The sequence below is a fragment of the Kitasatospora sp. A2-31 genome, from assembly GCF_022288725.1.
Taxonomy (GTDB): Bacteria; Actinomycetota; Actinomycetes; order Streptomycetales; family Streptomycetaceae; genus Kitasatospora.
In genome coordinates, this window is sequence record NZ_JAKNTA010000002.1 from 235,639 (window position 1) to 293,309 (window position 57,671).

Consider the following 57,671-nt stretch of genomic DNA (forward strand, 5'->3'; position numbering starts at 1 on the left):
GTCGCCGCCCGTCCGGCGTGCGGGTGCCGCCGCTGTACTGCCGGCGCGAGGCTGCCTCCACCGCCTCGCCCACGCCGAGCGCGGCCAGCGCCCGCAGCCCGTTGGCGGCCAGCGAGATGCCGGCCCCCGCGTCGTCGAGCTCCGGCCTGCGCTCGACCACGGTGACCTCCCACCCCGCCAGGCGCAGCCCGATCGCGGCGGCCAGCCCGCCGATTCCGCCCCCGACGACGACCGCGGTCCCGTTGCCCTTGCCGTTGGTGCCGCTCGTGCCGCCCATCACTGCCTCCCTCGCCTCGACGCGCCGACTCTTGCCGCGTCGGCCTTCTACACCTGTAGAAGGACAGTACCCGGGCCTCCTACAGGTGTAGAAAGAGGGGGTGCGTGAAGCGGAGAACCGGAGATCGGATGTGACGGCCGGCGGCGAGGCGGGCGCGGACGGCGCGGGGCGCCCGGACCGCCGGACCGTCCTGGCCGATGCGGCGATCGGCGTACTGGCCGACGCGGGCATGCGCGGACTCACCCACCGGGCGGTCGACGCGGCGGCCGGGCTGCCCCTCGGCACCACCTCGGCGTACCTGCGCACCCGGCAGGCGCTGCTCACCGCGCTCGTCCGGCGGCTGGTCGAGCTGGATCAGGGCGAGCTGCAGGAGATGGGCGAGCAGGTGCCCGCCCTCCGGACGGTCGAGGAACTGGTCCACGGCATCGCGGCGCTGACCGAGCGTCGTCTCCTCGGTGAGGGGCGGCGGCGCTCCCTGGCGCGGTACGCCTGCGCCGTGGAGAGCGTGCGCGATCCGGAGCTGCGCGAGATCCTCGTCCCCCGGGAGAACGCCGGGCGGGCCGCCGTCCGCGCCTTCGTCGCCGCCCAGGGCGTGCCGGACCCCGAGGGGCGCACCCTCACCCTGCTGGCCTGCATCGACGGGTTGGTCTTCGACCGCCTGGTCTGCGGGGGCGGTGTCCGGCAGGACGAGATCGAAGGGCTGGTCGCCGCGGCCCTGCGCGGCCCGGACGGCGGCGCTCCGCAGCGGCCGGCCGCGGGACCTCCACGGCCGTGAGCCCTGCCGGGCCCGAGTGAACGGACGGGCTGCCGGCGCTCTCCTGCGCATCCCGCGATGCCATGGCGGAAAGCGGCGTACAGGCGGCGTGCAGTCACACTACTTCGTGTAGAGATTCACTTCCCGGACGGCCCCCGCGGCCCGTGTTAGCGTGCGGCTGCCAGCGTCTCCCTGTCGACGAAGTGGGTCCTGAGCATGCGTCACGAATTCTCCCGCCGAGGATTTCTCGGCACCGCCGGAATGGCGGCCGCGGGGATGTCCGCCGAGTCCGCGGGCCTGGGCGCCGGCGCGGGTTCGGCACGGGCAGAGCCGGCCGTCGTATCGGAGGGGCAGTACGTGTTCCCGGGTGATTCGCGCTACCAGACGCTCAGTCAGGGCTTCAACCAGCGGTGGTCCAGCACGCCCGACCACATCCGGCTGGTGGGCAACGAGGCCGACGCGGTGGCCGGGCTGGAGGCGGCGCTCGACAAGGGGTTGCGGCCGACCGTCCGGGCCGGCGGGCACTGCTACGAGGGCTTCGTCGACAACGACAACGGCGTCATCCTCGACCTCAGCACCATGCGCGGGGTCCGCGCCGCGACGGACAAGTACGGCGCGACCACCTACGCCGTGGACGGCGGCGCCACCAACTGGGACGTCTACACGACGCTCTTCCGCAGGTTCGGCGTGACCATCCCGGCCGGCTCCTGCTACTCGGTGGGCGCCGGCGGGCACGTCTGCGGCGGCGGGTACGGACTGCTCTCCCGGCGGCACGGGCTGACGGTGGACCACCTGGCGCAGGTCGACGTGGCGACCGTCCGCGGCGGCTGCGTCGAGGTCATGCGGGCCCACCACGACGACCCCGGCGGCTCGCCGGAGCACGACCTCTTCTGGGCGCACACCGGCGGAGGCGGCGGGAACTTCGGCGTCGTGCTGCGTTACCACTTCCGCAAGGACATCCCCAAGCCCCCGCCGCGGGTCTGGCTGAGCAGCATCGCCTGGCCGTGGGCCGACCTGATCAAGGAGCCCGAGGACTTCCGCCGCCTGGTGGACAACTTCGCGTCCTTCTTCGCCCGGCACAGCAGCGCCTCGGAAACCGTCTACCGGGGACTGTTCGCCATTCTCAAGCTGACCCACCGCTCGAACGGGAACGTCGTCCTGGTCAGCCAGTGGGACCAGGACGACCCGGCGCCGCTGGAGGAGTTCCTGGCCGCCGTCGAGGCCGGGATGAGGACCCCCTCCACCGTCCAGACGTACAGTGCCGGCGGCCTGTTCCTGCCGTACCCGGACAAGAGCCGGCAGATGCCGTGGTTCCAGGCGACGATGACGCTCAACCCCTCGGGGGACAACCAGCGCGGCAAGTACAAGTCGGCCTACCACCGCACGCCGTTCACCAAGGCGCACGTCGACGCCTTCTGGTCGTGGCTGACCAAGGACGTGCCCGACGTCGACCTCACCCAGACGCTGGTCCAGATCGACTCGTACGGCTGCCGGATCAACGCGCACGATCCCGCGGAGACGGCCGTCCCGCAGCGCGACTCGATCATGAAGCTGCAGTACCAGACGTACTGGACCGATCCGGCCGAGGACGCGGCCCACCTCGCCTACCTCGCGGGCCTGTACCGGGATGTCTACCAGGCGACCGGCGGCATCCCGGAGATCGACACCGACACCGACGGCGCCTACGTCAACTACCCGGACGTCGACCTCGGCGTGGCCGGCCAGCCCCACCCGGCATACCAGTGGTTGTACTACAAGCAGAACTACAGTCGCCTGCAGTGCGTGAAGAAGACCTGGGACGAGGCGAACGTCTTCCACCACGCCCAGTCGATCACCCTGCCGTCCTGACCGCACACGCAGTGGCGTGTCAACCATCCGGTAAACGGATGATATCGGGGCGAATGGGTGCGAGTAAAGGGGTCAGCATGGCGTGGCTGTCCTGAGCGCTGCGGCCCGGTCGGACCTCTTCGCGGCATCAGCGCAGGGTCGACCTGTCGTGAGCCGAGCTCGCAGGTGTGCGCACGTCTGTGAGGGTGTGCTCGGACTGATGCTGACTTTTGCTGACCTCAGCTGATGGTTACTGAGATCTTCGTTTTGTTGTCGGTGGTGACAGGTAGTGATCCCTGCGGTATGCCGGTGGTATGCGGTACGCGCAGGGTGGGGGCCTGACCGCTGAGCGGCGGGCGTTTCGTGAACAAGTGCGGCTGGAGGCCGGGGTCCGGTTCGAGGCGGGCGAGAAGACGTCGGTGATCGCCCGGGCTGCGGGTCAGCGAGCGGTCGGTGGAGCGTTGGCGGCGGGCCTGGCGTGAGGGCGGTGCGGATGCCCTGCGCTCGGCGGGTTCGGCGAGCGTGCCGAAGTTGTCGGCGGCCCAGTTCGCCGAGTTGGAAGTGGATTTGGGCAAGGGGCCGGCCGCCCATGGGTTCGAGGGCCAGCGCTGGACGCTGGTCCGGGTCCAGGCGGTGATCGGCCGACGGTACCGGATGCGACTGTCGATCGCGACCGTGTGGCGGTTGCTGAAGCGGCACGGCTGGTCCTGGCAGGCCCCGGCCCGCCGGGCAGTCGAGCGGGACGAGCGCGCCGTGGAGCTGTGGAAGCAGGTGGGGGTACCCCCGCTTGCGGGGGAGTGTGGCCGCGGGTAAAAGCACCGCGGCGGCGCTCGGGGCCTGGGTCGTCTTCGAGGACGAGGCCGGGTTCGCGATGACGCCGCCGCGCGCCCGCACCTGGGGGCCGGCGTGGGCACACGCCCGTGGTCCGGGTCCGGGGACGTTCCCGGCGCCGGATCTCGGTGGCCGCGCTGTGCTGCTACAAGCCCGGCGAGCAGAGCAGGGTGATCTACCGGCCCTGCTTTCACGTGCCGCTCAAGGGAGCCCGCAAGAGCTTCGCCTGGACCCTTCCAACTGCCCTCATATGCACCGGACCTCAATCCGGTCGAGGGTATCTGGTCACTCCTGCGTCGTGGCCCGACGGCGAACACCGCCTTCACCGATCCGGATCATCTCACCCGCACCCTCCGACGCGGACTGCGGCACATCCAACTTCGACCCGCCCTTATCGATGGCTGCCTGGCCGGCACCGGCCTGTCACTCACCCCACCGACTCCACCCTGAGCCTCAGTAGTCTGAGCACACCGGTGACCGGAGCGATCCGTTCGGCACGATCACCGTTCAGGCCTCGTTTGTGGGGAGCTGCCAAGCCCTGCCATCCGACCTTCGACACTGCCCGGAGGGCCTCTCGGTGGGCAGTCGGTGGACGGACGCCTTTGGACGGTGCAACATGGGGTGGCACAGCTCGGCCTGCCGCACATGCTCTGATCAGGCAAAACGTCACTAGGCGGCATCGGGTGGCACCATGCAACATGATCCCTGATGGTCTCGTAATGCGTGGGTCTCTGGTTCAAACTTCCGTACATCGGTATAGGGAAGCACGCTGTGCCGCGCGAGCGGGGAGCAGATTATCGGTGAAGGTAACCCGAATTACCCTGAGGGACCACCCCCGCGCGAGCGGGGAGCAGTTCCCTTCGGGATTGGGGTGGGGCGGCCGGCTGGGCCCATCCCCGCGCGAGCGGGGAGCAGTCACGGTCCGGCTTGACCGGCCGCAGGTTGTCGGGACCATCCCCGCGTGAGTGGGGAGCAGCTGGGTGAGCTGCAGGCGCGGGTTGCCCGGGAGGGACCATCCCCGCGCGAGCGGGGAGCAGTCTCAGCGCTTTTGCTGATCATGTGCTGATCGGGGACCATCCCCGCGCGAGCGGGGAGCAGTGTCCGTCAGCACCCGCACCCACTCGGTCAGCGGGACCATCCCCGCGCGAGCGGGGAGCAGTCACGGTCCGGCTTGACCGGCCGCAGGTTGTCGGGACCATCCCCGCGTGAGCGGGGAGCAGCTGGGTGAGCTGCAGGCGCGGGTTGCCCGGGAGGGACCATCCCCGCGCGAGCGGGGAGCAGTCTCAGCGCTTTTGCTGATCATGCGCTGATCGGGGACCATCCCCGCGCGAGCGGGGAGCAGCCGGTGCCGTCCGGGCGCCGGTTGGCGTACATGGGACCATCCCCGCGCGAGCGGGGAGCAGCTACCGAGGAGAGTGGAAGTGACGAGTCCGCAGGGACCATCCCCGCGCGAGCGGGGAGCAGGGTCCCTTGCCGGCGACGGCGGCCACCAAGTCGGGACCATCCCCGCGCGAGCGGGGAGCAGGACCAGTCGGTGTAGCCGAGGCTGTTGCCCTCGGGACCATCCCCGCGCGAGCAGGGAGCAGGTGGCCTGGTCGCATCACAGAGGGAGGCCGCAGGGACCATCCCCGCGCGAGCGGGGAGCAGGAAGCCGGCACCGACGCGAAGAAGGACAAGCTGGGACCATCCCCGCGCGAGCGGGGAGCAGTGTCCGTCAGCACCCGCACCCACTCGGTCAGCGGGACCATCCCCGCGCGAGCGGGGAGCAGTTCTGGGGCACGGCCGAGAGCCGGCCGCCCTGGGGACCATCCCCGCGCGAGCGGGGAGCAGAAGGGAGAGCGGGCCGCACAGGCCCGGGAGAAGGGACCATCCCCGCGCGAGCGGGGAGCAGGACACCGGGACCAGGGACGGCTGGAAGTACCGGGGACCATCCCCGCGCGAGCGGGGAGCAGAAGGCATATCTCGCTGCGTGGCAGTCCGCTCTGGGACCATCCCCGCGCGAGCGGGGAGCAGGACGCGCCGTCGGGTGCCCCCTTTGAGTGTCCGGGACCATCCCCGCGCGAGCGGGGAGCAGTACCCGGACCCGGGCAGCGCCAGGCCGCCGAGGGCGGGGTTGGACCATCCCCGCGCGAGCGGGGAGCAGGGCTGTGCGTGGAGTGCGGCGAGCGTCTGGAGAGGACCATCCCCGCGCGAGCGGGGAGCAGGACGCCCCCACCTACGAGCTGCCCTCCACCGGGGGACCATCCCCGCGCGAGCGGGGAGCAGCAGCGGTTGCGGTTGGTGACGTTGACGCTCACGGGACCATCCCCGCGCGAGCGGGGAGCAGAGCCTCGGTCTCCTCATCGTGCTTCGCCGCGGGGGACCATCCCCGCGCGAGCGGGGAGCAGAGCAGTTCCGCCAGGAGGATGCGCCCGTAGCGGGGACCATCCCCGCGCGAGCGGGGAGCAGCCGACGATGAACGGACGGTTCGCCACCACGGCCGGACCATCCCCGCGCGAGCGGGGAGCAGGAATCTATGAGCAGCAGCCGGAAAGGGCTCCCGGGACCATCCCCGCGCGAGCGGGGAGCAGCCAGCCGCGCCGACCAGCCGCTTGGAGATGTCGGGACCATCCCCGCGCGAGCGGGGAGCAGTAGGCGGTGACCGGCATGTTCGGCTCGATCCGGGGACCATCCCCGCGCGAGCGGGGAGCAGACCTCCGACGGCGGGTTGGAGAAGTCGTAGCCGGGACCATCCCCGCGCGAGCGGGGAGCAGGTCAGCCCCTCGGTGATCTCCACCTTCCAGCCGGGACCATCCCCGCGCGAGCGGGGAGCAGGGCGGCAGCGGAAACCACCGCATCACCTTCATGGGACCATCCCCGCGCGAGCGGGGAGCAGCGCGTGATCTGGGAGGCGGGCGCCGCCGCCGGGGGACCATCCCCGCGCGAGCGGGGAGCAGTTGCCTCAGGCAAGGGCGAACAGCTCCAGCTGGGGACCATCCCCGCGCGAGCGGGGAGCAGCAGATCGCCGACTTCCGGCGCGACGTGATCCGGGGACCATCCCCGCGCGAGCGGGGAGCAGCGAACCCCACAGGGGCGCGAAGCCCGCCAGAAGGGACCATCCCCGCGCGAGCGGGGAGCAGACTTCTTGACCTGGGGCTTTGTCAGGAAGAAGCGCTGTTTTTGACAACTTCCAGCGGGTCGGGCAATTCGGGCATGTTACTCATGTGGCAGGCTCTCCTGTTGGTCGGTCAGTGTCAGCGCTTGGCCATGCGGCGTTTGGCGGCTTTGCTCCAGCCGGGCTTCGGGTTGGTAGCGGTGGTCGGTGGGGGCGTGGCGGGGCGGTGGATCAGGGTGAGACCTTCGTGCTCCTTGGGCTGCCACGAGTGATCGTGAGTGCGGAACGTGTATCCCTGCTCGGTGTCGGAGCTGTGAACCAGTAGGGCTCGACCTTGGCTTGCGAACGCCTTGACCTCGGTCCACAGAAGGTCGCGGACGCGAGCGGACGGGGTGCCGATGAAGACCCCGGCAGAGATCTCCAGAAGCCAGCGGGTGAGGAAGCCGCGCAGTCCTGCTGGGCAGTTGGTCAGGACGATGACGGTCACCAGGTTGCTCCCTCGTCCTGGTTGAAGCCGGCTGCCAGGTGGGCGTCGTGGTCGGACTGCACGGTCACCCGGTCGATGTCGGTTGCCGCATCGTTGTGGCCGCCTGCCGTCAGTAGGCCCTTGATGTCGTCGACGACGCGGTCGAGCAGGCGCAGCCGGTAGATCCGATCGCGCAGTGCACGTCGGGTGGACGGCCCGGCATCGTCAGGAGCGGAGGCGGCGACATCGAAGGCGACCGGAATGCCGATCTCGGTCTTGTAGAGGTCGGCGATGTCCAGGACGAAGGACAGCTCGTGGCCGGAGTGGATGAATCCCAGTGCCGGGGAGCAGCCGAGGGCGGTGACGACGGCGTGGCTGATGCCGTACATCACCTGGGAAGCCGCAGTGATGGCCTGGTTGGCGGGGTCGCCGGAGGTGAAGTCACCAGGGGTGTAGTGGCGCCCACGCCAGAGGATGCCGGTGCGTTCGGCGTTCTTGCGGTAGCAGTCCTTGACGCGTCGGCCCTCGCGTCCGAGGAGTTCGCGGCGGGTCAGTCCGTTCACGTCCTCGTCGGGGAAGCGGAGTCGGTACATGGACCGGGCGACCTCGAGCCGGGTGCGGCGGTTGGCCCAACAGTGGGCCTGTGCCTCGGCGAGGGCGGCCGAGCGGGACAGGGCTCGGCCCCCGGCGTAGTAGCGCACGCCGTGTTCACCTACCCATGTGACTCCGGTGCCGGTCTCGCCGAGCAGGCTCATGGCCTGGTGGGTGATGCGGGTACCTGGCCCGAGTAGCAGGGTGCCGATCGTTGCGGACGGGATATGGGTGGTGCCTTCGGCATCCTCGGCGGTGATCGCGTTCGCGTCGCGGTGGACGATGCAGCGTTCGAGGTAGACGAAGGAGAGCCGGTCGCCGGCGCGGGCCAGCTCCGACGGGGTGCTTGCGGGTCTGCGACCGGCACTCACGGGCGCGTGCTCCTGAAGGGTGCGATGTGATCGGGGTCGGGCTGGCGGTGTCTACTGGGCCGGTGCCAGCGTCATCAGGCCGCAGCCGTAGGCCTTGGCCTTGCCCAGGCCCTGGGTGAGGAGTCTGCGCAGGGCGTCGGGGTCGGTCACCTCCAGCCGGCCGTCGTAGGTGACGGCTTTGATGGTGACGGGTTGGTTGCTTCCGCCCTTGCGGAACTCCAGCGACCGCTGGTCGCGGACGACGATCTGGTGGGCGTCCCCGTGCTCGGTGTGCCGGCGTTCCACCGGCTTCTCCTGGATGCGGAAGCCCCCTGCCTCCTGGCGGTCGAGCAGCCAGCTGATCTGGTGGCCGGCGGTGACGTGGGCGGTCCGTTTGACCGGCTGGCCGTCGCGTACGCGGACGTTGTGCACGGGGTTCGCCGTCAGCCGGAAGTTCCAGGCGCTGCCCTTGTCGAGCCTGTCCAGGAAGGGCGCGTAGCCGTACGTCTGCCAGCCGGGGGTGCCGGAGGCCGCGGCCGCGGGCCAACCGGCCTGTTCCACCAGGTGGGTCAGGTCGGGGCGGCCGGCGCTGACCACGTACAGCTGCAGTTCGGCTGCGGCGTTGCGATCCAGGCGCCACAGCACCCTGGGCTGGCCGGTCGCGTTGGGCAGGAGGTCGGGGAAGGAGGACATCACCGCTGCGTGCAGGGCTTGCGGTGAGGAGATGAGCCGCCGGGCGCCGGGACGCGCGGCGTTGAGCCGGAATCGGGTGAGGTACATCAGACGAGGTCCAGGTGGCTGGTCGGGTCATGCGACGGGATGGTGTGAGGTGCTCGAGCATGGGGGTTGCGGACGGTGACGGCGGAGGTGTGGACCGGGCGAAGCGCGTACCGGCGATGCCGGGGGGCATAGCTGAGGGGCTGGTCACGCAGCATGGCACCGGATGACGCCATACCGGCCGGAGCTTCGCTGAGGAGGGTCAGCGAGACGTCCTGCTCACGGCTGCGCCGGCGCTGGTACCATTCGGCGGCCCGCCACGGCTCGGCACCAAGGACACCGGTCAGGTCGTCGCCCGGATGCGTGCCGAGCTCGACCGGCCGGGCGGGCGGGCAGGAACGCCGGCCGAGGTAGGGCAGGTACACGGGGTGGCGCAGTGCCTCGTATAGCCGCTCCACGAGCGCGTCCTCGCCTTGCACGGCGGCGATGAAGACGGCGTCCGCGAGATAGAAGCGCTCCGAGAGGGGCATGGACTCCTCGGTGTCCAGGTCGTGGGCGGTCTGGAAGTCCCTGACGCGGCTACCGGGTTGGTCGATGCGTACGCCGAACCGAAGGCGCGCGAGCTCGGCGAGCTCCGTATCGGCGTCCCGGGCGATTCCGAGGGCGGCGGCGAGCAGGCCTAGCACCCCACTTTTGGTCGGGGCGTTCTCGGTGGTACGGCGGGCGAAGCGGGCTGTGGCCCCCCAGGACTGCAGGGGGCCGGCCAACTGGAGCGTCAGGACGCTCATCCGTGCTTCTCCAGCCGCTCGGCGACGGCCGCGCTTGCCAGAGCGGTGAGCTGCTTGATGCTGGAGACCTCGGTGCCGAGGTCGGCGAGCTTGCGAGTGGCCGGGCCGACGCGCAGGACCCAGGTGAGAGTGTCCTCCGCTCCGTAGGCGCGCTCGATCTCGGGGACGTAGTCGACCAGGCGCTCGCAGGCGGGCTCCAGGTGTCCACCGAACTCGTCGCTGGTGACAGGGCGTTCGAAGGCGGAGACGAAGCTGATCGGGCGGGTGGAGCGAAGCTTGACGATCACGACGTCCGGAAGGGTGTGGTTGCCGAAGGCGTTGATCTTGCCGGTCGGCAAGGAGGAGATGAACCCGTCCAGGAACACCTCGACGGCGCGCCGCACCGGAGTGGCCGGGGAGGCGTTCTCGTCGAGGCCCTTGCCCAGGTTGTCGTGGAGACGGTCCACATCCACGGCGGCGTACCGGTACAGCGTTGCGGAGTTGAAGTCGACGGTGCCGATCATCCCGGCGCCGCTCTCGTCGGCGGCGTTGCGGTCGTCCACAGCCGTGTAGTAGTCCGATTCGTTCTCCACCCGGTGCACGCTCAGCGCGTGGGCGACCTGGGCGGCCGCGTCGACGTTGATGTCGGTGGCGTTGGCCACCATCCGGCCGAACAGGGCGATGTCCACCGAATGCCGGGTGTTCGCGGTTCGCTTCGACCGGTCCTTGTTCTCCTTCTCCTTCAGGAACGCCTTGATGTCGGCCGAGCCTTCGACGGCGAGGTCGGCCAGACCGTCGAGCTGGCGGTCGCTCAGGAACATCAGGTAGGAGGACTGCGGCGCGGCCTCACCGGCACTGTCATCGCCCCCGGCCGACTTGGCGCTCTTGCGCTTGGGCGGCTCGATCTTCGCTCCGGTGGCGGCTTGCAGGATCTCGACGGCGAGGGCCGTGGCCGGTGCGCCCGCCAGGTCCTCGCGCTTGGTGGCGATCCGCTGCGCCAGCAGTTCGGCGACCTGCTTGGTGCGAACACCGAGCTCGTTCGGGTCGAGTCCCTTGTTGAAGTGCTCGCGGGTGGCGCGCTTCCAGGCCTGGCTGGAAACCCTGGCGCGGGTGACACCACCGTACACGGCGGACTTCGGGGCCCCGGTGTCGTCCCGGTTGATGTTGCTCGGCGGGACGGTCTGGAGCGCGTGGATCTCCACGATGGTGCGGCTGGTCATGATGCTTCCTCGCATGGGATCTGTGGGAAGGGGCGGACGTCGTTCGGTTGTGTCAGGGGGTGGCGGTGGAGGCATCGTCCGGCGCTGCGACCGGACTGTCTGCTTCGTTGCTCCGCCGGTGCGCGTCGAAGGAACGGCCCCAGGAGCGCCGGACTCCGTCGGCCGCACCCGGGAACTGCCACCTATAGAGCTGGTCGGCGAGCAGCGCGTAGTCGAGACCGATCTCGTCGCGGCGCAGGAGCGTGACGATCTCGCGCAGCCGCACCGCCAGCAGCGGCAGCGTGGGCGCGGTTCCGGCACGGGTGAAGCGCTTGAGGATCGCTTGGTCGATCTCGCCCGGCTTCATCAGTCGGCGGACGGCTGCGCCCAGTTCCTGCCCGCGACGGTGCATCGGGCTCCGCTGGGACTGCTGGTGCACGGACCAAAGGGTCAGCGCGGTGTAGAGCGCGTCCTCCGCCCGGGTCTGGTGCAGGTCAGCCGCTTCGTGGAGGGGTGCGAGATCGAGCAGGCCCCAAAGGTCGGGCACGGCGGCAGCGTCCCGCCCGGCGCCGCGCCGCAGCCGGGCCAGGGCAGCCGTCGCGTCCGAGCGGCCGTCGAGGTACCCGCGTTGCAGGCGTGCGATCTCTTCACCGGCGATGGTGCCGACCACGGTGAGGGATGTGGCGCGCTCCCCGCTCTGGGGAGGGATGAGGGTCATGTGGAGCCTCTCGGGTCAGTTGGCGCGTACGGAGGTCGCGGCGCCGTCGGGGATGGCGGGAGGTGGGGCCGGACGGGTGTGTGGCAGTGCCTTGGTCAGGGCGAGGCGGAACCGCCGTTCGGCAGAGGCGGAGTTGATCCACTGCTCACCGCCGTCCTTGAGCTTCACCGTCCGTCCGGTCCAGGCCCGGTTCCCGGCGGCTGCCAGCAGTTCCCTGGCGAGGCGTAGGAGTTCCCGGCGTACCGTGGTCTGCCAGGTCGCGCTCAGCTCCTGGACATCGTTGCCGGGCCGGATGGCGGCGAGCCAGGTGCGGAAGTGGCCGTCCAGCTCGCCGTAGGCGCGATCGCGGGCCTGGTCCTGCGAGATCTCCGCCACCGTCCGGTCGTTGCCCTGGACCCGACGCTTGTCGTTGGCGACCGTCGCGAGCACGAGGTCGTGAGCGAGCCGGCCGAGGGCGTCCACCGCGTCGTCGGCCCGGGCCACGGCGTCCACGGCGCAAACACCCAAGCGGCGGTCGGACTCGCCCAGGAGGACGACCGCCATGGTGACTTCGTCGGCCACGATCTCGTCGACCACCGACTGCTGGGTCCCGTAGACGGTGCCGTAAGTCCTGAACCGCACCATCTTCTCGTCGGGCAGCGCGCCGTCGTTGCGGAGGCGGGCCAGCCAGTGGACCAGACCGGGCTGCAGGGCCTCGGCCGGTTCCCCGCGTGCACCCGTCTCCTGGGGACGGGTGTCGGTTCCCAGGAGCGCTGCCAGGCCGCGCCAGGCGGCACGCTCGGGGTCGTGTTCGCGCGGCATGTAGACCAACTGCTCGCCGTGCTTCTTCTCCTGAGTCCGGCTGCGCCGCCAGCCGGTCATCGGTTCGAGTTTCTGCTTGTTGCGGGGGGCGAGCGGGTCGCCGTAGGTGAGCAGGGCGCCGAAGACGCCGTCGTGGTCGGCCTGGAGCCGCACCCTCCGGGACTGCCAGGTGTACAGGTCGCACAGCCCGGTGGGGCGGTGGCGGAGGTCGCCCTCGCCGGGGCCGTCCGGCTCGCGTCGCCACGCCGGGAGGTCCGGTGCGCGGCCGGGTGGTGGGAAGTCCTCGGCGGCGATCAGGTTGAGCAGCAGGGTTTCCTTGAGTGACGTGCCCTCGGCCGTGACGCCGCCGAGCATGCCTGCCCAGGCGGTGCCCAGCGGGTAGGCCTTGCCCCCCTTGGCCCGTGGGTCGTCCAGCACGCCGGTCTTGATGCCGGCGGTGTCGTGCGCGTGCGCGTGCACCAGCCAGCGCGCTGCCTCGGCGAACGACAGCCGTTCCACACCGGGGAAGCGGGTGGTGAAGAACGGGTCGCCGTTGGGTACGTCCGCGACCAGCCGGTTCAGCGGGAAGACCTCGTCCTTCCCGTTGCTGAGACGGGCGACCTGGAAGAACGGCGTGGCAGGGTGGCAGAGGTCGAAGCGCGCACGGTGTTCGTCCAGGTACTCGGGCACGGCGGCGAACGGATCCTCCGCCTCCCACAGCTGAGCCCACTCCTCGACGTCCGCCGGCCCCTCCAGCGTGTCGTGCAGGATGGCCAGCAGCAGTCGTAGCAGGGCGAAGTCCTGTGTGGGGACATCGCCCGACAGCCGGGCGATCGTGCCGGCCTGCGCGAACACCTCGCGCAGCGAAACCTCCCGCTCCCCACCGTTCAACAGCTGGACCGTCAACCAGGGCTCCGCGGTCAGGTCGAACGGTGGCGGAGAGCTCGGGCCGCTCCGCCCGTCGTCACGTGTCACGGTGTACCTCCAGTCCGTCGGACCGGCTGTAGGAGAGGTCGAACCCCGCCAGCCGTGCCCGACCGTCGATCGAAAAGGGCAGAATCAGCTCTCCGGCCAGCCAGGGACTGTCCTTGGACTGCCAGGCAGGCGGGCAGAACCGCTCCAGCTCGGCGATCACCTGGTCGATGGTCGCGAGGTTGGACAGCTCCAGCGGCAGCCGCAGAGCACTGGCCGCGGCTGCCCGGGCCGCACGGGCGGACGGCACCGCATGCTGGGGCAGTGCCAGTCCGCCACGTCCGTCCTCCAGCCAGGGGAACGTGCGCAGAGAGCCGTCGGGCAGCTGCTGCACCGCGATGACCTCGATGCTCTCCTGGCTGTCGCGGACCTGGGCTCGACCGGCCCGGGTGTCGTCGGCGTCGCCCACTCCCGCTGAAAGCCACCCCGTCAGCGGGCGCCCGTGTCGGGCCGCTGCGGCGATCCGGAAGACCTCGGCGCGGTCCTCCTTCTCGTCCCGCTGCTTCTCCTCGCGCTGCCGGGCTTCGTCCATCGTCTCGATCCAGTGCCCAGGCCCGGCCGGCCGGGTCCCGTACGCGTGCTGGACGAGCGGGCTGATGTGCTCCGGCAGGCACAGCACCTCACCATTCAGATGCGGCTGGAGCACGGCGGCCGACCGCAGCAACGTGTACAGGCCGTACACCTTCCGGGAACCGGGTACCGGGAGAGGTACCGGGCTGTCCCAGTCCACTCCGGTCACCAGACAGCGGGCGGTCCGCAGCCTCGCCGGTCGGTGGTCCCGCTGGTGCCGGTGCAGGCGGCCGAGCCGCTGGAGCAGCAGATCGATCGGTGCGAGGTCGGTGACCAGCAGGTCGAAGTCCACGTCCAGCGACTGCTCCGCAACCTGGCTGGCCACCACGATGTGGTTGGTCGGCCGGTCCATGCGGGCGGATTTCGGCGGTCCGAAACGGGCCAGCAGGTCCGCGTCCTTCACCGCCCGGTCGGGATCCACGAACCGGGCGTGGGCGACGGTGACGGCCTCGGCCCCGAAACGCTCGCGCAGGGCCCACGCGGTGCGGAGCACACGAGCGACGGTGTTGCGGACCACCAGTACACAGCCGCCGTCGGCCAGCTCCACGGCCAGCCGGTCGGTGAGGACACCGAGATCATCCGCCACTCGTTCCACCACGACGTGTGTGCCCCGGCCCGAGGCGTCGGGCCGTTCCTGTACGGGGGACCGGCCTGGCGCGGCCGCGGTGATCAGCGGGTACCCGTCGGCCGCAGCCAGAGCGGCATACTCCGCGGTCTGCGCCGAGGCGCCCGCGTACGCGGCCGCCAGCTCCGAGCGCCGCGCCGCCGGCAACGTCGCGGAGAGCACCACCACCGGCACCCGGTACGCCCCCAGCCACTCCAGGACGCGGTCCAGGTAGCAGTTCATGTAGGCGTCGTAGGCGTGCGCCTCGTCGATCACCACAACTTTCCCTGCCAGCGCGAGGTGGCGCAGGGCGAGGTGGCGGCTCTTGAGCCCGGCGAAGAGCAACTGGTCGATGGTGCCCGCGACGAACGACGCGAGCATGCCCTTCTTCCGACCGTTCAGCCACTGATGCGCCACCAGCTCGGCGGGTGACGACCGTACGTTGGCTCCCGGCCGCGGCAGGGTCTGTTCACCGTCGATTTCCACCCCGACGGGGCAGGACCGCGCTCGGCCTGCCCGCGAGCCGGCCCGCAGCCGGTCGAAGTCCTTGTTCAGCGCGGCCTTCGAGTGGGCCAGCAGAACGGACAGCCGCTGCCCGTCCGACGTGGGCAGCCGGTCCAACCAGGTCAGCAGGCGCGGGAACATCGCGTTGCTGGTGGCCATGGTTGGCAGGGCGAAGAACACGCCGCCCGCGCCGGTACGGGCGGCCAACACCTCGGCAGCGGCCAGCGCGGCCTCGGTCTTGCCCTCGCCCATCGGGGCCTCGATGATCATCAGCCCCGGTTCCGGCATCGTCTGCGCGATGCGTACCGCCGCGACCTGAACAGGCCGCAGCTCTGCATCATCAGGTAATTCGAACCGGGTCTTGAACAACTCCACGGGATCGGAAGGCGGTTGGGCCGGACGCCACGGGCCGGGCAGGCCCAGCCGTTTCCAGGCCGTGTCGGCTCGCGCGGAGTCGCTGCCCGTGCCGTCGAAGTTCTCGGAAGGAAGGTACGGGAACAGGTCCCGGTTGCTGGCGATCCAGTCCGCGACGATCACCACGGCGGAGACCAGGACCTGGACGGTCTGCGGGAGCTTCCCCTGCCGCCAGTCCGCGAGCCGGTCTGCCACACCGGCGCGGTCCGCACAACGATCGAGGAGTTCGTCCTGGACGCTGCACCAGGGCTGCTCCGCCGAGCCGGCGCCGTGCAGCAGCTCGGGTCGGTCCCTGAGTGCGGTGATCTGGGGATGATCCGGTGGCGTTCCGTGATGACCACCAACCACCACCGCGAATTGGCCCGCGGCCAGCCGCGGCCACCCGCGCCGTTCCTCCAACCACCGTTGGAGCAGCAGTTGGCCCGCGAGCCCGTGCGGAGCGGTCCTCCGCTCGGCGTTCAGTAGGTGACTGGGCCCGATCGTCAGGCCCGTCGCCCGCATCCGCTCAGCGAGGACGTCGACCTGGTGGGCGAACGCCGGCGTGGCCTTGCCGATGTCGTGGGCCCTCGCCAGCCAGACCACGAGACGGCGGGCGTCCTCCTCCCCGCACGGCATCGCCTGGGCGACGAGGCGGCGGACCTGGTCGGGCAACCAGCGATCCCACAACATCCCAGCGACGGCGCCACTGTCGGCCATGTGCCGCCACAGCGGTAACCAGGCGCCGTCGTCCTTCTCGTACTTAGCCCAGACGGTCCTCGCGGCCTCGGACAGGCTCTCAACGGGACATCCGGTCGTGCTGTCTTCCATGGCTCTCTCCTCGGCGCACCGCGTGAGGCACGCCGCCCGTACGGTTACGGTCAGATCGCTTTGATCCGGTGCTCGGCCCGTTCCAAGTGGGCCATGGTGCTCTGGTGGGCGCGCCAGCCGTCGGGAAACTTCGGTTTCACGTCGAGATGCACAGGCCGGGTGGTCGGATGCCGGTCCAGGACGTCGCGGATCCCGGCTCGGGCGACCACGATGCAGGCGTAGCGGTGCCGGGACAACAGCACGCACAGGCGGCCGGCCTCCAGGTGGAAGGCGCTGAGATCCCGCCGTCCGGACAGCGGGTGCCACACCAGGGTCACGTCGAACTCGCGTCCCTGGAGTCGGTTCGCGGTGTCCACGGTGATCCGGCTGAGGCCTCGCTCGGCGAGCGCCCTCCGGACGGCGTTCACCTGGAGGGTACGGGCCGCTCCGATGGCGATCCTGTCCTCTACGAGGAGGGAACCGTCGGTGAGCGCACCGCGTTCCAGCAGCCTCGCGGCGGTGGCGGCCAGAGCCTCGGCGACTTCGGGGTCATGGTCGAGGGTGTGGCGGGCCTCGAGTTCCAGATATCCCCACCCGGAATTGGCGGCGCGGCTCAGTACGTCGTCCACGTGGGACGTCTGGTGCGGGAAGGTGGCGAAGCTCAGCCTCCGGTCCCCGGGGCCGGTGCCGGACTCGAACGGGTAATAGGGGTAGAACGACTCCTGCACCAGCGGCGCGGCGTTCGCGGGAAGCCTCCAGGACACCGGGAGTTGGTGCCGTGCGAGGTCCGGGCTGTGAGACAGGGTGACGTCCACCGCGTTCAGCAACGGGTCCCAGCTCAAGCCGCGCCATCGGTCGGTCTCCACGGTGGAGAACGGGTCGAGCTGCCCGGGGTCACCGACGAGCAGCACGCGAGCGTCCGGCCCGTCGAACAGCGGCGCGGTCGCCAGCAGGGCGTCCGACCGCATCTGGTAGGCCTCGTCCACGATCGCCCACTGCCACGGCTCGCAGGTGTCCGGGCTGACGTACGACCACTTCTTCGCCGTCGACAGGACGACCGGAAGGTGCCGCAAGGCCTGGATCCGGGTGCTTCCGCTGACCTGCGGATGGCGGGCGACCCGTTCGGGCAGCGCGACCGTGGAACTGTGCAGCCGGCCCAGAGGTAGTTCGGGGTGCTCGCGGGCGATGCGGTCGGTGAGATCGTCGACTTGTTCATTGGTCTGCGCCACGATCATCAATTGGTGCCCGGCCGCGGTCAGATGGCCCGTGGCGCGGACGACCAGCGTCGACTTTCCGGCTCCCGGGGGGGAGTCCACGATTACGCCACGCCCGGTACCCGTGTCGAGCTCGGTAAGGATTCCGGCGACGGCCAGGTCGGCACGCACGCCCGGTGCAGGATCGGTGCCTGCGACAGTGGTCATGCCCAGACCTCCTCGGCGTCGTCTGCCGTCGGTTCGTACGGTTGCGGTGGACCTCCGTGGGTCCACGGCGTGTTCTCGGCGGAGGGAAACCGTGAAGGCTGCTGTGCCGGGTCGAGGGTGGTGAAGGTCAGCTCCTCGCCGAGCTCGGGCACTGCACCGGGCGGCAGCGGTTGTCGGTACCCGCGTCCCAGGCCACCGGTGATCTCCAGCAGCACATCGAAATCGTCTGTGCCGGCTGCGGTGATCGCCTTGACCTCGGCTGCCTGTGCTCGGCGGGTGGGGGAGCGGACGACGACGCCTACCTCGACGCGCGGCAGCTCGGCAACGCGCAGGGTGACGGTCGGCCGGCGCTTGGGGCGCGCACCCGAGTCGTCGAGCCGATCCGGGGCCCGGTCGACCACCACGCCGGTGAACGCCTCCCCACTCAGCTCGTGCTCGGCCATCACGAGGGGATCGTCGAAGGCCCGCTCCACCTGGTAGAGCTGCTCGGCCTCCTCCAGACGTGCCAGCCTGCGGGCCGCCCCCACCGCTTGGTCGCGGCGGCCCTGAGGACGGCCGTCCTCGATCAAGTACGTGCCGTAGGCGGAGAACTCCGCACGGTCCCGTTGCCGGCGGTCGGCCACATGGCCGCCCTCGGGGAGCTCCTGCAGCAACTCGATCCCGCGCCAGACCGCCTCCCAGGTCGGCATCATCTGCCCTTCGAGTTCCCGGTCCATCTCCCTGGCGAAGGCCTGCCGGGTCCGGTCGTTGGTCGCCTCGTCGTACCCGGTCATCAGACGTTGCAAGGTCGTGGCGTCGAAGACCGGGTCGGTGGCGGGTCCTGCCGGCGGGCCAATGGCGGGATCCTCGGCGTCGCGGGCGGCAGCGGCGCCGCTCCGGCCGGCGGGTGGATCGATCCAGGCCAGGACCGATGCCAGATGGGAGTCCTCGGCGCTGCTCTGGCCCGTGGCCCAGTGCTCGGTCAAGACACGGGTCATGGCCATCAGCACGGCGGTGCCCGGAACCTCGGAGCGATCCGTGAACCAGGTCAACCATTTGCCCAGCAGCACGACATCGGGCGACACGGCGAACGGCCCATCGGTGGCCCGTAGCCGGGTCAGGCGGCCGAGCTGCCTCAGCCATCCAATGCCCTCGCCGTTAGGGACGATCAACTGAGGACCTCGCAGTGCCCGGCGCCGCTCCTCCTTCGCCGACCCGGACACGTAGGACTCAGTGTCGACCAGTAGCGCCGCGAGGTAGGGAAGCACGAGCTTGGCAAGACGCTCGACGAATCCGAACCGCTCGGTACGGTCCCGTGGCTGATGGACAGACAGCAGGGTCGGTGAGGAGCGGTTGTTGCCCGCGAGCATGGCCAGCGGTGCGCAGGCCTCACCGGCCATGGTGAGCGGAACGAGGACGAACGGATCCGACTCCAGGTGGACATGGCGCACGGTGGCAATGGGCTCGGCACTACCGGTGGCCGTCGCCCGCAGCCTCGCCAGTTCGATCATCACGCTCATGCGGCGTTCCCCTGACGGCTCCGACGCAGGCGCTCGGCCCGGAGTAGATGGTCCAGCACCTCGGCCTGCCCGGGATCGACGGCCTGCCCCGATGCGTCCCCCAGATGTGCGAGCACCGTCCGTGTGGAGTCCAGGCCCGGCATGACGTTGCGCATGCCACTGCCCAACCGCGCCGGCAACGCGCACCGCTCCGCCTCCTCACGGCAGAAGCGGGCCATCTCGCAGAAGGACAGGCATCCCGGCGAATAGGCCGCATCGAGTGCCGAGACGGACGAAGCCAACTCGTCTGCACTACGGTTCGATTCGTCGCTCGCGTCGAAGGTCGCCTCTGCGGGCAGCGATACGATCAGGTCGGCCGTCCGGCGCAGCCTCTCCAGCTGGAAGGCGATGGTGTCACGCTCCTGCCGCAGATCGACGAGGCGACCGTACGGGCGGTTGCCGAAGTCCTTCGGGCATACCAGCAAGAACTGGTCGGCGACGAGATCGGGATCGTGGCCGGCCGCTGCGAAGGCACGGCGCAGCGCGATCGCGTAGACCGCGGCCTGCTTGGCGGCCTGCGCGACGTCCAGGGGATCGGCCACGCCGTCGATGGCCGGAAACGACTTGATCTCCACCAGGTGGAAGCGACCGCCGACTCGGTGGGTGAGAGCGTCGGGCTCCAGATAGGCCGTGCCACCCGCGACCTCCAAGGTGAGAACAGGGTGGTCCAGGATCAGCCGATCGGCGTCGCCTGCGGCCATTCGTTCGATCAGTCGGGCGGATTCCTTCTGGCGAACCGCCAGCGAGGCATTGCCTCCGACATCGTTGAGGTCGGTCACCGCCGCTTCGGCGACGGGTGCTCCGGTTTGCTGGCGGAGCAGCCGGAACAGCTCGGCATGGCCGTCCCGCTTGACCAGCTCTTCGAACGCGAGGCCACGGGTGATCGCAAACGGGGACTGGCCGAATCGGGGGTCGAAGCCCATGCGACGGGCGAGTGCGGCCTTGTCGACGCCGGCGGCGTCCAGGACAGCGCGGCGGTCGCAGCCTGGATTGGTGGTCAGCGCAGTGATCTTGCGCGCGTCGTAAGGCTTGGGTGGCAGGGGACCGCGCAGTCGGGCGAGCCGGTCCTCGGGCACGCCGGAGGGAGGCAGGGGCATGGTGGGTTTCTTGAGTCGTCCCGATGCCAGGGAAGATCGATGGCGGTGTCGGGAGAGTGTGGTCCTTGACGGGGTGGTCAGGAGGTAGTGGTAGCGGTGCGCCGGTCCATCGACTGGAGCGGGGCGCCGAAAAGCTGCTGGACGTCGGTGAGTTGGGATCGAGCTCGAACCGCTGCCGCCGTGCGTTCGGCGGCGTCGGCCTCGTGATGCACGGTGGACTCGTTGCGAGCTGCCGCGATCACCCGGGCCGGGTCCGGTTCCCCCGACTCGTAGGCGCCGGGGATGTTGAAGGCGAAGCGTCGCAGCAGACGCCAGGCGTACTCCCCGGGGTGATGCCCGGCGGTCTCCAGGCGCTGGATCTGCTCGGCCACGCCGACGGCGTGGGTGAGGAAATCGGTACGGGGACTGAGCGGTCCGACGATGCGTCGGTCCAGCGGCCAGGTCGACACCGCGAGCAGCCCGCGGGCGGCGGCCAAACGGTCATGAGTGAGCGCGGCGCAGATGTAGTACGGGCGGGTGTGTCCCTGGGAGGCGAAAGACCGTTCCTCGTCACGCCGAAGCGACGCCAGCTTGGTGACAATCAACGGGTCGGTGAAGAACGCCTGGTAGGTGGCGGCGATCAACTTCGGTGCGGCTGGCGCTCCTAGGATCGCCAGCGCCTGATGCGCCTGTTCCCGAGCCGGGATGCCGGTCGGAAGACGGGACGCAGGGGATCGGGCCTCGGCCGGCGCGGTGGCGGCGGCTTCGAGGACCTGAGTGGTCGGGTTGCGGTCGGCGTCCTCCGAGAACTGCGGGTGCTGATCAGCGTCGTCCTCATTGAGTGCGGACTCCCATGCCTCCTCGACCTGGCGCATCTCCCGGCGGATCCGGGTGGCAGCGCCCTTGTCTCGGGCGCGGGTTGCCTCTCGCAGGCGTACCCGCAGGTCCGCCAGCCGCGCTTCGAGCTCATCGATGGTCTCGGCCATGGAGAGAACGCTAGCGCAAGAAGTCCCTGGAGTTCCAAGGTAATCCAAACTTCCCCGAGATCGGGAGGCGGCCGCTACAATCCGTCCGCTGCTGCCGCTGGTTCTTCCCGAGGGGCGGTCTTGTCTTGCGCCTTGGTGGTGTGAGGCTTCGTTACGTGTGGCGGCCAGGGGCATGTGTGCGCGGCCGCGCCGGAGCTGATTGGAATGGGTCGACCTTGGAGGCAGGTTGACCGGATCGCGACCAAGGCGTGAGGGGAGGCGTAGCCTGAGGGCCTGCTCCCCATGTGGGGATGATCCTCATCGAGGGTTGCCAGTTAACCTGCTCCCCGCTCGCGCGGGGTTGCCGTGCCGGGCTGCTGATCGCAGCCCGGCACCTTGCTGTTCCGGGCCTTGTCGAATGGCTTACTGGTAGTCCTCGATGATTAGGTAGAGTGGCGTTGGAAAGAGTTGACGGTACGTCAATCCCTTTGATGAACGCCTGCGCGGGGTGAGATGCCCTGCACCTTCTCCTTGCGGCGCGCATGGATGGAGTGGCCCCTTGTCCGCTGCACCCCCGGTTGTTCCAGTGCTGGTGTTGTTGGCTCTGGCGCTTGTCACCTCAGTCGCTGTCGGCTTGGTAGCCGCCCTGAGGTTGGTCAAGGAAGGCCGGTCGAACCTGGAGGCGCTGAGATCAGCGGGCAAGGCTTTTGGCGTAGCAATGACGCTCTGCGTAGCAGTGCTTGCCGTAATGCGCCTGTAGTAGCTCCATCCTGACGAGCCGGTGGGCTGGCAGATGCCGGCGGAGCGTGACCTGGGACTGCGGCGGCGCCGTGATGTGGCGATGGCTTTGGGGGGTTGCTGATAGCGGGTGTTGGAGTAGAGGGAAGTTAGACATGTTCGCTATGTCCTATATGGGTAGACTGCTGGAAGTGGCACCAAGCGTCAGCAGGTTCCGATAGAAGCGCAGGTCGGCGAGTCTGCTCCCCGCTCGCGCGGGGATGGTCCCTCGGCACCGGCATGGCCGGATGGAACGCCGCGCTGCTCCCCGCTCGCGCGGGGATGGTCCCCCCTCTCGGCTGGCGACCTCCGACTGTTGTTGCTGCTCCCCGCTCGCGCGGGGATGGTCCCTCGGAACCGAGACCCACCGAGACCGCCGCGATCTGCTCCCCGCTCGCGCGGGGATGGTCCCGCCTGCAAGCCGACCGTGTTCACCTCGAACTACTGCTCCCCGCTCGCGCGGGGATGGTCCCGGTCCACCCGCCCTGGGTGAACATCTCGCGTACTGCTCCCCGCTCGCGCGGGGATGGTCCCTTGACCTACGCAGGCTCCAGTTGGCTCATTCCCTGCTCCCCGCTCGCGCGGGGATGGTCCCGCCTCTCGGGCCGAGATTTCCACGGGCACGCGCTGCTCCCCGCTCGCGCGGGGATGGTCCCTGACCGCCGTGGCTGCCGTGGCCGGCCTGGTCCTGCTCCCCGCTCGCGCGGGGATGGTCCCAACCACCGTCCGGGATCCGCCGGACACCCGCGCTGCTCCCCGCTCGCGCGGGGATGGTCCCCGGAAGGCCTACCCGAACCGGCGTACCGGCTACTGCTCCCCGCTCGCGCGGGGATGGTCCCGTCAACCCCAACGCGGCCGGCAACCTGCAGTTCTGCTCCCCGCTCGCGCGGGGATGGTCCCTGGCCACCGGCCTGGCCGCCGGGCTCGGCAAGCTGCTCCCCGCTCGCGCGGGGATGGTCCCCGTGGTGCCCGGCTGCAGGACACGGACTGTCGCTGCTCCCCGCTCGCGCGGGGATGGTCCCTGCTCCGGGAACCCGGCGACGGTCACCCCGATCTGCTCCCCGCTCGCGCGGGGATGGTCCCGGCGGCCCCACCGACTGGTTCGCGCTCGTGATCTGCTCCCCGCTCGCGCGGGGATGGTCCCGGGTAGATCCCGGAGGCCGCCCGGTGTCGGCCTGCTTTCCCGCTCGCGCGGGGATGGTCCCGCCGAGTCGGTGTCGAGCTGGATCTCGACGCGCTGCTCCCCGCTCGCGCGGGGATGGTCCCACAGGCAGGACCGCGGTGCCGACCGCATTGGCCTGCTCCCCGCTCGCGCGGGGATGGTCCCGCCGCCATGGCGCTGGTCAACGCCGGGTACTACTGCTCCCCGCTCGCGCGGGGATGGTCCCGAGCTGCGTGACGGTTGGCTCGGCACCGTGCACTGCTCCCCGCTCGCGCGGGGATGGTCCCGACGTCACGGCCAGTCGTAGCGGTGGCTCGTCCTGCTCCCCGCTCGCGCGGGGATGGTCCCCAGTCCAGACGGCGAAGAAGTAAAGCGCGCAGCTGCTCCCCGCTCGCGCGGGGATGGTCCCCCCGGTGGCGGCCGACGCGACCCCGCTGAGAGCCCGTGGGCGCCTGAACAGGAACACGCGACGTCTGCGACGCGGACTGCCTGGTCACGCCGGCCAGTGGATGCCCCGAGCGGGCGGGTCACCCTCGGGGCGTACCGGCCAGTGAGGTGGCCGACGGCGACCTCGGGTGGTGGGTGGGCAGGGCGACACCGGGGTCGGTTCGGGGCGATGGAGCGGCGGACAGCCTGCCCCGACGAAGGACGTGTGCAACGGGCGGAACGAAGGCCACGGCCGGACAAGGGCTTACCGCCAAGGCTTCGTCAAGACGGCCTTCGACCACGTCAAGGAAGCGTCAGGGCGGGTGCACGGAGGGTCGGCCGCACCTAGCGTGAGCTGCGAAGAACGGTTCGCCGCTCGGGCGTGGGGCCTGGCGGCGAACCGTTCGCCGGACCCCGACCCCGGCGGGTTCCCCCGGGGATGGTTGGGCGGCCAGTGGAAACAGGGGGAGGGGCGCACGGCGACGCCAACGGGGACGTCGGGCGGTACGGCTACCGTGGAGATCGCGGGTCGTGCCGACCGTCCGGCTCCCTGCGTCGGGCGCCCCCTCGCTGGTCCCGGCCGCTGTCGGTACCGCCGGGCGTGGTGGACCGCCGCGCGCCTGAGCGCCGACACCTGCGCAGCGAGCACTGCCCTCCCGGTGCGGTCGACGGCAACCGTCACCACCTTCCGCGAAATGGGTCAGCCGTCGCTCCCGGGTGGTCGACGGCGGTGCAGGAGGTGGCCGTGGGCGGCCTCGGAGTGGGTGACCACGTAGACGTCGATGTCGTCCCCGGAACCCTCGTTGATGGACTCCCCGGTTCCGCGGCTGAACAGGCCCTTGAGGCGGCTGCCCGCGGGTGGCGCCGATGGCGATCTGGGTGGCGTTGACCTGCCGGGCGACCGCCAGGACCGCCTGCGCCGGGTCGTCGCCGGAGACCGCGTGCCGGCCCGGCCGAGGCTCTCCACCAGGGCGCGCCGGTGGGCCAGCACCCGCGGTGAGGTACCGGTCAGCCCGTCGTCGCGGGCGACGTGGACGGCCAGGCGCTCGCCGCCGGTGCCGCGGGAGTCCGTGCGCTTGGCGAACTGACCGTACGGCCGGCAGACCCAGCCCCGGCACACAGGGGCGCGCCATGTCCGCCGGAGCCACCGTGCCCAGGCGCACTGGGCCCATTGGCCGCTGGTCGGCCCGATGGACCCTGTGCCTGGGGCGTGCGGCGGGTGGAGAGTGAAGACGGGGATTCCCCCACGGGCCCGTTCGAGGAGGAGTGAGGGCGATGCAGCACCGCAGTGTGAGTGACGTGATGACCCGTGAAGTCGTCACCGCCCGGCCGGACACGCCGTTCAAGGAGATCGCGGCGCTGTTCCACCGCAACGACATCACCGCGATCCCGGTCCTCGACGAGCAGGGGCGGCCGCTCGGCATGGTGTCCGAGGCCGACCTGATCCGCAAGGCGGCCGTGCTGCCCGACCCGGAGGGCCGCTACCCGGGCCGCTGGCTGGACGCGAAGGACCGCGCCCGCGCCGAGGCCGAGACGGCCGGCGGGCTGATGACCAGCCCCGCCGTCACCGCCCGTCCCGGCTGGTCGGTCCCCGAGGCCGCCCGCGTCATGGACAAGCACAAGGTCAAGCGGCTGCCCGTGGTCGACGAGGTCGGCCGCGTGGTCGGCATCGTCAGCCGCCGGGACCTGTTGCAGGTGTTCCTTCGGCACGACGCGGCCATCCGGGAGGAGATCAACCACGACGTGCTGGGACAGACCCTCTGGCTCGCCCCCGGTGACGTCCGGGTGGCCGTGCAGGGCGGGGTCGTCACGCTGCAGGGGAGGCTGCCGCGCCGCAGCCTGATCCCGATCGCCGAACGGCTCTGCCGCGCTGTGGACGGTGTGGTCGCCGTCCATGCGTCCCTCGACTGGGCCGAGGACGACACCGAGTCCCGGCTCGAACACCCCCGCGCCTACCACGCGGCGTCGTAGGAGGCCATGATGACCAGCACGCCGAGCACCGTCGCCGACGTGATGACCCACGCCGTGGTCGCCGTCGGCCGCGACGCGGACTTCCGCGAGGTCGCCGAGACCCTGCAGCGCTGGCAGGTCAGCGCCATCCCCGTGCTGACCGGCGACGGCCGGGTGATCGGCGTGGTCTCCGACGCCGACCTGCTGACCGCCCGGGCCCGGGACGGCGAGCGCGCGGACGCCCTGACCGCCGGGCGGATGATGTCCGTCCCCGCGGTCACCGTGCACCCTGGCAGCCCGCTCAACGAGGCCGCCCGGGCGATGGCCCGCGGCCACCTCAAGCGGCTCCCGGTCGTCGACGAGGAGGACTACCTGGTCGGCATCGTCAGCCGCGGCGACCTCCTGAAGGTCTACCTCGGCGACGACCGCGAACTCGCCGACCGCGTCCGCTTCGAACTCGTCGCCACCCTCGGCCCGCTCGCCGCCGTGGACACCGACGTCCGCTCCGAGAACGGCCGGATCACCCTCTCCGGCGACCTGCCCGACACCGTCTCCGCGCCCGTCATGGAACGCCTGGTGCGCTCCGTGCCCGGAGTGGTGGGAGTCGAGTTCCGGCTCGCCGCGCCCGCCTGACAGTACGGACGGGAGGCGCACCACGTCGACGACCCGGAAGAAGAGCCGCGACAGCCGCAGCTACCCGGCGCCGTGCCGCGCACCGCCGGCTCCCGACCGGTCGGCCGGCGGAGGCCGCGGCTGTCGGTGTCCGCCCGCGAGCGCCGGTCGCCGAGGTGATGGGCTCCTCCGGATCGGGCAAGACCACCCTGCTCAACTGCCTCTCCGGCCTGGAGGACATCGACGCCGGCCGGGTCGAGGTGGACGGCCGCGACCTGTCCGCCATGTCCGACGCGGAGCGGACCGAGCACCGAGCACCGGGCGCGGGCGATGGGCTTCGTCTTCCAGAGCCGCCGAGAACGTCGAACTCCCGCTGCTGCTCACCGGAACGCCGCCGCGCGAGGCCCGGGCCCGCGCCGAGGCGATGCTCGAACGGGTCGGGCTCGGCCGCCGGGTCTCGCACCGGCCCAGCGAACCCTCCGGTGGCGAGCAGCAACGCGTCACCATCGCCCGCGCCCTGGCCGCCCGGCCCGCCGTGGTCTGGGCCGAGGAGCCGACCGGCAACGCCCCTCGCCCGGCCCCCGCTCACGCCTGCCGATGCCAGCAGAGGGGTTCTGGTCGCCCGCCGCGACCGCGGCGCGGACAATGGCCGCGAGGGGGCCAGGACGAGGGACAGGCTTCGCGGCCACGGTGCACCGGGGCCGTACCGGGGCCCGGGAAGACGAGGAGGAAGCCGTGCCGGTGTGGCATCTGCGAGACTTCCACGACGACGACCTGGACCAGGCGATCCAGCTGTGGGACCAGGGCCGACAAGCCGACCTCTCCCTCCCCGTCTTCCCGGTCTCCGACGTCGTCGCCGCGGCCCGCGGGGGCCAGCCGGCCGTGGTCGCACTGGTCGGGGAAGAGCTGGTCGGCATGGCGGTCGCCCGCGCCGAGGGCGAACGCGGATGGATCATGATCGTCGCCTTGTCCGCAGCGTGGCGCAACCGTGGTCTGGGCAGCACGTTGATCGCTCAGATCGAACAGCGTCTGCGGGTGCGGGGAGTGCGGCGGTTCAGCGCGGTCCTCATCCCCGGCTCGACCGGGACGGCGGCCCTGGAGAACTCCGGCTACCGGCAGGTGACCGGTCTGGTCTACTACGAGAAGCTGGAACACCTGGGTGCGGGAGACGCGGGGCTGCTCGCCCAGCTCGGCGGCCGGGTCATGCCGCGGGGGCTGTGGGAGCGGCTCGCGGGTATGCACGCGGCCAAGGACGCCATCGAGAAACGGATCGTGCTCCCACTCGCAGAACCGGAGGTGGCCGAGCGTTACGGCGTCCGTCCCCCCAAAGCGGTCATTCTCTTCGGTCCACCCGGAACCGGGAAGACCACGTTCGCCAAGGCGGTCGCCTCACGGCTGGGCTGGCCGTTCGTGGAACTGTTCCCCTCACGCCTGGCCGCCGACGCCGACGGGGCTCTCGCGGCCTCCCTGCGCGAGGCCTTCGCAGACCTGGCCGAACTCGACAACGTGCTGCTCTTCATCGACGAGGTCGAGGAGATCGCCGCTGCCCGCTCCGGCACCGCCGTCGACCCCGGACACGGTGTCACCAATGAACTCCTCAAGCTCATCCCGGCGTTCCGCGACCACGACGACCGGCTGCTCATCTGCGCCACCAACTCGCTGCGCACCCTCGACCCGGCGTTCCTGCGCCCGGGCCGCTTCGACTACATCATCCCCGTCGGCCCGCCCGACTCCGCTGCGCGCGAGGCGATCTGGCGCCGCTACCTCGGGCCCGCCGCACAGCGGGTCGATCTCGACGAGTTGGTCACCGCCAGCGAGATGTTCACCCCCGCCGACATCGAGGACGCCGCCCGCAAGGGCTCCCAGCAGGCCTTCGAGAAGGAGATCACCCACCGCGCCGGGATCCCCGCCGGGACCGACGACTTCCTCGCGGCGATCGCCGCCACACGCCCCACCCTCACAGCGCAGGCCCTGGCCACCTTCAACGAGGACATCGAGCGCCACGTCCGGACCTGAGACCGGCGGACGCCGCAGCCGCAGGCCCGACGCGCCGCGCGGTTCCGGACGGTGCAGGCTGAAACCGCAGCACGCCGCAGGATGTCCCGGCGGCGGGCGTCCAGTGGCCCGGCGGGCAGCATCAGCGCGAGTGGCGCAGTACTGGTGGACGGGTTCGGACCCGCGTCCTCGCCGCCGACATCTCCGGCCGGACGGGCGACGACCGGACACCCGAGCAGACACGGTACGCCTGCCCGGACCACCGGAGACGAGGCGTTCGGGAAGGCACACGGTCACCGGGCCGGGCCACGACAGGTCGCCGTGCCTGCCGGCAGCTCAGCACCAGTCGGCCGGTCCGCTCGGCGGGAGGCGACGGGGCAGGCCGTCGGTCCAGCGCTTGGTGCCGTCCGGCAGGACGGCGAGGGCCTCGACGTCGGGCCGCCCGGAGACCCAGGAGAGGGCACGGGCCGGGCCCATGGCGAAGGCGGCGGTGGTCCAGGCGTCCGTGCGGGTGATACCGATGCCCGGGCCGGTGACCAGGGTCAACGAGGCAAGACCGGTCGCAGGGCGCCCCGTGTGCGGGTCCAGGATGTGCGGGCCGCGCTCGGCGGTGCCGGAAGTGGCCACCGCGAGACCGCTGCCGCCCAGGACGGCGGCGAGCCGGCCGGCCTGCAGGGGGTGTGCGACACCGATCCGCCACGGGCCGCCGGCGGTCTGCACGTCCCCGCCGCCGCTGACGCAGAAGTGCCGGGACCCGGCGGCGTGGAGCAGCCGGGCGGCCTCCTCGACCGCCCAGCCCTTGACCCAGCCGCTGGGGTCGAGGCGGCCGCCGGGCCGCTCGGTGAAGTAGCCGTCGGTCTGCTCGGCCACTTCGCGGCAGGCGGCCAGCACCTCGCGGACCTCCGGGGTGCAGTCGTCGGGGCTGAGTTCGCCGCGGTCGAGGCGGCTGATGTCGCTGTCTGCCCGGTAGGTGGAGAAGACCGCGTCGATGTGATGCAGCCGGTCGGTGATGTCCCGGAGGACGGCGGGGGTGTCCGGGCAGGGGTCGCGGACGGTGATCGAGAAGACGGTTCCCATGACGGGTTCGGTGTGGCGCAGCACGGCGGCTCAGCGCCCGGCCTGGTCGAGGGCGCTCTGCAGGGAGCGGATGTAGCCCTCGCTGGTGAAGGTCGCACCGCTGATCACGTCGATCGCGGCGCTCTGGGCGGCTATCGCCTCCCGGTTCAGCAACGGCAGGGCAGAGCCGTTGATCTCCCGGTCCCGACGGTCCTCCGTCGGGTACCTGATCACGTCGACGGCGGTGATCCGGCTGCCGGAAAGGGTCACCTGGACCTGTACCGGTCCGTAGCGGGTGTTCGCCGCGTTGCCGGTGACCTTCCGCGTCCCGCCCGAGCCGGTCGCCGACGACGACGGCCCCGTCCCGCCGTTCGCTCCTGCGGCACCCGCGGAGGGCGAGGCCGCATCCGACGGGTCGGCGGCGCCGGGCGTGTTGCTCCCGCCGGAGCCGATGACCGCCGTCGGACCGGCGGCCTGGTGGGGCTTCAGGGACAGCAGCAGGATGATTCCGGCCGTGGTGGCGGCGCTGCTGACGACGGCTCGGCGCATGGAGGGCGCTCCTCGGGATCAGAAGGTGAAGGACTCGCGGTGGATACGGCCCCGCCGTACTCCGGCGGCTCGCAGTGAACGCGCGGCTTCCTCGGCCATGGCCTCCGGCCCGCACAGGTAGACCTCGTGATCGGCGAGGCCGGGGAGTAGCCGGGCGAGGGCCGTCCCGAGGTCGCCGACCTGTTCCCGCGACCCGACCAGCTCGTACACCCGCCCGCCGCGTCGTCGGGCGATCTCCGCCAGCTCCCCCCGGAAGAGGAGGTCCTCCGGGCACCTGGCCCGCTGTACCAGGGTCACCTCGCCGGGAATCGTCTCGAACAGAGCCCGCAGCGGGGTGATCCCCACTCCCGCCCCGACCAGCAGGACGCGGCGGCACCGCTGCACCCGCCCCGTGAAGGCCCCGTAGGGACCTTCGGCACGGACACGGGTACCCGGGCGCAGTGCGGCGACGGCCGCGCTGTGCCCGCCGAGGCCCTTGACGGTGAAGCGGAGGAACTGCGGGTGCGGCGGTGCGGAGAGTGAGTACGGATTGGCGGCCCAGCGCAGGCCGGGCGCGTCGAACTGCAGCCGGAAGAACTGCCCGGGCTCCGCCCGCAACTCGTCCAGCCGCTGCCCCCGCAGGAAGAGGGACACCACACCGGGGCTCTCGGGCCGGACCTCGGTCACGGTGAGCCGGTGGCGGCGGTCGCGCAGCCACGGCCGGACCAGCCGGTACCAGCCCATCAGGGCCGCCGTGAGCAGGTAGAGGGTGTACCAGGCGACCCGGGCCGGGCCGTCGCCGAGGTCGGCGCCGATGGCCAGTTGGTGTCCGAAGGCTAGGGCTACCGCCAGGTACGTCGCCAGATGCAGGTAGTACCAGGCCTCGTAGGAGAGCCGGCGGCGGGCCGCCCGCGCGGAGACCACGCCGGTTCCCAGCATCAGGAGCGTGGCCACCGTCGCCTTGAGCATCTCGGGGAAGTGAAACGTGATCTCCACGCCCTCGGCGAGCAGGCCGCGGCCGTCCGTCAGGGCGTAGCCCCAGACGATCGTGAGCACGTGCGCGGTCACCACGGAAACCAGCCAACGGCCGCCGAAAGCGTGCCAGCGGGCCAGGCGGTCGGCGCCGACCCCGCGCTCCAGCGGTGGCAGCCGGGCCATGAGCAGGAGCAGCACAGGGGCCGCGTACCCGGCGAGCAGGCCGGTGATCCGGCCCGCACCGGTCAGCCACCCCGCCGCACCGGTGACCGCGGACGTGTTCGTCCACCACAGGAAGACGACGCCCAGAGCGCCTGCGGCGATCAGCCCGAGCACGGCGGTCGGGCCGGCGGCGGCTGGACGGCGCGGCGCCGCGCGATGCGCCGGGTTCGCGGAGCGTGGCGGGGCGACGCTGGTCATCCGGGATCTCCTTCCTGCCGACGCCGACGGTCGCCGGAGTGATCACGATGGCACCCCAAGCTCTCAGTTACTTCTGAACCCGCGCCGGCGCCCCGCCCGTCCGAGCGGCATCGGTGCAGCTCAGAGACTGTTCCGCCGGGCCAGCCGGCAGATCCGGTCTCATGACTTTCTCACCGTCGCGTGACCAGAATGAGCGCCGACGACAGCGCATGCCGAGGGAGCACCATGGAGGACACCGCCCACACGCGCGCCTGGCGCGTACTCGTGGTGGACGACGAACCCGATCTGGTCGAGGTGGTCTGCGGAGCGGTCCGCTACGAGGGCTGGCAAGCCCTGGGCGAGACCACCGGCCTGGCGGCCGTCCGGACCGCGGCGTCCTGGCGGCCGCACGCCATCGTGCTCGACATGATGCTCCCGGACCTCGACGGCATGGAGGTGCTGCGCCGTGTCCACGAGGAGCGACCAGAGGTGCGGGTGCTCTTCCTCACCGCCCGGGACGCCGTGGAGGACCGCATCGCGGGCATCGCCGCGGGAGGCGACGACTACGTGACCAAGCCGTTCAGCCTGGCCGAGGTCGTCGTGCGGCTGCACGGACTCCTGCGCCGCACCACACCCCGCGCGGCGGCGCAGCCCCCGCCCGAGCACGCCCTGGTGCTCGGGGACCTCGTCCTCGACGAGCAGGCGCGCGAGGTCGTCCGGGGCGGCGACGGCATCGACCTGAGCCCCACCGAGTACGCCCTCCTCGCCTACCTGATGCACCACCCGCGGCAGGTACTGAGCAAGGCGCAGATCCTGGATGCCGTGTGGTCCTACGACTTCGGCGGCCAGGCGCACGTGGTCGAGCTGTACATCAGCTACCTGCGCAAGAAGGTGGACGCCGGCCGGGCGCCGATGATCCACACCGTGCGCGGAGCCGGCTACCTGATCAAGGCGGCCACATGACCGGCGGCCTGCGCGGCCGGCTGGCCCGGCTGTTGCCGAGAACGCTTCGCGGCCGGCTGATCGCCGGACTGCTGGTGCTCCTGGTGGTGACCTGCACCGCCGTCGGGCTCGCCACCACCGCCGCGCTGCGCCACTTCCTGGTGGACCGGCTGGACCAGCAGCTCGCCGACACCGGCGGACGGTACGCGGCCAGCCTGGAGCACGCCGGACAGGGCGGGGACACCCGGGCCCAGGCCCCCGGTACCTTCGGCGCCCGCCTCCTGAACGGCCGGGTGACCGCGGCAGCCGTGGTCGACGGCGACGCCGACGATGCGGACGATCCCAACGACGACGACCGGGTGACCCCGTCGCCGGCCGCGCAGCGTGCGCTCGCCGCCCTCCCGGCCGGCGGGCCGGCCCGCACCGTCGACCTGGGCGCGGCCGGCCCCTACCGGGTGCGGGCCGTCGCCGGCCGGGACGGTGACCTCCTGGTGGGTGGCCTGCCCCTGCGACAGGTCGAGGACACGGTCGACCGGCTGGCAACGCTGGAACTCACGGTGTTCGCGCTGGCCGCCGCCGGGGCGGGAGTCGCGGGTGCGCTGTGGGTCCGCTGGTCGCTGCGCCCGCTGGACCGGGTGGCGAGGACGGCCGAGCGGGTCAGCGCACTGCCGCTCGCCAGCGGTGCCGTCACCCTCGCCGAACGGGTTCCGGACGACGATCCGCGCACGGAGGTCGGCCGGGTCGGCACGGCCCTCAACCGGATGCTCGATCACGTGGGAGCCGCCCTGGCCCGTCGGCAGGCGGTGGAGGAACGGCTGCGGGCGTTCGCCGCGGACGCCAGCCACGAGCTCCGCACCCCCGTGGCCGCAATCCGTGGGCATGCGGAGCTCGCCTTGTGTCACCCCGGTGACGTGCCCGAGCCGGTGCGTCACTCGCTGGAACGGATCAGCGCGGAGTCGGGCCGGATGGGGACGATCGTCGAGGATCTGCTGCTGCTCGCCCGACTGGACGCCGGCCGCCCACTGGCCGACGAGGAGGTCGACCTGACCCGGATCTCGCTCGACGCGTTGGCGGACGCGCGAGCCGCCGGACGGGAGCACCGCTGGCGTCTGGTCCTGCCCGAGGAGCCCGTTCTCCTGCGCGGCGACGCCCACCGGCTGAGCCAGGTGGTGGCCAATCTGCTGGCCAACGCCCACTCCCACACCCCGCCGGGCACCGAGGTCGAGCTCAGCCTGGAGCAGGCGGGGGAGCAGGTACGGATGGCCGTCACGGACAACGGCCCGGGAATTCCGCCCGAGCTGACCGGCCGGGTCTTCGAACGCTTCGTCCGCGGCGACCGGGCCCGCTCGCGTACGACCGGATCGACCGGGCTCGGCCTGTCGATCGTTCAGGCGGTGGTCCAGGCCCAGGGCGGCGAGGTCGAGGTGGCGAGCCGTCCGGGGCGCACGGTGTTCGCCGTGCGGCTTCCGGCCCACCGGTCCTGCGACCGAATCGGATCGGCCGGGCCGTCGTGGGCGGCGGTGCCCCGGCCGTGATCGCTCAGCGAGGACGCCGGAGCAGCGTGACGTCCTCCGTGATCCGCTCGGCGAGCGGTGCCACGACGGCTGCGACGGGTGCCGAAAGGCCGGTGCCCAGGTCGCCGTCGGCCCCCTCGACGGCGTAGACGATCAGGTGCCGCGGCAGACGGTCCAGTTCTCGGGCGAGTTCGACGGCCTCACCCAGGCCGAGACCGTGGGAACTCGTCGCACCGCCCGGAGGCGTCAGCCGGTCACCGGTCAGCTCCAGACGGTGGACCCGGCCGGGGGATGCGGGGTGGGCATGGGCGGCATCCACCACGATGGCGAGCTCGGCGTCCTCCCACAGGGTGATCAGCCGGGCGGGGTCGCCGTCGCAGACCCGCAGGACCGTCCCTCCCGGTAGGGGCTGGTGCTCGGCCCGTTCCGCCAGCCGCGTCACGACGGCCCAGCCCACACCGTCGTCGCGGCGGTACTCGTTCCCGACGCCGATGACGGCGATCCGCGTGGTGACGTTCATGCGCTCCGTCGTTCCCCTGCACCGCGGCCGGCAGTCGCACTGCGGCCGGCTCGGGACCATCCGGGGAACGGAGGCCGCCACCTGGACCATGCCGGGACGCCCGGCCGCGGGCGCGCACACATACTGGCCGGGACGGCTACGACTGGCCGGGGCGGTGTGACCGGGTGCACGGAGGTTGACGTGGCGGACGGCGCGGTGGTGATCGACCGGGACGGACTGAGCGGGCTGATCTCGGTCCTCGCCGGGCGCGGCCGCACGGTCGTGGGGCCGACGGTCCGCGACGGGGCGATCGTTCTGGCCGAACTCTCGGACGGTGACGGGCTCCCGTACGGTTGGGGGGTCGAGCTGGAGGCCGGGAGGTACCGGCTGCGCGCCCGCGAGGACGGCGCCGTGTTCGCCCACAGCGCCGGCCCGCAGTCCTGGAAGACGTTCCTGCACCCGCCGCGCGAGCGGCAGTGGGCGGCCGAGCGGCGCGCCGACGGCGTGCTGGTGATGACGGAGGAACGGACGTCGCCGCCCTCGTACGCCTTCCTCGGAGTCCGTCCCTGCGATCTGCGGGCCATCGCGATCCAGGACAAGGTGCTGACCGGTGGGATGTACACCGACCCGGCCTACCGCGGGCGCCGCGAACGGGCGTTCCTGGTGGCGGTGGAGTGCACCGAGCCGGGGGCCACCTGCTTCTGCGTGTCCATGGGCACCGGGCCCGCCGTCGGGCCCGGCTATGACCTGGCGCTCACCGAGGTGCTCGACGCCGACGGCCACCGATTCCTGCTGCGGGCCGGGAGCGAGGAGGGGGAGTCGGTTCTGGCGGAGCTGCCGAGCCTCCCTGCCGATGCCGCGACCCGCAACGCCGCCTCCGAGGGCGTCGCCGGGGCGGCCGACCGGATGGGCCGCACCATGCCGCCGGTGGACCTCCAGGCGTTGATGCGTGAGACCCTCACGGCCGAGCGCTGGAACGACGTCGCGGCACGTTGCCTGACCTGCGGCAACTGCACCATGGTCTGCCCGACCTGCTTCTGCACCACCGCCGAGGACGTCACCGACCTGACGGGCGACCACGCCGAGCGGTGGCGGCGCTGGGAGTCCTGTTTCGACCTGGACTTCTCGCACCTCCAGGCAGGGCCCGTCCGCGACACCCCGCGGAGCCGGTACCGGCAGTGGGCCACCCACAAGCTGGGCACCTGGTACGACCAGTTCGGCAGCTCGGGTTGCGTCGGTTGCGGGCGCTGCATCGTGTGGTGCCCGGTCGGCATCGACATCACCGAGGAGGCTCACGCGCTGAACCGTGAGTGGGACGCGGCCGGGCCGGTGGGGGAGGAGGGCCTGTCGTGACCGTCGCCCGCCACGGATTCCTCGGTGCGCTGCCGCCCGGTCACCGCGAACGTCTCCAAGGCTTCTCCCACGAGGTGACCTTCCCCGGCGGGGCCCGCATCTTCGAGGAGGACGGCGTCGCCGACCGGTTCTGGATCATCGGTTCCGGGAGCGTCGCGCTCGACGTTCACGTTCCTGGCCGGCGCGAAGCCGTGGTGGAGACCCTCGGTGAGGGCGATCTGCTCGGCTGGTCCTGGCTGTTCGAACCGTACCGCTGGCACCTCGGAGCACAGACCCGTGGCACCGTGCTGGCATCCGAGTTCGACGCGGAGCGCATCCGCGCAGCGTGCGAGCAGGACCCCGCCTTCGGCCTGGCGGTGACGCATGGTGTCGCCCGGGTGATCGCCCGGAGGTTGAAGGCCACCCGCACCCGCCTGCTCGACCTCTACGGACAGCCCGGCGACGGCGGGGCGCCATGACGACTCCCCTCCCGTACCGCGTGATCGAACGCAAGGCCGAGACGCCCGACACCGCCACGATCGTTCTGGAGCCCGCCGAGGTACCCCTCCGGCCCTTCACCCCGGGGCAGTTCGCCATGGTGTACGCCTTCGGCATCGGGGACGTCCCACTCTCGGTCAGCGGCTTCGACGGCCACCGACTGACCCACACCGTCCGTGCGGTCGGCGCGGTCTCCGCCGCGCTGTACGGCCTGCGGCCCGGAGCGATGGTCGGCGTACGCGGGCCGTTCGGCACCGGTTGGGAGCTTCCCGCCACAGCCGGGCTCGACCTGCTGGTGGTCGCCGGCGGAATCGGCCTGGCGCCGCTGCGCCCGGTCGTCCGCGCCGCGCTCGCCGGGTCCGGACGGAAGGGGCGGCTGAACGTCCTGATCGGGGCACGTACACCCGGTGATCTGCTCTACGCCGAGGAGGTGCGCGACTGGCAGGCGGCGGGGAAGGCCGCGGTCACCGTCGACCGCCCCGACGCACGGTGGCAGGGCGAGGTGGGCGTCGTCACGAGCCTGCTCGACCGGTCCGCGTTCCACCCGCAGGAATCGGCGGCGTTCGTCTGCGGCCCGGAGCCGATGATCCGGGCCGCCGCCCGTGACCTGGTGCAGCGCGGCGTCGACCCGGACCGGATCAGAGTCTCGCTGGAGCGCACCATGCACTGCGGGACGGGCCACTGCGGGCACTGCCAGCTCGGCCCTCTCCTGCTCTGCCGCGACGGTCCGGTCGTCACCTGGACCCGTGCCCGACCTCTGCTCGCAGTCAGGGAGTTGTGACGATGCCGAGCAGAGCCGACCGGCGACCGACGCTGGCCGTATGGAAGTTCGCCTCCTGCGACGGCTGCCAGCTCACCCTCCTGGACTGCGAGGACGAGCTCCTCGCGATCGCCGAGCAGGTGGAGGTCTCGCACTTCCTGGAGGCCTCCAGTGCGAGCCTTCCGGGCCCGTACGACCTCTCGCTCGTCGAGGGCTCGGTGACCACTCCGCAGGACGCCGAGCGGATCCGGCATGTCCGCGCGGTCTCGCGGCGCCTGGTCACCATCGGTGCCTGCGCCACCGCCGGAGGCGTCCAGGCGCTGCGCAACTACGCGGACGTCGCCGAGTTCCAGGCCGTCGTCTACGCGCGCCCGGACTACATCGATACGCTCGCCACCTCCACGCCGATCAGCGCGCACGTCCCCGTCGACTTCGAACTGCGTGGCTGCCCCATCGACCGGCGCCAGCTCATCGAGGTGATCACCGCCTACCTGGCCGGCCGCACACCGGACGTCCCCGCACACAGCGTCTGCTTCGAGTGCAAGCAGCGCGGCACGGTCTGCGTGACCGTGGCCCACGGCACCCCCTGCCTCGGCCCGGTCACCCACGCCGGCTGCGGCGCGCTCTGCCCCGCCTACGACCGGGGCTGCTACGGCTGTTTCGGACCCTCGAACTCCACGAACTTCCCCTCCTTCATCCCGTTGCTGCGCCGCGACGGCATGGACACCCTCGACGTGGTGCGGGTACTGCGCACGTTCAACACCGCCGCCCCCGAGTTCGACGCGGCCTCCAGGAAGGAACTGGAACGGTGACCCACCGGGGCTCCAGGACGCTCCACGTCGGGTCGCTCGCGCGCGTCGAGGGCGAGACCGCGCTGCACCTGCGCACGGACGGCGGCGAGGTCACCGAAGCCCGGCTGGCGATCTACGAACCCCCGCGGTTCTTCGAGGCGCTCCTCCGCGGACGCTCGTACGCCGAACCACCCGACATCACCTCCCGGATCTGCGGGATCTGCCCGGTCGCGTACCAGATGAGTGCCTGCCGCGCTGTGGAGGACGCCTGCGGTGCCACCGTCGACGGGCAGTTGGCCGCGCTGCGCCGGCTGCTCTACTGCGGTGAGTGGATCGAGAGCCAGACGCTGCACATCCACCTCCTCCACGCACCCGACTTCCTCGGCTGCGACGGTGTTGTCGACCTGGCCCGCACCCACCGCGCCGACGTCGAACGCGGTCTACGTCTCAAGCAGGCCGGCAATGCGATCATGGAGTTGCTCGGCGGTCGGGCGATCCATCCGGTCAACGTCCGCCTCGGTGGCTTCCACCGCACCCCGACCTCGGCCGAATTGAGGCCCCTTGCCGAGCGGTTGCGCCGCGCCCGGGACGACGCACAACAGACGGTGCGCTGGGTGGCGGGTTTCGACTTCCCCGACGCCGGCTGTGACCACGACCTTCTCGCACTGGCCGTCCCGGGGAGCTACGCGATCGAGTCGGGCACCCCGACGGTCATGCCGGCTCCGCAGAGCGCCGGACTGCCGGCCGGGTCCGACCGTGCACTTCCCACGCGCACGTTCGCGGTGCACGACTTCGGCGAGCACGTCGTCGAGAGCCAGGTGCCCCATTCCACCGCGCTCCAATCACAGCTGGACGGCCGCCGCCATCTCACCGGCTCGCTCGCCCGCTACGCGATCAGCGGCCGATGGCTCTCCCCGATCGCCGTCCAGGCGGCCCAGGACGCCGGTCTCGGTGACCCACGCCGGGGCACCGTCTGCCGCAACCCCTTCCGGAGCATCGTCGTCCGGGCGGTCGAGGTGCTCTACGCGGTCGACGAGGCGCTGCGCATCATCGACGCGTATGAACGCCCACCGCGTCCCCACGTCGACGTGTCGCCACGGGCGGCCACTGGTCACGGCGCGACCGAGGCACCGCGGGGCCTCCTCTACCACCGCTACGCCGTCGACGGCGAGGGGACCGTCACCGACGCCGCCCTGGTCCCTCCGACCGCGCAGAACCAGGGGGCGATCGAGGCGGACCTGCGCCGCGTCGTGCAAGAGCGCATCGGACGCGGCGAGGTCACCGACGCCGAACTGACCGCCCTGTGCGAGCGGGTGATCCGCAACCACGACCCGTGCATCTCGTGCTCGGCCCACTTCCTCGACCTCACCGTCGAACGGACCAGGGCCGGTGACTGAACCGGCTGCGACGCCTCTGTGCGAGTCGGCATCGAGGGCCAGGAGCAAGGTCCGGCCGAGGACGTCGTGGGTGATCCTCGCGGATCGCCGTGTCATGCCGCAGGAAGAGCCTCAGCAGGTCGGAGCAGAGACCCCAGCCTGTCAACGGCGGGTGGTTCCAGGCGATCACGGCATTCACCGTGGAGCCGTCCAGCCGGGCGAGGCATTCCGGGCGGACGACCAGCGGGCCGCGCGGCGACGACCGAGACCTCGCCGTTCACCGACCGCCACGCGACATGACCGGTGCCACGCAGGGCCGCTTGATTCTGCGGAAATCCGTGATCGGCGCGGGCCGGGTGATCGGGCGGAGAAGGCCCAGGGGCGGCCGGAACGGTGTGCAGGGCCTAGCCGTGGCCGGTCGTCGCCTCGCCGCGGCCGATTCGGGGCCGGTCGAGATGGGCTTTCGGCCTCACCATTCCGGGTCACCCGCTGCGGCGCGTGCGATGGCCAGGTTGGCCCGGACGGCCAGCGTGGTCGGGTGGGTGTCGCCGAGGATCTGCTCGCACTGGCTGAGGGCGGCCTCGAACAGGGGGACGGCACGGTCCGGTTCGCCTGCCGTGTGGTAGGCCAGCGCGACGTTGTTGCGGCTCTTCAGGGTGTCGGGGTGGGTGTCGCCGAGAACCTGTTCGCGCTGGCTGAGGACGGCCCTGTGCAGCGGGGTGGCACGGTCCGGGTCGCCCGCCGCCTGGTAGGCGCCGGCGAGGTTCTCCCGGAAGGTCAGGGTGACGGGGTGGGTGTCGCCGAGCGCTTGCTCGAAGTGGGCGAGCACGTTCTCGTGCAGGGGGATGGCACGGTCAAGGTGGCCCGCTGCCTGGTAGGCGCCGGCGAGGTTGCCCAGGCTGATGAGGGTGTCGGGGTGGTTGTTGCCGAGGAGCCGCTCGCGCTGGACGAGGGTGGCTTCGTACAGGGGGATGGCGCGGTCCAGGTCGCCCGCTGTGTGGTAGGCGAGTGCGAGGTTGGCTCGGCTGTTCAGGGTGTCGGGGTGGGTGTCGCCGAGGACCTGCTCGAACTGGGTGAGAGTGGTCTCCAACAGGGGGATGGCACGGTCCGGGTCACCCACCGAGTAGTAGGCGAGCGCGAGGTTGGCTCGGCAGCTCAGGGTGTGGGGATGGGAGTCGCCGAGTGCTTGCTCGAAGTGGGCGAGCGCGCTTTCGTGCAGGGGGACGGCGCGGTCCGGGTGGCCCGCTGCCTGGTAGGCGCCGGCGAGGTTGTCCAGGCTGATGAGGGTGTCGGGGTGGTTGTTGCCGAGGACCCGCTCGCGCTGGACGAGGGTAGCTTCGTAGAGGGCGATGGCGCGGTCCAGGTCGCCCACCGCCTGATAGGCGGAGGCGAGGTTGTTGCGGCTGTTCAGGGTATGGGGGTGGGTGTCGCCGAGGACCCGTTCGGACTGGCTGAGGGTGGCCTCGAACAGGGGGATGGCGCGGTCCGGGTGGCCTGCTGCCTGGTAGGCGAGCGCGAGGTTGTTGCGACTGGTCAGGGTGTCGGGGTGGGTGTCGCCGAGGACCCGTTCGAAGCGGGCAAGGGCGGCCTCTTGGAGCGTGAGGGTGTCGGAGGCGGTGACCGTCTCGCTCACGGCGGCGGGAGCGGACAGGAGGACGGCGATCGCGGCCCGGAGGCCGGCGTCCTCGCGCAGGGCTCGCTTCAGCGACTGCCGCAACGCCGCCGGAGCATCGGCGTCCTCGGGATCCTCCGCGACGTCCTGGATCGCTGCCGCCAGCGCGGCCTGCTCGGGTCCGGAGCGCCGGCGGGAGACGGCCTGGAGGATGCGGCGGCCGAGGTCGGCGGTGGCGTCCGCGGCGGGATCCTCCGACAGGGCCAGGACAGCCCCGCCGTAGGCCCGTGCCGCGGCGGTCACATACGGGCCGGCCTGCTCCACCAACCGGACGATCCCCGCACTCATCCCTGTCCCCCATCGGGTCGGCCACCTCTGCACCACACGTCTTCTGACGGAGCGTAGACGAATGGGCTGACTGGTTCAGGTGTTCGGCTCAAGCCGGTGGGCGGTCCGTCGACCGGTCGCGTGAGCTACGCAGGTTCGGACCCCACGGCGGCCACCGGACAGGACGGAGGACCCTGATCAGCGCAGACGCCGATCAGGGCCGCGTGCCCGTGGCCTGCCCGGGGAAGTGCCCCGGCGTTCACGTCGCCGCCAGTGTGCAGGCGGCGAGGAAGCGGGGGCGTCCGCCCGCCCCGGCGGTGGTCACCGGTTCGGGCCGGGCGCCTCGGATCCGCACACCTGCTCGGCCGTGCGTCGCCGACCGCCCGCGGCGGGGAACGCGTCGCGGGCGGTCGGCGACGCTCCGTCGGCCGTCGGGTGGCGCCTGTGTCACACCAGTGCCGCGCCGCCGTCTATCGCGAGCGTGGTGCCGGTGACGTAGGCGTTGGCCAGGACGAAGAGATAGGCCGCCGCGGCTTCCTCGGCCGTGCCGACCCGTCGCGTGAGCAGCTCGGCCCCGGCGCCCTGGAGGAACGCCTCCGGGTCCGGGACGCTGCCGTCCCACAGCTCGGTACGGATCACACCGGGCTGGATCACGTTGACGCGCAGAGGGGCGAGTTCGACGGCGAGTGCCCGGGACAGGGCCTCGATGCCGCCGGTGATGCCTGCCGTGAGCGCGGTTCCGGACAGGGGACGGATCGCGAGAACGCCGGAGCTGAAGGTGATCGAGCCGCCGTCGCGCAGTCGCGGTGCCGCGTACTTGGCGGAGAGGAACGCGCCCCAGAACCGGCGCTCGAAGACGGCCCTGGCCTCGTCGGGGGTGGTGTCGACCAACGGCTTGATCAGCAGGGATTCGCCCGCCGTGTAGACGAGGTGGTCGAACTCCCCGACCTGCTCGAAGAACGCGGCGATGGCGTCGCCGTCGGCGACGTCCAGGCGGCGGCCCTCGGCCTGCCCGCCCAACCGCTTCGTCGCGGCGTCCACGCGGTCCTGGTTGCTGGAGGCGACCACGACGTGCGCGCCGGCCGCCGTGGCCTGTCGGGCCACCGCGAAGCCGATGCCGGAGGTTCCACCGATGACCACGATCTTCTTGCCGGACAGAGACATGGGATCCGTTCCTTCGTCCATGCGGTGCCGGGGCTCGGCAACCGCCATGGCATGAACGTACGCCTCCGCATTGAGACGATGAATGACTTGAAATCTCGATTCCCTGTCATATCGTCTCGCCGTACGGCAGTAGAGTGGCGCTATGGACATCCTGAGCGACACCCTCGCAGTCCTTCGCACGGGACGCCCGATGGTGACCCGCACCGACGCGCACGCCCCGTGGGCCCTGAAGTTCCAACCCATCTCGGGAGCCGGCTTCCACGTCGTCGTGGAGGGGCACTGCCACCTGCTGCCACCGCACGGCGAACCGCTCGCGCTCGGACCCGGCGACATCGTGTTCCTGCAGCGCGGCAGCGGCCACACCCTGTGCGACGTGCCGGACCGCGCTCCGGTGGACTTCGTGCCGGAGCGCGTGGACCGTTCCTCGCCGATCGGTCAGGTCACCGTGGACGGACCGGGGCCGCGCACGGTGCTGGTGTGCGGCGCGTACGCGATCGACGTCGATCGCCCGCATCCGCTGTTCGGCGATCTACCGGAGGTCATCCACCTCCCCGCGGTTCCCGGCCGGCACCCGGTGCTGCGCTCGGCGGTCGATCAGCTGTGCGCCGAGTTCCACGCGCCGCAGCCGGGCTCGGACGCGGTCGTCACGGCGCTCATCGACCTGCTGCTGCTGTACATCCTGCGGTCGTGGTACGCGGAACTGCCGAAGGAGCGGACCCGGGGCTGGGCGGCCGCGCTGACCGACCCGGCGGTCGCGCCGGCCCTGAAGGCGATCCACGACGACCCCGGCCGTCCCTGGACCGTGGAGTCCCTGGGCGCCCGTGCCGGGCTGTCCCGCGCGACGTTCGCCCGCCGCTTCGCCTCGGTGGTCGGCGAGCCGCCGCTGACCTACCTGACCAACTGGCGGATGGCCACCGCGGCGCGGTTGCTGCAAAGGTCGCCGGTCCCGCTGAGCACGATCGCGCAGGACACGGGGTACACCTCGGAGTTCGCCTTCGCCAAAGCCTTCAAGCGACACTTCGGAACGCCGCCGGGGGCCTACCGCAAGCAGGTCAGGACGGCAGGCGACGCAGCGGGCGGATCCAACTGACGGTGAGGGCCAGGGCATGACCGCAGCGGACCGGGAAGCGGTGGTCGCTGCCGGCCCCGGCCCCGCGGTGGCCCGCTTCGGTCGGGCCGGCAACTCCCGTGGACCGACTCGGATCCGGACCGCGTGGCGGCGGGACACCCTTACGGTCCCCGGGGCGCGAGTACGATCCACCAGATCCGCCGGACGAACCTCAGAGCCGGAGCCAGAGCGAGAGCGAGAGCCGGAGCCAGGCTTGATCCAGAGCGCGATCGACGTGGCGATGGCAGTGCCGTGGACGACGTAGGCGCGCTTGGCGTCCCGCGTCGCGCCGGCCCGGACTGCCTGGGTCGGTCAGCAGGCGGCGGTGAGCGAGTCGAGGAGGATGCCGAGTCCTTCCCCGGCCTCGTCCTCGGTCAGGGTGAGCGGGGGAGCCATCCGCAGGGTGTGACCGTACAGGCCGCCCTTGCCGATGAGCAGGCCGCGTTCCTTCGCGTGTTCCATCACCCTGGCGGCCAGCGACGGGCTCGGTGCCCCCGTGTCGGGGTCGATCAGGTCGACGGCGAACATCAGGCCTCTGCCCCGGACGTCCCGCGCCACCGGGAGCCGTTCCGTCCCGGTCCGCAGCCCGTCGACGAGCAGACGGCCGAGCCGGTCCGCGTTGGCCTGGAGGTCGTGGGCGAGCAGGTAGTCGAGGGTGGCCCCGGCAGCCGCCGTCGCGATCGGGTTGCCGCCGAACGTGGAGATGCCGTTGGCCGGAAGCGCGTCCATCAGCGCGCCCTCCGCGACGACACCGCCGATCGCGAAGCCGTTTCCCAGTCCCTTGGCGAAGGTCATGACGTGCGGTGTGACGCCATGGGCCTGGATGCCCCAGAAGTGCTCTCCGGTGCGGCCCCAGCCCGTTTGCACCTCGTCCGAGACCAGCAGGATCCCGTACCGGTCCAGGATCTCCCGGTACCTCGCGAGGAGTCCGTCCGGTGCGGCGGTGAAGCCTCCGACGCCCTGGACGGGTTCCACGATCAGGCAGGCGACGTCGGCGGCGGTGGCCGTGTCGAGGACGTGCTGCAGATCGTCCGCGCAGAAGGTCAGGAACTCCTCGTCCGACAGGTGCGGGAAACGTGCGCGGTCCGTGCCGTGCAGGTAGTGCACGTTGAGGGGCGAGAGGGAGGAGTTCTTCCAGCTCCGGTTGCCCGTGACGGCCGTGGCCGCGTACGAGCGTCCGTGGTAGCTGTTGCGCAGCGCGAGCACCTGGTCGGACCGGCGGGCGTGGGTGGCGAGCAGCAGCGCCGTCTCGTTGGCCTCGGTGCCGGAGTTGGTGAAGAAGACCTTGGCGTTCGCGATGCCCGACAGCCCCGCGATCCTCTCGGCCAACTCCACCTGGGCGCGGATGAGATAGAGCGTCGACGTGTGCGCGACCCCGGTGCGCAGCTGCCGCTCGACGGCCTCCCGCACCTCGGGCACGTCGTACCCGAGCATGTTGGTGAGGATGCCGCCGAAGAAGTCGAGGTAGCTGCGCCCCGCGGAGTCGGTGACGCGGCGCCCCTTGCCGCTCACGATCTCGATCGGGTCGTCGTAGTAGAGCGACACCCATTTCGGCATGACCGCGCGATGGCGGCCGAGCAGGTTCGACATGCGAGGCTCACTCTCTGCGGCGGCACCGGTTCGGCGTCGACCGGGCAGCCCGGAGGCACGGACGGCGCTCCAGGCAAGCTACCCGACCCCTGGTCCGTAGGCCGGTCAATCGGAGGGCGACACGAGCCGTGACTCCCCGGGCCCGGCCCGCAACCGCTCTGCGCTGTGGTGCCGGCCTCCCTCGTCGATTTCCGTTCGTCCGGATACCGGGGCTTCAGGCGGTTGATCGGTGAAAGAATCGGAGCCGTGACGACCGTAGGTGGGGACTTCCAGCTGACCATGGATGAGCTGCGCGTTGTCGCACGCTACGCCGCGGAGAGCGCTGAGGAGGTCCTTCCTGTGTTCGAGGCCGCCAACCCCGGCGATCCTCGACCTCGTGCAGCCGTCGACGCCGCATGGGAGTTCGTGAACGGCGCGAGAAGGAGCAGGCTCCAGCGCGTCACCTCCTTGGACGCCCACCGCGCGGCGAAGGAAGTGACCACCGAAGCCGAACGGCTCGCCGCGCGCGCCGCCGGCGATGCCGCCGCTGCGGCCTACCTGCATCCGATTGCGAAAGCCACCCAGGTAGGCCACATCCTGCGAGCCGCTGCAAGCGCGGCGCTCGTGGGGGAACTGAACGCAGGCGGTGATCCCGCCGTCGGGCTCGAGCTGATCGAGCAGGCCCGACAGCGCGCCACACCGGTCCTGATCGATGTCCTCAACCGGTACCCCCTCGCCCCGACCGGCAAGAGCCGTGCTGCCCGACTCATGACCGTCCTGGACAGATCCTTGCGCAGGTCCTGAGGGAGACCATCCGCCGCCGTCCGCGACACCTGTCGCGCACCTACCCTCCACCCGGCGCCTGCCGCCGAGCTGGGCGACCGTCGTTCCCCGCCGCTCAAGCCGAGCCACCCCGAGGGAAGCAACGTGCCGGACTCCGGCGCACCTTGGCGGTCGGTGCCGCTGCGAGGTCGGTGACGGCGCCCTGACGTTTCGCCGAACCGGCCTTCTGCTCCGACTGCTCCGAACCACTCCGATAACCATCGAGTTATCGATCAACGCACAAAGCCTGCGTTGATCCGGACACGGCCCGCACGGGAGGCTTGGGGCCACCCGGGCAGGCTGCCCGCAGGCACTCGCGCCGGCTCGCGGGCCCCGCCGGGCGGATGATCGATCTGAGACGAACCCCTGCGCGCACTGCGCCGGTTCGAAGCAAGTCACCATGTCCTCGAACGAGACGTCATGTCTCGTTCCTCAAGACGGGAACGTCATGAAGGTTCTGCTCACCGGTGCTACCGGGTACATCGGTTCGGCCGTCACCGACCATCTCGCTGCCGCCGGTCACCAGGTCGTGGCGCTGATCCGGGGTGCCGAGTCGGGGCCGGGCCGGGGGTGGCACGCCCGGTTGGTCGGTGACACCGCCGATCCGGGGTCGTTGGCGGGCGTGGTCACTCCGGACATCGAGGCCGTGATCCATCTGGCGCCCCCGAGCGGGGACGTCGACGTCGACACCGCCGTGGTCGAGGCGCTCGCCGCTCCGCTGCGCGGCACCGGCCGTCCCTTCGTCTACACCAGCGGTGTCTGGGTGCTCGGCGCCACCGGCGGGGCCCAGGAGGTCGACGAGCGGGCGCCGACGCGCCCGATCGACATCGTCGGTTACCGCCCGCGGATCGAGCAGCGGGTGCTGGCCGAGGCGGCCGAGGGGGTGCGCGCGGTCGTCGTGCGGCCCGGCATCGTGTACGGCCGCGGCGGCGGCATCCCGGCGATCCTGGTCGACCGGGCCCGTGCGCAGGGGGTGCCCGAGTACTACGGCGAGGAGGGGGTGCGCTGGCCGACCGTCCACGTGGACGACCTGGCCGACCTGTTCGTGGCCGCCGTCGAGCGGGCCGAGGCCGGCACCCTGTGGCACGGGGTGGGCGAGTCGGCCGTCCCGGTCCGGGAGGTGGCCCGGGCCGCCGGCCGCGCGGCCGGCGTGCTCGCCGCCCCGCACCCGGTGCCGGTGGCGCAGGCCGCCGAGGTCTTCGGCCCGCTGTTCGCGGACGCGCTCGCCCTCGACCAGAGCGTCAGCGGCGCCGCCGCCCGTGCGGTGCTGGGCTGGCGCCCGCAGCGGCCGGGCGTGGTGACCGAGCTGGTCGCCGGCTCCTACCGCCCCGTCGAGGTGTTCGGCGCTCCCCCCGGGCCGCAGACCGACGCCGAGGTCGCGGCGATCCGCCACCTGGTGGCCGAGGTCGAGCACGCCCAGCACAACGAGCTGGTCGACCGGTTCCTGAGCGTCTTCCGCCGCCAGGACCCGGTGTGGACCACCGGCCACGGCAAGCGCCTGTCGGGCTTCGAGGAGATCGCGGCCTTCACCCGCAAGGTCCTGCCCGGCGCGGCGGCCGAGTCCACCGCGGTCTACGACGTCGAACGCGTGCTGTTCCTGCGCCCCGACGTCGCCGCGGTGAACGTGCGCCAGCAGCCGGTGCGCCACGACGGGGCCCGGATCGCCGACCGGCCCGAGGGTCGCCCCTTCTACATCCTGGTCAAGGAGGACGGCACCTGGCGCATCGGCGCCGCCCAGAACACCGTCGCGGTCGACTGACGGTCTGCACGGCCCGGACGGCCCGGACGGCCCGGACGGCCACACGGCCTCTGGCGAGCCGACGGCCTCGGATGCCCCCGGCCGCCGGTCGGCCGGGGGCCTTGCCGGCCGACCGGAATGCCGTCAGGCGGACACGCGGTCGACGAGGTCGGCCAGGGCGTCCGCCAGAGCGCCGAGCCCGGGGCCGGCCGGGCCTCCGGGCTCGGCCATGTAGAGGTCACGGCGGATCTCCACCATGAGCGCGCTGACGTTCGCGGCCTTCCCGTAGTACCGCAGGGGCACGTACGTTCCCGCGAAGGGGCTGTCGAGGCCGGTGCCGCCGAAGCCCCCGAACGCCTGCTGCGCCGCCTCGACGAGGGCGGCGGGCGTGTGGAAGGGGTCCGTGCCGAGGCAGATCGGCGGCCGGGGGCCGTCGCCGTGGAGCTCGTACGGCAGGGCCTTCGTCGGGTAGGAGTGGACGTCGACGATCACCGCGCGCCCGACCGCTTCGATGCGCTGCGCGACGGCGGCCGTCACCGCCGCGGCGTACGGGTGGAAGTAACGATCCAGCAGCGGCCGTCCGTCGAAGCCGGCCGGGCGGAGCTCCTCGCGGTGGGTGGTCCGGGTGTAGACCGCCCCCATCCCGGCGGCCAGCATCTCCTCGCGCTCGTCGGGGAACCGCTCGGGGTCGACGACCAGACGTGAGAGCCGGTTGACGAACCGCCAGGGTGTGAGGCGTGCTGCTGCCGCCGCCCCGGCGGCGATCTCGGCCGTGTGCGCGTCGGTGATGTGGTCCAGCTCCCGTGCGAGCGCCCGGTCGTCCGGGACGATCCCGGCGCGGACGTCGGTGGGTATGGCGCGGGCGGAGTGCGGGACGTGCAGGATCACGGGGGAGTCGGGCGAGCCGGGGTGGAGCCGGAAGGACGCGGGGGTGTCGGTCATCTGTTCCTCACTGTGTCGGGTGGCTTGATGAAGTGTCACCTCTCCGATCCTCCGCCCCGCCTCCGGGGCGGAGGATCGGGTGGTGGTCACCCGGCTTGCCCGGCGCTTCCCCGGCGGGGGCGTGCTAGCGAGCGGTGGCTGCCGCCCGTTCGGCCGCTTCGGCGATCTGCGTTGCGGCGCGCGCGGCGTGTCCGGAGTCGTGCCAGTCCCGGATGCTCTGGGCGGTGGGGCCGGGAGGAACGATGCCGAGCTGCCCGAGCAGGGCGAGGTCGTCGCGGACCGCCTCGTGCCGGACGACCTTGCCGTCGCGCAGGTGCAGCACGTGGACCTGCTCGGAGTCGATCTCGGCTCCCGTGGGCGGGATCGCCTGGAGGAGCTCGCCGTCGCGGTAGTGGACGAAGGGGCCGGTGTGCCGGCCCTGCATGTGCAGCCGTATCCACACCTGGTCGCCGTCGTGGGCGAGGTCGGTGACGGGAAAGCGCAGGTCGGAGAAGGCGGAGCGCAGCCAAGCGCCCGAGGCCAGCACGCCCGCCGGTCCGGGGAGCGAGGACGCGGCGGGGGAGACGACCGCCTCGCGGTTGGTGAAGTCCTCGTGCACGACTGCTGCGGCCAGCGTCCCGTCTCCGGTCGCCAGGACCGTGAAGAGTCCGCGGGCCGCGTCCTCGGCTGACATCGCCATGGGGTTCGGTTCCTCTCGGGCATGCGCGGGCGGCCCGGTCGCCGCCCTGACGGATATTCAGGTTACACATCGCCTATTGAATAGGTCGAGCATTTCTGCGGCTAGGCTGGCCTCGTGCCGACCAAACGCAAGTACGTCTCACCCCGCCGGGAGGAAGCCGCTGCCCAGACGCGTGCGCAGATCCTCCGGTCGGCGACCCGGCTGTTCGCCGAACGCGGCTACGGGCGGGTGACCGTCGCGGACATCGCCGCCGAGGCGGGCGTCTCCTCGAAGGCCGTCTTCGCGAGCGCCGGGAGCAAGGGCGACATCCTCAATGAGATCGTGGACACGGCCGTGCGGGCCTCCGGCTACGAGCAGGCGATGCGTACCGTGCTCGCCGAACAGGAGCCGGAGGCCGTTCTCCGGGCACTGGCCCACGGCACCCGGGCGGGGAACGAAGGCATGTTCACCGTCCACGAGGCGATCCACAAGGCACTGCCGTCGCACGAGGACGGCGAGGCCCTGTGGGAGCGCGCCACCGCCGACTACCGTGCCGCCCTTCGCGCCGCGGCGGGCCATCTGCACGGCCTGGCGCCGCTCGCCTGGCCGGAGGAGGAGACGGCGGACCTCCTGTGGTTCTGGTTCGGCCCGGGCGGCTGGCGCACCCTGGTCGCCGAGAACGGCTGGCCCTGGGACCGCGCCGAGGCCTTCCTCCTTCGCACCGCCCTCGCCACCCTGCGAGCCTCGTGATCCCGTGCTTCCCTAACTCCCCGGCAGGAAGGGCTTCGGCCGGCGCCTCCCGGTCGTCCGGCTCCAGGAGTGCCTCGCCGCGGAGGCGACGCACTACCGCGGACGGCTGCCGATGAAGGCCCGTGAGGTTCCCGGACGTCGGTCAGCCCGCCGGGCAGTCCGAGGAGCGCCGTCACGAGGCGGGTCCGTCGCTGAACGCCCCCCGGCCCGGGCGCCGTGGATGGCATGTTCGCGGCCGAAAGACGGCAGGTCAAAGCCCTGGTCGCCGCGGATCCAGGGGTCTAGCATTCCGGTCACAGCAGTCCCACCACTCCCCTTGCCGGGCTGCTGAGCAGAGCAGCCGCGCCAGGGCCCGGTGCGGCGTGCCTCCCCACCGGTCGGGGCCTTGGGAACACCCCCTCGTTCCGCAGGGCCCCGGCCGGGCTGCGCCGCTCCAAGCGGCGTCGCAACCGGTGCGACCGGCGGCCACTCCCGGCCGCGGTCCTGGGCCCGCCCGGAAATCCGGTTCGCCTCAGGTGAATGACGAAGGGCCGGCCCGCGGCCCGGTTCGGGGGCGGGCCGGCTCCGTCGAGGTGTGGGCCGGCTCCGTCGAGGTGTGGGAGGGTGCTCACCGACCGGTGCGCCCGGCGCCTGCACGGGTCGGACGGGGGTCAGGGCTCGGTGGACATCGACCTGATGCCGGTGCTGAAGGTGGCGGTGACGGCGCCGATGGAGACGATCAGGGCGAAGACCAGCATCGCCGCCGCGCTGGACAAGTGGTCCAGCAGAAGGCCCGCCAGGGCGGGGGCCAGCGCCGCGGCGGAGGTGGCGGCCAGGATGACGACGCTGAAGACGCGGCCCTGGAGGTGGTCCGGGGTGATGGCCGCCTGGTAGCCGAAGAGGGCCGCGTTGGCGGTGGGGCCGAGGAAGACGGCGGCGGCCAGCGGCACGGCGGCCAGCACGCTGGTGGAGAAGAGTGCGCTGGCGGCCATCAGCGCGGCGGTGGCCCAGCTGAGCACCAGGATCAGGGTCGGCAGCCGCAGCCGGCGCTGGACGGAGGGGGCGGCGAAGGCGCCGAGGAAGCCGCCCACCGCGAAGATCGTGCTCGCCAGGCCGACCAGGTAGGACGAGGTGCCGGAGCGCTGGAGCGAGACGATGATCGCGAAGATCATGCCCGTGAACGCCATGTTGAGCGGGGCGGCGATCAGCAGCAGGGCGCGCAGGAAGGGGTTGGCCAGGACGAACCGCAGGCCCTCGGCGCCGGCCGCCGCGCCGGAGGACTCGGCCGTCTCCTTCCGCGGCTCCTGCATCGGCTCGCGGATCGCCAGCAGGGCGGCCAGCGAGAGCAGGTGGCTCACCGCGTTGCCGAGGAACGGCAGCGACCGGCCCAGCCCGAACAGAAGACCGCCCAGCGGCGGGCCGGCCAGCTGCGTCCCGTACGAGCGCGCCTCGTTGCGGGCGACCGCGTCGGAGAGCTGGTCGGGACGGACCAGGTTGCGTACCGCCGCGTGCTCGGCGGTGCTGAACACGGCGTTGGCGGCGGCGCCGACGACCACCAGCACCAGCACCATCACCATGCCGGCGGCGTCGGCGAGCACGGCGGCGCCGAGCGCGCCGTAGGCGGCGGCCCGCAGGACGTCGCAGAGCACCATCAGCCGCCGCCGGTCGAAGCGGTCGGCCAGGACGCCGGCCGGCAGCCGGCAGACCATGCCGGCGACCAGGGCGGTGGTGCCGACCAGGCCAGCCTGAGTGGGCGAGCCCGTGAGCTGGAGCACCAGCAGCGGCAGGGCCAGGTTGGCCATGGCGCTGCCGAGGTCCGAGAGGCACTGGCTGGTCCAGAGCAGGTTGAAGGCGCGGTTGCGCCAGAGACCGGTCGGTGGCTCGGTCCCGGCGGCGGGGACGGTGTCCTCGGTGGTCGGCCGCACTACTGCCTCGCTTTCGGAGCACGTCGGGTTCGGCGAGCGGGTGCCTCGGAACCAGGGCGGGCCGGGACGGACCGGAGGGCCGGGGCGGACGGGAGGGCCGGGGCGCACGAGGCGGGCGGGACGGACGGCGTCACCGGGGCCACCAGGAGCCGAGGGCCGGCCGCAGGTCGTCGAACCACTCGGCGGCCGGGTCGTGGTGGGCGAAGAACTGGCGGCCCACCTGCCGTGCGTCACGGGCCTGGAGCAGCCGCAGCGAGAACACCTCGGTACCGCCGATGTCGGTGACGGCGTCGATGAGCACCTTGCCGGGGGCGGCCGACATCACCGGCCCCCGGGCGCTGCGGGCCAGGCCGGAGACGCCCCGCACGGAGTCCGTGTAGATCTGCAGGGCCCGGGTCAGCGGGACGCCGAAGTAGTTGCGGGCGCCCGTGTCGCGCTCGACGAACATGTAGTAGGGCACCACGCCGAGTTCGACGAGCCGCTGCCACATCGCGGACCAGTCCTCGGCCCGGTCGTTGACGTGCGCGATGACCGGCGCCTGGGCCCGGATCACCGCCCCGGTGGCCCGGATGCGCCGGATCGCCTCCCCGACCTCGGGGTGTTCCAGTTCGCGGACGTGGGAGAAGTGGGCCATCACCGCCACGTGCCGGCCGGCGGCCACGATGCGGTCGAACAGCCGGAGCATGTCGTCGGCGTCCTGGTCGGTGGTGAAGCGGGCGGGCCAGTAGGACAGCGCCTTGGTCCCGAAGCGGATCGTCCGGACGTGCTCCAGCTCCGGGGCGAGCAGCGGGCTCACCCACCGGTCCAGCACCGTGGCGCTCATGATCATGGGGTCGCCGCCGGTGAAGAGGACGTCGGTCACCGAGGGGCTGGCGGCCAGGTAGGAGACCACCCGGGAGACGTCGGACGCCGCCTGCCGGATGTCGGCGTTGCCGACGAACTGGGACCAGCGGAAGCAGTACCCGCAGTAGGAGTGGCAGGTCTGCCCCTGCGAGGGGAAGACCAGGACCGTCTCGGCGTACTTGTGCTGCACGCCGGCCAGGGGGCCGCCCTCGTGGACCGGCACGTTCGCGTCCACCTGGGCGCCCGGGTTGGGGTTGAGCTGGGCGTGGGCCGCGCGCGCGGCCTTGCGGATCACGGCCGGGGAGGCGGCGGCCAGGTGGAGTGCCGACAGGGTGTCGAACATGTCCGGCGGCAGCATGTCCCGGTGCGGGAAGGTGAGCCGGAAGATCGGGTCGTCGGGGACGGCGGACCAGTCCACCAGCTCGTCCACGACGTACTGGTTGACCTTGAACGGTAGGACCGAGGAGACCACCCGCAGTTCGTGCAGGTACTCCGCGGGCATGCCCCGCTCGGCGGCCAGCCGCTCCAGCCGCTCGTGGGAGTAGACCTTCATCACCACCACCTCACGCTCTGTCCTGCTTTCTCGTGTTTCTCGTGGATGCCCGGAGCCCCTTCGGCCGCCGGGCGCCTGGGGCCGCGCGGGCCCGGGGCCGTCGCGTCGGTGCGGCGGCCCCGGGTGCGGATTCGTCAGGTGCGGGGTGTCAGGAGCGCTCGGCCGCGGCCATCCGCAGCCGCAGGCTCAGCGGGCGCATGTCCGTCCACACCTCGTCGATGTGGGCCAGGCAGGCGCTCTTGACGCCCTCGAAGCCGGTGGCCGTCCAGCCGGTGGGCAGCTCGCGGCCCGCGGCCCAGATGGAGTACTGCTCCTCGTGGTTCACCACGACCTGGTAGACGGTGTCGTCCTCGGTGTCGGACATCTCGGTGGTCCCTTCTGGTGTCTGGTGTCGGGTGTCTGGTGTCGGGTGTCGGGTGTTTGGTGTCGGGTGTCGGGTGTTTGGTGTTTGGTGTTGGGTGTCGGGCTGTGTCGGGCGTTGGCTGTCGGTGTCCGGTGTGGCGGGCGTCAGGTGACGGGGGGTCGGTGGGCGGCCGGCCTAGAGCCGGACCGGCAGCGACCGGAGACTGCGGTTGAGCAGCGAGGGCTGCCAGCTGACCTCGTGGCCGGCCAGGGCGAGGTGCGGCGAGGCCGCCAGCAGGTCGGTGAGCGCGGCTCCGGCGACCAGGCGGGCCAGCGGCGCGCCCAGGCAGAAGTGCTCGCCGTGGCCGAACCCGAGGTGCGGATTGGGGGAGCGGCCGATGTCCAGCTCGTCGGGGCGGTCGAACCTGGACGGGTCCCGGTTGGCGGCCGCGGTGACCAGGTAGAGCCGGTCACCGGCCCGCAGCGTGCGGTCGCCCAGGGCGAAGTCGGCCGCGACCTGGCGGACCGACAGCTTGGAGGGCCCGTCGAAGCGCAGCAGTTCCTCCACGGCGCCGCGCGCCGACTCGGGGTCCGCGCGCAGCCGTTCGAGCTGGTCGGGTCGGCGCAGCAGGTTCCACACACCGACGGCGATCAGGTTGCTGGTGGTCTCGCCGCCCGCGAACGCGATGTGGGTGAGCATGGCGACGAACTCGTCCTCGCCGACCTCCTCGCCCACCAGACCGCCGGCCAGGGCCGCGCTGATCAGGTCGGCGCCCGGCTCCTCGCGGCGCCTGCGGACCAGCCGGCGCAGGTAGCCGAAGAGGTCCAGCAGGGCCCGGTGGGAGTTCTCGGTCTCCTCCGGCGACTGCACCGAGCCGAGGGCGAGGTCGCCCACCTGGATCGCCCAGCGCTGGAAGTCCGCGGTGTCCTCGGGCGGCACGCCCATCCAGGCCGCCGCGACGGTGGCGGGCAGCGGGCGGGCGAAGTCGGCCACCAGGTCGGTGACCGGGCCGCCGGCGCCGGCCGCGGCGGTCAGCCGGGCCACCGCCTCCTGCACCATCGGGCGGTTGCGCCGGATCTGCCCGGGGCCGAAGGCGCCCCGGAAGACGCTGCGCAGCCGGCGGTGCTCGGGCGGGTCGACGAACACCATCCATCCGGCCATGATCCGGAAGGCGCGGGCGGCCTCCGGGCCGAGCAGGTGTAGGGGCGTCTGGGCCAGCACCGGGGTGATCCGGTCGGCGGACACCGCGGGCTCCGCGAAGCACGCGGCCACCTGGTCGTAGCCGGTCACCAGCCAGGCCCGGTTGGCCGGGCTCCAGTGCACGGGCGCGGCCTCGCGCAGCCGGGCGAGGCGGGGGAACGGGTCGGCGACGACCTCGTCGTCCAGCAGGTAGGGGTCGAGGGCCCGGTCGGTGGCGGTCACGGCATGCTCTCCATCAGGTCGGCGGCGATGGCGGCGACGGCGGCCACGTCCGGGTCGGCGACCATGCTCCGGTGGGTGCCGGGCAGGTGGTGGACGGTCAGCGCGCCGGGGAACAGCTCCCGGCAGCGCCGCTCGTACGCGGGGTAGCCCTCGCCGGCGGCGACGGACCTCCGCTCCGGGGCGGCGTCGACGGCCTCGGCGCTGACCAGCAGGTGCACCGGGCCCCGGTAGGGCTCGGGGCGGTAGCCGGCCGCGGCGCGCAGCAGGGCCGTCCACATCGCCACCGGCCAGTCGGAGCCCAGGCGGGCCTCCGCCTCGTTGACCCCGGCGGCGAGAAGGGTCGCCACCAGCTCCCGCTCCTGGCTGAGCCTGGCCGGGGTGCCGGGGGACAGCCCCCGGACCGCCTCGCGCAGGGCGACCGCGCGGTCGAGCAGGTCGAGCGCCTCGGTGACGGCGAACATGCCGTCCTCGTCGGGTACGGCGGGCTCCAACAGCAGCAGCACCTCGACCCGCTCGCCCGCGGCCGTGAGCTGGATGGCCATCTCCTGGGCGATGTTGCCCCCCATCGACCACCCGAGCAGCGCGTACGGGCCGTGTGGCCGGTGGGCCCGCAGCTGTCGGACGTAGTCCTCGGCCAGGGCCTGCATCGTGTCCGCGTCGGTGCCGCCGTCGAGGCCCCGGGCCTGCAGGCCGATCACCGGCCTGCCGGGCGGCAGGGCCTTGGCGAGCGGGAGGTACCAGGCGACGCTGCCGCCGCTCGGGTGCACGCAGTACAGCGGGTTCCCGCTGCCCTCGCGGAGCACGACCAGCACCTCGCCCTCCCGGCGCCGTGCCGGGGCGGCGGCGCCCGCGAGCCCCGCCGCGCCGTCCGGGCCGGCCTGGATCCGGGCGGTGACGGCGGCGGCCAGCGCGGCCACGGTGGGGTTCTCCAGCAGGTCGGCCACCCCGACCGGGAGGCCGAGGTCGCAGGCCCGGGCGGCGACCCGGACGGTGGTCAGCGAGTTGCCGCCGAGGTCGAAGAAGTCGTCGTGCACCCCGACCCGGTCCAGCCGCAGGATCTCGGCCCAGAGCTTGGCCAGCGTGGTCTCGGCCTCGGTGCGCGGCCCCACGTACGGGTGCTCCGGTTCGACCAGCCCGTCCGGCGCGGGCAGGGCCGCGCGGTCGAGCTTGCCGTTCGCGGTCACCGGCAGCGAGGCCAGCGGCACCAGCGCCGTCGGCACCAGGTAGGCCGGGAGGCGGTCGCGCAGCCAGCGGCGCAGCTCGGCGGTGGTGGGCAGGGCGGACCCCGCCGCCGGGACCAGGTACGCCACCAGGACGGCGTCGCCCGGCCGGTCGGTGCGGGCGAGGGCGGCGGCGGCCGCGACGGCCGGGTGCGAGGTCAGGACGGCCTCGATCTCGCCCGGTTCGATCCGGCGGCCGCGGATCTTCACCTGGCCGTCCAGCCGTCCGCCGAACTCCAGCTCGCCGTCCGCGCGCAGGCGCCCCCGGTCGCCGGTGCGGTAGAGCCGCCGACCGTGGCCGGCCGGGTCGGGGACGAACCGCTCCGCGGTCAGACCGGGCTGGCCGACGTATCCGAGGGCCAGGCAGTCCCCGCCGACGAGGATCTCCCCGGACACCCCGGTCGGGACGGGGCGCAGCGCCTCGTCGAGGACCAGGACGGTCGTCCGGGCCAGCGGCCGGCCGATCGGGACGGCGACCGCGTCGGGGGCGACGGTGCGCACGTCGTGCCGGGTGACGATGAAGGTGCACTCCACCGGGCCGTACGCGTTGATCAGGTGCAGGGCGGGCAGGCGGGTGCGCAGTTCGCGCAGGTGGGCCGGGGAGGCGGCCTCGCCGCCGGTGATCAGCTGGCGCAGGCCGGCCAGCGCGTCCGGGTCCTGTTCGACGACCAGGTTGAGCAGCGTGGTGGTGAGGAAGGCGGTGGTGACGCCGTGCCGCTTCAGCGAGGCGGCGATGCCGGCCGGGGTGAGCGGTTCGGCCGGGTGGAGCGCGCAGGTGCCGCCGGTCAGCAGCGGTCCCAGGATCTCGAAGACGGCTGCGTCCCAGCTGACGCTGCTCAGGTGCAGGACCGTCTCGTGTTCGTCCAGGCGCACGAAGTCCTGGGCGACGAGGGAGTCGACGACGGCGCGGTGCGGCAGTGCGATGCCCTTGGGGCGGCCGGTGGAGCCGGAGGTGTAGAGGACGCAGGCCGCACTGTCGGCGTCGGGCGGGGCGAGGCGGTCCCCATCGAAGCGGTCGCCATCGAGGCGATCCGCATCGAGGTGGTCGCCGTCGGGGAGGCCGCCGTCGGGGAGGTCCGCCTCGGTGTCGCCCTCGGCCAGGCTCAGCACCGTGCCCACCCGCTCGGGCACGACCTCGCGCCACGCGGGCTGGACGAGCACCACGTCCGCGCCGGTCTCCGCGACCATCCGGTCGAGGCGCAGGGCCGGGTCGCGGGGGTCCAGCGGCAGGTAGGCGGCGCCGGACCCGAGGATCCCGAGCATGCCGGCCACCAGCTCGGCGGAGCGTTCCGCGCACAACCCGACCACCCGGCCGGGTCCGGCGCCGTGGCGCCGCAGCCGCCGGGCGATCCGGTCGGCGCGCGCCCGTAGCCCGGCGTAGGTGATCGTGCGGCCGTCGGCCGTGGCCAGCGCCACCCGGTCGGGGTGCGCGGCCGCCCGCTCCTGGAACAGCGCCACCACGCTGCGGTCGTCCCGCGCCGCGGCGGCGTCCTGCACCGGGCGGAGGTCCTGTGCCTCGTCGGGCAGGCCCGGGGCCGCCTCCGGGTCGGCGACCATCGTGGCGAGCAGCGCGCAGTACGTGTCGGCGAGCCGTTCCACCTCGCCCCGGGACATCCGGCCGGCGTCGGCCTCGAACGAGACGCCCGTCGGGCCGGTGGTGACCATCAGTCCGAAGTTGGTCCGGGCGATCTCCTCGATGTCCTCCTTGTGCTCGCTGCCCAGGCCGTGGAAGTGCACGTAGTTGAAGGCGGTGTCCACCAGCACCTCACCGGCCCACCGGCCGCTCTGCAGCTCGGCCAGCGGGAAGCGGCGGTGGGGGATCACCTCCTGCTCGGCGGCGAAGACGTCCCGCAGCAGGCCGAGCCAGCTGGTCGCGGCGGAGT

General features: G+C 72.0%; 44 protein-coding genes, 4 pseudogenes and 2 CRISPR repeat arrays (2 of these 50 only partly in view). Of the genes and pseudogenes, 20 read left to right on the forward strand and 28 right to left on the reverse strand.

From position 1 onward, the window contains the following. Positions 1-277, reverse strand: the beginning of a protein-coding gene (locus MCM47_RS05975) for an FAD-dependent monooxygenase (RefSeq protein WP_238859247.1). 932 nt of this gene lie to the left of the window's left edge; the window shows 277 of its 1,209 coding nt (coding positions 1-277); the start codon lies at positions 275-277; its stop codon lies beyond the left edge, outside the window. 130 nt (positions 278-407) lie between these two features. On the opposite strand from MCM47_RS05975, the gene MCM47_RS05980 reads away from it, so the two are divergent. The 4 genes and pseudogenes from MCM47_RS05980 to MCM47_RS05995 all read left to right on the forward strand — a co-directional run bounded on the left by MCM47_RS05980 (position 408) and on the right by MCM47_RS05995 (position 4,139). Further along, positions 408-1,052 carry a TetR/AcrR family transcriptional regulator gene (locus tag MCM47_RS05980; protein WP_374209092.1) on the forward strand — a complete coding sequence of 215 codons (645 nt, stop codon included), beginning with the start codon at positions 408-410 and terminating at the stop codon, positions 1,050-1,052. A 336-nt stretch (positions 1,053-1,388) separates the two neighbouring features. Then, positions 1,389-2,879 (forward strand): BBE domain-containing protein, encoded by a 1,491-nt coding sequence (locus MCM47_RS05985; RefSeq protein ID WP_238859248.1) that lies wholly within the window; start codon positions 1,389-1,391, stop codon positions 2,877-2,879. Positions 2,880-3,172: 293 nt separating this feature from the next. Beyond that, positions 3,173-3,733: pseudogene (locus tag MCM47_RS43975) on the forward strand (winged helix-turn-helix domain-containing protein). Further along, positions 3,730-4,139, forward strand: a pseudogene (locus MCM47_RS05995) (DDE endonuclease). The pseudogenes MCM47_RS43975 and MCM47_RS05995 overlap by 4 nt, the downstream one beginning before the upstream one ends. Before the next feature lie 324 nt (positions 4,140-4,463). Beyond that, positions 4,464-6,808: direct repeats of the CRISPR family, unit length 19 nt; unit sequence CCGCGCGAGCGGGGAGCAG. Between the two features lie 114 nt (positions 6,809-6,922). Here the strand turns inward: MCM47_RS05995 and cas2e are convergent. The 13 genes from cas2e to MCM47_RS06060 all read right to left on the reverse strand — a co-directional run bounded on the left by cas2e (position 6,923) and on the right by MCM47_RS06060 (position 24,706). Beyond that, positions 6,923-7,270: a type I-E CRISPR-associated endoribonuclease Cas2e gene (gene cas2e, locus MCM47_RS06000; RefSeq protein WP_238859249.1), complete on the reverse strand. Its 348-nt coding sequence runs from the start codon at positions 7,268-7,270 to the stop codon at positions 6,923-6,925. Then, positions 7,267-8,211 (reverse strand): type I-E CRISPR-associated endonuclease Cas1e, encoded by a 945-nt coding sequence (cas1e, locus tag MCM47_RS06005; protein WP_238859250.1) that lies wholly within the window; start codon positions 8,209-8,211, stop codon positions 7,267-7,269. Before cas1e ends, cas2e begins: the two co-directional genes overlap by 4 nt. A gap of 51 nt (positions 8,212-8,262) precedes the next feature. After that, positions 8,263-8,970, reverse strand: a complete 708-nt coding sequence (cas6e, locus tag MCM47_RS06010) for a type I-E CRISPR-associated protein Cas6/Cse3/CasE (RefSeq protein WP_238859251.1) — start codon at positions 8,968-8,970, stop codon at positions 8,263-8,265. Further along, positions 8,970-9,695: a type I-E CRISPR-associated protein Cas5/CasD gene (gene cas5e, locus MCM47_RS06015; RefSeq protein WP_238859252.1), complete on the reverse strand. Its 726-nt coding sequence runs from the start codon at positions 9,693-9,695 to the stop codon at positions 8,970-8,972. Before cas5e ends, cas6e begins: the two co-directional genes overlap by 1 nt. Further along, a complete protein-coding gene (gene cas7e, locus MCM47_RS06020; protein WP_238859253.1) occupies positions 9,692-10,894 on the reverse strand; it encodes a type I-E CRISPR-associated protein Cas7/Cse4/CasC in 1,203 nt (400 codons plus the stop codon). Before cas7e ends, cas5e begins: the two co-directional genes overlap by 4 nt. Positions 10,895-10,946: 52 nt before the next feature. Next, positions 10,947-11,591: a type I-E CRISPR-associated protein Cse2/CasB gene (casB, locus tag MCM47_RS06025; RefSeq protein WP_238859254.1), complete on the reverse strand. Its 645-nt coding sequence runs from the start codon at positions 11,589-11,591 to the stop codon at positions 10,947-10,949. A 15-nt stretch (positions 11,592-11,606) separates the two neighbouring features. Further along, a complete protein-coding gene (casA, locus tag MCM47_RS06030) occupies positions 11,607-13,346 on the reverse strand; it encodes a type I-E CRISPR-associated protein Cse1/CasA (RefSeq protein ID WP_238859255.1) in 1,740 nt (579 codons plus the stop codon). Then, a complete protein-coding gene (gene cas3 / locus MCM47_RS06035; protein WP_238859257.1) occupies positions 13,336-16,242 on the reverse strand; it encodes a CRISPR-associated helicase Cas3' in 2,907 nt (968 codons plus the stop codon). Before cas3 ends, casA begins: the two co-directional genes overlap by 11 nt. 50 nt (positions 16,243-16,292) lie before the next feature. Continuing rightward, positions 16,293-17,642 carry an AAA family ATPase gene (locus tag MCM47_RS06040; protein ID WP_238859259.1) on the reverse strand — a complete coding sequence of 450 codons (1,350 nt, stop codon included), beginning with the start codon at positions 17,640-17,642 and terminating at the stop codon, positions 16,293-16,295. Further along, positions 17,639-19,141, reverse strand: a complete 1,503-nt coding sequence (locus MCM47_RS06045; RefSeq protein WP_238859261.1) for a hypothetical protein — start codon at positions 19,139-19,141, stop codon at positions 17,639-17,641. The genes MCM47_RS06040 and MCM47_RS06045 overlap by 4 nt, the downstream gene beginning before the upstream one ends. Beyond that, on the reverse strand, positions 19,138-20,277 hold the full coding sequence (locus MCM47_RS06050; RefSeq protein WP_238859263.1) for a hypothetical protein: 1,140 nt from the start codon (positions 20,275-20,277) through the stop codon (positions 19,138-19,140). The genes MCM47_RS06045 and MCM47_RS06050 overlap by 4 nt, the downstream gene beginning before the upstream one ends. Positions 20,278-20,354: 77 nt before the next feature. Next, entirely contained in the window at positions 20,355-21,242 is an 888-nt protein-coding gene (locus MCM47_RS06055) for a hypothetical protein (protein WP_238859265.1), read from the reverse strand. Positions 21,243-22,198: 956 nt separating this feature from the next. Beyond that, positions 22,199-23,569: a CRISPR direct-repeat array (repeat unit 29 nt; unit sequence CTGCTCCCCGCTCGCGCGGGGATGGTCCC). Positions 23,570-24,286: 717 nt separating this feature from the next. After that, positions 24,287-24,706: a hypothetical protein gene (locus MCM47_RS06060; RefSeq protein WP_238859267.1), complete on the reverse strand. Its 420-nt coding sequence runs from the start codon at positions 24,704-24,706 to the stop codon at positions 24,287-24,289. A 155-nt stretch (positions 24,707-24,861) separates the two neighbouring features. Between MCM47_RS06060 and MCM47_RS06065 the strand changes: the two genes are divergently transcribed. The 5 genes and pseudogenes from MCM47_RS06065 to MCM47_RS06080 all read left to right on the forward strand — a co-directional run bounded on the left by MCM47_RS06065 (position 24,862) and on the right by MCM47_RS06080 (position 28,164). Beyond that, positions 24,862-25,557 carry a CBS domain-containing protein gene (locus tag MCM47_RS06065; protein ID WP_238859269.1) on the forward strand — a complete coding sequence of 232 codons (696 nt, stop codon included), beginning with the start codon at positions 24,862-24,864 and terminating at the stop codon, positions 25,555-25,557. A gap of 9 nt (positions 25,558-25,566) precedes the next feature. Then, a complete protein-coding gene (locus MCM47_RS06070) occupies positions 25,567-26,169 on the forward strand; it encodes a CBS domain-containing protein (RefSeq protein ID WP_238859271.1) in 603 nt (200 codons plus the stop codon). 158 nt (positions 26,170-26,327) lie between these two features. Beyond that, positions 26,328-26,432 (forward strand): annotated as a pseudogene (locus MCM47_RS43980) (ATP-binding cassette domain-containing protein); the annotation flags it as partial. Between the two features lie 77 nt (positions 26,433-26,509). Further along, positions 26,510-26,695 (forward strand): annotated as a pseudogene (locus MCM47_RS43985) (ATP-binding cassette domain-containing protein); the annotation flags it as partial. Positions 26,696-26,883: 188 nt separating this feature from the next. Next, positions 26,884-28,164 (forward strand): ATP-binding protein, encoded by a 1,281-nt coding sequence (locus tag MCM47_RS06080; RefSeq protein WP_238859273.1) that lies wholly within the window; start codon positions 26,884-26,886, stop codon positions 28,162-28,164. A gap of 315 nt (positions 28,165-28,479) precedes the next feature. On the opposite strand, the gene MCM47_RS06085 is transcribed toward MCM47_RS06080, so the two are convergent. Genes MCM47_RS06085 through MCM47_RS06095 form a run of 3 tightly spaced genes read right to left on the reverse strand, consistent with a single transcriptional unit; the run spans position 28,480 to position 31,122 of the window. Further along, a complete protein-coding gene (locus MCM47_RS06085; protein ID WP_238859275.1) occupies positions 28,480-29,220 on the reverse strand; it encodes an FAD:protein FMN transferase in 741 nt (246 codons plus the stop codon). A 30-nt stretch (positions 29,221-29,250) separates the two neighbouring features. Beyond that, complete coding sequence (locus tag MCM47_RS06090; protein ID WP_238859277.1) at positions 29,251-29,748, reverse strand: FMN-binding protein; 498 nt, start codon at positions 29,746-29,748, stop codon at positions 29,251-29,253. 18 nt (positions 29,749-29,766) lie between these two features. Continuing rightward, a complete protein-coding gene (locus MCM47_RS06095; protein WP_238859278.1) occupies positions 29,767-31,122 on the reverse strand; it encodes a ferric reductase-like transmembrane domain-containing protein in 1,356 nt (451 codons plus the stop codon). 225 nt (positions 31,123-31,347) lie between these two features. Between MCM47_RS06095 and MCM47_RS06100 the strand changes: the two genes are divergently transcribed. Both MCM47_RS06100 and MCM47_RS06105 read left to right on the forward strand, forming a co-directional pair. Further along, entirely contained in the window at positions 31,348-32,064 is a 717-nt protein-coding gene (locus MCM47_RS06100; RefSeq protein WP_238859279.1) for a response regulator transcription factor, read from the forward strand. After that, positions 32,061-33,578 carry a cell wall metabolism sensor histidine kinase WalK gene (locus MCM47_RS06105; protein ID WP_238859280.1) on the forward strand — a complete coding sequence of 506 codons (1,518 nt, stop codon included), beginning with the start codon at positions 32,061-32,063 and terminating at the stop codon, positions 33,576-33,578. The genes MCM47_RS06100 and MCM47_RS06105 overlap by 4 nt, the downstream gene beginning before the upstream one ends. A 4-nt stretch (positions 33,579-33,582) precedes the next feature. Here MCM47_RS06105 and MCM47_RS06110 read toward each other — a convergent pair whose 3' ends face one another. Continuing rightward, positions 33,583-34,077 (reverse strand): hydrogenase maturation protease, encoded by a 495-nt coding sequence (locus MCM47_RS06110; RefSeq protein ID WP_238859281.1) that lies wholly within the window; start codon positions 34,075-34,077, stop codon positions 33,583-33,585. Positions 34,078-34,257: 180 nt separating this feature from the next. Here MCM47_RS06110 and MCM47_RS06115 point away from each other — a divergent pair, with 180 nt between their 5' ends. From MCM47_RS06115 to MCM47_RS06135, 5 genes are read left to right on the forward strand one after another with little or no spacing between them, the layout of a single operon-like run. Beyond that, a complete protein-coding gene (locus tag MCM47_RS06115) occupies positions 34,258-35,409 on the forward strand; it encodes a 4Fe-4S dicluster domain-containing protein (RefSeq protein ID WP_238859282.1) in 1,152 nt (383 codons plus the stop codon). After that, positions 35,406-35,867 carry a Crp/Fnr family transcriptional regulator gene (locus tag MCM47_RS06120; RefSeq protein WP_238859283.1) on the forward strand — a complete coding sequence of 154 codons (462 nt, stop codon included), beginning with the start codon at positions 35,406-35,408 and terminating at the stop codon, positions 35,865-35,867. Before MCM47_RS06115 ends, MCM47_RS06120 begins: the two co-directional genes overlap by 4 nt. Further along, positions 35,864-36,667: an FAD/NAD(P)-binding protein gene (locus MCM47_RS06125; protein WP_238859284.1), complete on the forward strand. Its 804-nt coding sequence runs from the start codon at positions 35,864-35,866 to the stop codon at positions 36,665-36,667. Before MCM47_RS06120 ends, MCM47_RS06125 begins: the two co-directional genes overlap by 4 nt. A gap of 2 nt (positions 36,668-36,669) precedes the next feature. Continuing rightward, complete coding sequence (locus MCM47_RS06130) at positions 36,670-37,458, forward strand: oxidoreductase (protein WP_238859285.1); 789 nt, start codon at positions 36,670-36,672, stop codon at positions 37,456-37,458. Further along, a complete protein-coding gene (locus MCM47_RS06135; protein ID WP_238859287.1) occupies positions 37,455-38,834 on the forward strand; it encodes a Ni/Fe hydrogenase subunit alpha in 1,380 nt (459 codons plus the stop codon). The genes MCM47_RS06130 and MCM47_RS06135 overlap by 4 nt, the downstream gene beginning before the upstream one ends. A 448-nt stretch (positions 38,835-39,282) precedes the next feature. Here MCM47_RS06135 and MCM47_RS06140 read toward each other — a convergent pair whose 3' ends face one another. Next, positions 39,283-40,773 (reverse strand): tetratricopeptide repeat protein, encoded by a 1,491-nt coding sequence (locus MCM47_RS06140; protein ID WP_238859289.1) that lies wholly within the window; start codon positions 40,771-40,773, stop codon positions 39,283-39,285. A 426-nt stretch (positions 40,774-41,199) separates the two neighbouring features. Further along, complete coding sequence (locus MCM47_RS06145) at positions 41,200-41,916, reverse strand: SDR family oxidoreductase (protein WP_238859291.1); 717 nt, start codon at positions 41,914-41,916, stop codon at positions 41,200-41,202. Between the two features lie 142 nt (positions 41,917-42,058). Here MCM47_RS06145 and MCM47_RS06150 point away from each other — a divergent pair, with 142 nt between their 5' ends. Then, positions 42,059-43,006 carry an AraC family transcriptional regulator gene (locus MCM47_RS06150; RefSeq protein WP_238859293.1) on the forward strand — a complete coding sequence of 316 codons (948 nt, stop codon included), beginning with the start codon at positions 42,059-42,061 and terminating at the stop codon, positions 43,004-43,006. A 330-nt stretch (positions 43,007-43,336) separates the two neighbouring features. Here MCM47_RS06150 and MCM47_RS06155 read toward each other — a convergent pair whose 3' ends face one another. Then, on the reverse strand, positions 43,337-44,614 hold the full coding sequence (locus MCM47_RS06155; RefSeq protein WP_238859295.1) for an aspartate aminotransferase family protein: 1,278 nt from the start codon (positions 44,612-44,614) through the stop codon (positions 43,337-43,339). Between the two features lie 246 nt (positions 44,615-44,860). Here MCM47_RS06155 and MCM47_RS06160 point away from each other — a divergent pair, with 246 nt between their 5' ends. Together MCM47_RS06160 and MCM47_RS06165 are read left to right on the forward strand one after the other, a co-directional pair. Beyond that, positions 44,861-45,397, forward strand: coding sequence for a putative immunity protein (locus MCM47_RS06160; RefSeq protein WP_238859297.1), 537 nt, complete (start codon positions 44,861-44,863; stop codon positions 45,395-45,397). Positions 45,398-45,863: 466 nt separating this feature from the next. Continuing rightward, entirely contained in the window at positions 45,864-47,174 is a 1,311-nt protein-coding gene (locus tag MCM47_RS06165; protein WP_238859299.1) for an SgcJ/EcaC family oxidoreductase, read from the forward strand. Between the two features lie 123 nt (positions 47,175-47,297). On the opposite strand, the gene MCM47_RS06170 is transcribed toward MCM47_RS06165, so the two are convergent. Both MCM47_RS06170 and MCM47_RS06175 read right to left on the reverse strand, forming a co-directional pair. Further along, the gene (locus MCM47_RS06170; RefSeq protein ID WP_238859301.1) at positions 47,298-48,095 is read right to left on the reverse strand and encodes an N-formylglutamate amidohydrolase; all 798 of its coding nucleotides are present in this window, start codon (positions 48,093-48,095) and stop codon (positions 47,298-47,300) included. Positions 48,096-48,219: 124 nt separating this feature from the next. Beyond that, complete coding sequence (locus tag MCM47_RS06175; RefSeq protein WP_238859303.1) at positions 48,220-48,774, reverse strand: ester cyclase; 555 nt, start codon at positions 48,772-48,774, stop codon at positions 48,220-48,222. A gap of 114 nt (positions 48,775-48,888) precedes the next feature. Between MCM47_RS06175 and MCM47_RS06180 the strand changes: the two genes are divergently transcribed. Continuing rightward, a complete protein-coding gene (locus MCM47_RS06180) occupies positions 48,889-49,503 on the forward strand; it encodes a TetR/AcrR family transcriptional regulator (RefSeq protein WP_238859306.1) in 615 nt (204 codons plus the stop codon). A gap of 650 nt (positions 49,504-50,153) precedes the next feature. Here MCM47_RS06180 and MCM47_RS06185 read toward each other — a convergent pair. From MCM47_RS06185 to MCM47_RS06205, 5 genes are all read right to left on the reverse strand, one after another. Beyond that, positions 50,154-51,407, reverse strand: coding sequence for an MFS transporter (locus tag MCM47_RS06185; protein WP_238859308.1), 1,254 nt, complete (start codon positions 51,405-51,407; stop codon positions 50,154-50,156). A gap of 130 nt (positions 51,408-51,537) precedes the next feature. Next, positions 51,538-52,803, reverse strand: a complete 1,266-nt coding sequence (locus MCM47_RS06190; RefSeq protein WP_238859310.1) for a KamA family radical SAM protein — start codon at positions 52,801-52,803, stop codon at positions 51,538-51,540. Positions 52,804-52,951: 148 nt separating this feature from the next. Next, positions 52,952-53,167, reverse strand: coding sequence for an MbtH family NRPS accessory protein (locus tag MCM47_RS06195; protein ID WP_238859312.1), 216 nt, complete (start codon positions 53,165-53,167; stop codon positions 52,952-52,954). 174 nt (positions 53,168-53,341) lie between these two features. After that, entirely contained in the window at positions 53,342-54,568 is a 1,227-nt protein-coding gene (locus tag MCM47_RS06200; protein ID WP_238859314.1) for a cytochrome P450, read from the reverse strand. Next, positions 54,565-57,671, reverse strand: the end of a protein-coding gene (locus MCM47_RS06205) for a non-ribosomal peptide synthetase (RefSeq protein ID WP_238859315.1). 4,285 nt of this gene lie beyond the right edge of the window; only the last 3,107 of its 7,392 coding nucleotides appear in the window; the start codon falls outside the window, past its right edge; its stop codon occupies positions 54,565-54,567. The genes MCM47_RS06200 and MCM47_RS06205 overlap by 4 nt, the downstream gene beginning before the upstream one ends.

What these genes read in the sequence shown, in the direction of transcription:
- cas6e (WP_238859251.1), bottom strand. Translation starts at nt 8,970, where the DNA reads ATGTACCTCACCCGATTCCGGCTCAACGCCGCGCGTCCCGGCGCCCGG.
- cas5e (WP_238859252.1), bottom strand. Translation starts at nt 9,695, where the DNA reads ATGAGCGTCCTGACGCTCCAGTTGGCCGGCCCCCTGCAGTCCTGGGGG.
- cas7e (WP_238859253.1), bottom strand. Translation starts at nt 10,894, where the DNA reads ATGACCAGCCGCACCATCGTGGAGATCCACGCGCTCCAGACCGTCCCG.
- casB (WP_238859254.1), bottom strand. Translation starts at nt 11,591, where the DNA reads ATGACCCTCATCCCTCCCCAGAGCGGGGAGCGCGCCACATCCCTCACC.
- cas3 (WP_238859257.1), bottom strand. Translation starts at nt 16,242, where the DNA reads ATGGAAGACAGCACGACCGGATGTCCCGTTGAGAGCCTGTCCGAGGCC.
- MCM47_RS06040 (WP_238859259.1), bottom strand. Translation starts at nt 17,642, where the DNA reads ATGACCACTGTCGCAGGCACCGATCCTGCACCGGGCGTGCGTGCCGAC.
- MCM47_RS06045 (WP_238859261.1), bottom strand. Translation starts at nt 19,141, where the DNA reads ATGAGCGTGATGATCGAACTGGCGAGGCTGCGGGCGACGGCCACCGGT.
- MCM47_RS06050 (WP_238859263.1), bottom strand. Translation starts at nt 20,277, where the DNA reads ATGCCCCTGCCTCCCTCCGGCGTGCCCGAGGACCGGCTCGCCCGACTG.
- MCM47_RS06055 (WP_238859265.1), bottom strand. Translation starts at nt 21,242, where the DNA reads ATGGCCGAGACCATCGATGAGCTCGAAGCGCGGCTGGCGGACCTGCGG.
- MCM47_RS06065 (WP_238859269.1), top strand. Translation starts at nt 24,862, where the DNA reads ATGCAGCACCGCAGTGTGAGTGACGTGATGACCCGTGAAGTCGTCACC.
- MCM47_RS06070 (WP_238859271.1), top strand. Translation starts at nt 25,567, where the DNA reads ATGACCAGCACGCCGAGCACCGTCGCCGACGTGATGACCCACGCCGTG.
- MCM47_RS06085 (WP_238859275.1), bottom strand. Translation starts at nt 29,220, where the DNA reads ATGGGAACCGTCTTCTCGATCACCGTCCGCGACCCCTGCCCGGACACC.
- MCM47_RS06090 (WP_238859277.1), bottom strand. Translation starts at nt 29,748, where the DNA reads ATGCGCCGAGCCGTCGTCAGCAGCGCCGCCACCACGGCCGGAATCATC.
- MCM47_RS06095 (WP_238859278.1), bottom strand. Translation starts at nt 31,122, where the DNA reads ATGACCAGCGTCGCCCCGCCACGCTCCGCGAACCCGGCGCATCGCGCG.
- MCM47_RS06100 (WP_238859279.1), top strand. Translation starts at nt 31,348, where the DNA reads ATGGAGGACACCGCCCACACGCGCGCCTGGCGCGTACTCGTGGTGGAC.
- MCM47_RS06105 (WP_238859280.1), top strand. Translation starts at nt 32,061, where the DNA reads ATGACCGGCGGCCTGCGCGGCCGGCTGGCCCGGCTGTTGCCGAGAACG.
- MCM47_RS06110 (WP_238859281.1), bottom strand. Translation starts at nt 34,077, where the DNA reads ATGAACGTCACCACGCGGATCGCCGTCATCGGCGTCGGGAACGAGTAC.
- MCM47_RS06125 (WP_238859284.1), top strand. Translation starts at nt 35,864, where the DNA reads ATGACGACTCCCCTCCCGTACCGCGTGATCGAACGCAAGGCCGAGACG.
- MCM47_RS06130 (WP_238859285.1), top strand. Translation starts at nt 36,670, where the DNA reads ATGCCGAGCAGAGCCGACCGGCGACCGACGCTGGCCGTATGGAAGTTC.
- MCM47_RS06140 (WP_238859289.1), bottom strand. Translation starts at nt 40,773, where the DNA reads ATGAGTGCGGGGATCGTCCGGTTGGTGGAGCAGGCCGGCCCGTATGTG.
- MCM47_RS06145 (WP_238859291.1), bottom strand. Translation starts at nt 41,916, where the DNA reads ATGTCTCTGTCCGGCAAGAAGATCGTGGTCATCGGTGGAACCTCCGGC.
- MCM47_RS06150 (WP_238859293.1), top strand. Translation starts at nt 42,059, where the DNA reads ATGGACATCCTGAGCGACACCCTCGCAGTCCTTCGCACGGGACGCCCG.
- MCM47_RS06155 (WP_238859295.1), bottom strand. Translation starts at nt 44,614, where the DNA reads ATGTCGAACCTGCTCGGCCGCCATCGCGCGGTCATGCCGAAATGGGTG.
- MCM47_RS06165 (WP_238859299.1), top strand. Translation starts at nt 45,864, where the DNA reads ATGAAGGTTCTGCTCACCGGTGCTACCGGGTACATCGGTTCGGCCGTC.
- MCM47_RS06170 (WP_238859301.1), bottom strand. Translation starts at nt 48,095, where the DNA reads ATGACCGACACCCCCGCGTCCTTCCGGCTCCACCCCGGCTCGCCCGAC.
- MCM47_RS06175 (WP_238859303.1), bottom strand. Translation starts at nt 48,774, where the DNA reads ATGGCGATGTCAGCCGAGGACGCGGCCCGCGGACTCTTCACGGTCCTG.
- MCM47_RS06190 (WP_238859310.1), bottom strand. Translation starts at nt 52,803, where the DNA reads ATGAAGGTCTACTCCCACGAGCGGCTGGAGCGGCTGGCCGCCGAGCGG.
- MCM47_RS06195 (WP_238859312.1), bottom strand. Translation starts at nt 53,167, where the DNA reads ATGTCCGACACCGAGGACGACACCGTCTACCAGGTCGTGGTGAACCAC.